The organism is Streptomyces sp. NPDC050485 (assembly GCF_044458185.1).
GTDB lineage: Bacteria > Actinomycetota > Actinomycetes > Streptomycetales > Streptomycetaceae > Streptomyces.
Genome location: NZ_JBITHR010000004.1, coordinates 336,805 through 392,870, shown reverse-complemented (window position 1 = coordinate 392,870; position 56,066 = coordinate 336,805). Strand labels below are relative to the sequence as shown.

Sequence of the window (56,066 nt, the reverse complement as noted above, 5' to 3'; positions counted from 1 at the left end):
GACGACGGCCGACACGGCCTGCCGGCCGAGCCACTCGACGAGCCCCCTGGCCGCTTCGGTGGCGATCCCCCGGCCCTGCCATGGGGTGCCCACCACCCATGCGATCTCGGCCACCGGCCCGTGCCCCATGGGTCCGATCGTCGCCTGGACCGTGCCCGTCGCACACGCCTCGCCACGGAGCCGGATCACCCAGTTCAGCCAGCTCACCTCCGGGTCGGGAGAGCCCGCGGTCATGCGCTCGTAGCGGGCACGAAGGGCTTGCGCGGTCTCCGGGGCGCCGCCGATGAAGGCATACAGGGCCGGGTCGGACAGCACGGCGGACATTTCCTCGGCATCGGCGACGCGGAGCGGCAGCAGGTCGAGCCGCTCTGTGTTGATGGGCTCGGACACCAGGGTATGTGTGTTCACGCCGTGCACTCCTCCGATCGCGGCCGTGCCCAAGTGGTGGGCCACCACACGATTTTGGCATCGAAGTGGCTGCGCCCCATGGCCGGATCACGCCCTCCGGCCGGGCCCCCTGGCGCCCCGACCGTACGGAATCGGCAATGTCTGCGGGAGCTCTGGCGCAACCTCGCCACCGGGGGTGAAGATGCTCCCCACTCGACCACGGGCGGACGGAGGCGGCGGGAATGCGGGGGACGGCGATTCCGGCGGCGGACGGCGAAGCCGGGTTACCCGCGGGGCCTCCCACCGGCCCCTGTGAGGCTGCGAGGCCCTTCACCGGCACATGTGAGGCCGGTCACAGCCCGCGGGGGCCGCCAGGAGTAACCTTGCGACATGCCTCCGCTCGTTCGACGCCGCCACGTGGACTACGTCCGCGTTACGAGCATGGCCTGTCGCACTTCCCGCTGACCCAGGCCCCCCTTCACCCTCCCCGTGCCTGCACGGCCCCCGCCCCACCCCGGCGGAGCCGTGAACGCGCCCACCCGCGCCGGCCGGGGCATATCCCAGCGGATGGCTCTCATGTCGTACGTGACTTCGTCACAGCTCCCGATCATCGACCTCTCCGCCGCCGACCGCGGCCCCGAGTCCCGTCGGCAGCTGCACGCCCAGCTCCACAGCGCCGCCCACGGCGTCGGCTTCTTCCAGCTCGTCGGGCACGGCGTCACCGACGCCGAGACCGCCGCCCTCAACGACACCATGCGGGCGTTCTTCCGGCTTCCGGAAGCCGACCGGCTGGCCATCGACAACGTCAACTCCCCCCATTTCCGCGGCTATACGCGGATCGGTGACGAGCGCACCGGCGGCTCGCGCGACTGGCGTGACCAGCTCGACATCGGCGCCGAGCGCCCCGCCCGTATACCGGGGCCCGGCGAGCCCGCGTACTGGTGGCTGGAGGGCCCCAACCAGTGGCCCGCCGCCCTGCCCGAACTGCGCACCGCGGCGCTCACCTGGATCGACCGGCTCAGCGCGGTCGCCGAGAAGCTGCTGCACGAACTGCTCGCGGCGATCGGCGCGCCCGAGGACTTCTACGACGACGTGTTCGGTGACCGCGCCCATCTGCACCTGAAGCTGGTCCGCTACCCGGGCAGCGCCGAGGACGGCACCGCGCAGGGTGTCGGCGCCCACAAGGACTACGGCTTCCTCACCCTGCTCCACCAGGACGCCGTCGGCGGGCTCCAGGTGCAGCGCGAGGACGGCCGCTTCCACGACGTGCCGCCGCTGCCCGGCGCCTTCGTCGTGAACCTGGGCGAACTGCTCGAGGTGGCGACCAACGGCTACCTGCTCGCCACCAACCACCGCGTGGTGAGCCCGCCCGGAGCCACCGAACGCTTCTCGGTGCCGTTCTTCTACAACCCGCGCCTGGACGCCCGCATCGAGCCACTGACCTTCCCGTACGCGGCGCACGCGCCCGGCGCCACCGCGGACCCGGCCAACCCGCTGTTCGCGGAGTACGGCCGCAACGAACTCAAGGGCAAGCTCCGCGCCCACCCGCTGGTCGCGGCCCGCCACCACGCGGACCTCCTGCTCGGGGAGCGCCCGCTCGCGCCACTGGCTTCGTAACGGCACTGCGGGCCGACGGAGCGGCAGCAGGCACAACTGCCCTTGCGGAGCCGGAGCGCACGGGCTCACGCCCGCCGCCCGCACTCAACGACCACGCTCCCGGCCTCAGTCGGCCCGTGCGATCTCCGCGAGGTACCGCTCCGCCCCCGCCGGATCCATCAGCCAGTCGCGGTAGTCGAGCGGGTCCGCGTACCCGTTGGTGAAGCGGTGGGCGGCCGCCGGGTGCTCGAAGGCGGCTTCCAGGAGACGTACGACGTGATCGGCCGGGGGCTGACGAAGCATCAGATCGGTGAAGGCGTGCACGTGCTGGGCACTCTTCCAGTACTCCGCGAAGGTCCGCCGCATCCACGGACCGTCGAACGAAAGATCGCCGCGCCGCACGATCGCATCGAGGTAACTGGCCGCCGCCCGCGCGGCGTTGTTGGCTCCCTGCCCGGTGATCGGGTCATTGACGACGACCGCGTCCGCCATGCCCAGCACGCACTGACCGTCGCCGAGCTCGGCGACCCCGTGCCGGACCGTCGGGGTGATCGCGCCGTACAACGCGGCGCCCGCGTCCGTGGGTTCGGCCTTGGCGAAGCGCTCGTACTCCCAGGGCGCGTACACGCGCAGCAGCTCCACCGCCCGCCGCAGCCCCTCCTCCGGAGCCGGCCGGTCGCCCCAACAGTCGTACGGGCCACCGAACTTGCCCTCGATGAGGAGGATGTCGCACCGCCCGCCCACGGTCAGTGCCCGCATGACGATGGCGTCCCCGGCGGGCGGCACGCCCGTGACGCGCGCGTACGCGTCGGATGCGGCGCCCCGCCCTTCGACACCGGACGCGTAGAAGCAGGCGAGGGTGCGCTGGGGGCGGTCGTACGCGGAGCGTTCGGCGTCGCGGCCGAACAGCGAGGAGAGGGCGCCGCGGCCGGTGGCGACGACCGTGAGGTCATGGCGCCCGGCGATCCCGGCAAGCTCGTCGGCACCGGCCGACCGGTACTCGACCCGGCCTCCCCGCGCCTCGAACAGCTCCAGCCAGGCCGCGAGTTTCAGCCGCTGGTCCACCGAGCGGACCTCCTCGTCGAAGGAGGCGGTGAACCGTGACCGGGGCGCCTCCGCGGCGGGGTCCCACTGGGTCATCTCGAAGCCGCGCATCACGGGGGCCAGGTCGTCCCAGAGGTTCAGCCCGGCCGCCCGCTCCAGTGCGAGGGCCGGTCCGAACATCAGCTGCGTCGACATGACCCCGCCGCCCCGCACCTCTTCGGCGGTGCGCTCCGACACCACCGTCACCTCGTATCCCGCGCTTCGAAGTCCCAGCGCCAGTTGAAGCCCGGCCTGCCCCGCCCCGATGATCGCGACCCTGCGCACGCATGCCTCCACCCGGTCCGGACCCCGGCGGTCGCCGGGCCCGCCCCACCGTTGTACTGGGTGTCGCGCGGGCCTGCATAGACGACCTCGCGCCGGGGATCCGCCGGGTCGGCAAACCCGCGTCGTACGCCGGGGCACCCCTGCCGCAGGCAGCCTCGCAGCTCAGGAGCCGGTACGTGGCATCTAGGATGCGGCCATGACCGACCCGGACCTCCCCGCCCCTTCCCCTCCCTCCGGCTCGCGGGACCCCGAGCTCGGCTTCCCGCCGCCCGGCGAAGTGCTGCACCGGCTCCGTACCCGCAAGGGCATGTCGCTGCGCCAAGTCGCCGCCGAGTGCGGTCTTTCGGTGTCGTTCCTCGCCTCGCTTGAGCGCGGTGAGACCGATATCGCGCTGGAGCGGCTCGGCCGCCTGGCCAAGGTGTTCGATCACGACGTCGGCTCGTTCCTCGGGTTCTCGCGGGGCCGGGCCACGCCCTCCCTCTTCCCGCGCGAGAAGCAGGAGGTCCTGCGGCGGGCGCCCGGTGTCGTCTACCGGCTGCTGCGCTCCCCGGAGCTCGGATACCAGGTGGTCACGGGCGACTTCGAGCCGCGCAGCTCCCTCACCGAGGACCTCCAGCACGAGGGCTCCGACCTCATCACGATCACCCGGGGCACCCTCGTGGCCCGGTACAACGGCGTCGACCACGAGCTGCGCGCCGGGGACAGCGTCCAATGGTCGGCCGGCCACCCGCACAGCTTCCGCAACGACACCGACGAGCCCGCGCAGATGATCGCCGTACTGTTCTCCAGCCTCTACTGATCCATCCGGCTGACCCATATCGGTGGTGTTGCCGTAGCCGACGAAATCCGGTTGATGGGACCGCGTTCGTCGTCGTGCACGTCATCGGCGCCGACACGACGGACTTCGCCGTGCTGTTCGGAACCCGCATCGTCGCCGCGGAACAGTATTCTGCACTACAGTGCGTTTTACTGAACACCCTGAGGGGCGTCGCACCCCTCGGTCACGAAGGCGAGGCCGACGACCGATGACCAGCGTCCGACCGACGACCAACATCGCGGTGATCAACTACGGGCCAAGGCTCGACTATCCCGCGATGCTCCCCGAACTCGTCGACAAACTGCATGTGTTCAGCCACAACGAGCTCCAGAACACCGAGGGGCTGGCTCACTACGAGCACATCGAGGACTGCGAGTCCGTGCCCTACCCGGAGTTGATGATCCGTCGACTGGCCGGTGAGAAGCCGTTCAGTCATGTCGTCACGGACAATGAGTACGACCTCGAACGGGCTGCCCGGATACGGGCGGACTTCGGGATCTCCGGTCAATCCCCGGCCAGCGCCCTGTCGTTCCGCGACAAGCTGGTCATGAAGGAGGTCGCGGGCCATACCGTCGCCACGGCCCGCTTCGCCCGCCTGGAGACCATTGTCGACCTGACCCGCTTCATCGAGCGGTGCGCGTACCCGGTCGTCGTCAAGCCGGTGAAACAGGGCGGCTCACGGGACATCGCGGTGCTGCGCGGCGACGACGACCTCGTCGCGTTCAGCCGGCGTCCGTGGCGCGACGACCTCATGGCCGAGGAATTCATCGAGGGCCCCATGTACCACGTCGACGCGGTACTGGGTGAGGGATACCGGTTCGTGGCGTCATCCCGGTATCTGCGCAGTTGCCTCGGCGTGTTCTCCGGACAGAACAACGGCTCGGTCCAGCTGCACCCGCAGGACCCGTTCGCCAAGAGGCTGGCGGAATTCCTCGACCGTACGCTCGAAGCCTTCGACACCCCTGAGGTCAGCGCGTACCACCTGGAGGTGTTCCACACACCTGAGGACGGACTGGTGCTGTGTGAAATCGCCTCCCGCATCGGCGGGGACCGCATCCCCCTGCTCACCCGGGCCACCTACGGTGTGGACCTGCACACCACCTTGCTGCGCCAGTTGTGTGGGCTGCCCGTCGGCCCGCCGCCGACTGCTCCCCCCGCAGCGGTGCACGGCTCGGTATCCATCCTTCCGCAGGGCCGCCCCGTGCGGGCGCCCGGTCGACCGCCCTTCGAGTGGGTGCGGCATTACGAGGTCAACGAGCAGCTCGCGCCCGGCGCGGTGACCGTGCACAGCGCCTCGCACCTGTGCTTCGTCATCGTGTGCGGAGCCGACACGGCGGAGGTGGAGCGACGCCTCCTCCAGGCCGAGGCCTGGCTCCTCGCGAACCTGGAAGAGGCGCCCTACCAAGGGAGTTGATGCCGAGTCCCGGTCAGGCGGCCTCCGCCGCCATGCGGAGGTGGGCACGCGGCCGGGTGTAGAGGCGGCCCTGGACCTCGCCGCGGGCCAACCGGTCCATCGCCGCGGGGAGTTCACCGAAGGGAACCTCGTGCACCGTGGGCTTGAGCGCCCCCCTCGCGATGAGGTCGTACACCTCCCGCAGTTCGTCCTTGCTCGCGCCGAGGGAGCCGATGAGCCGGACGTTGCGCAGCACCAGGGAAGCGATCGGGATCGGCGCGACGGCGCCGCCTAGCCCGACGAGCACCACACAGCCGCCCGGACGCACGACCTCCACGGCGGCCGAGGCCGTCGAGCCGACTCCGGCGAAGTCCACGATGACGTCGGGGTTCCTGGCCGCGAGTTCCCGGACGTCCCCGAAGCAGGCGGAGGCTCCGGCCTCCGTCGCCGGGCCGTGGGCGGCCGGGCTGATGTCCACCCCGTACACGGTCGCGCCGAGCAGACTGGCGATGCGTACGCCGTTGAGGCCGAGGCCGCCGAGACCGATGACGCCGACCGTCTGCCCGCGCCGAACCGAACCGGCCGTACGGACCGCGTGGTAGGCGGTGGCCACCGCGTCGGTCGCGACCGCGGCCTCGGCGAACGTCACGTTGTCGGGGATCCGCACCAGCGTCGACACATGTGCCAGTTCCTGCTCGGCGAATGCCCCGTCGTGTCCCACCCCGGGTGTGAACATGCCCGCCTCGATCGGATGCACGACCAGTGCGATGCCCACCCGGTCGCCGACCTTGAACTCCCGTACGGCGTCGCCCACCGCGGAGATCACACCCGCGCCCTCGTGGCCGAGCGTGACCGGGCGCTTGACCGCGAGGTCGCCCAGGTCCATGCCGCTCATGATGTGCAGGTCCGAATGGCAGATCCCGGCCGCCTCGATGTCGACCACCACCCACTCCGGCCCGGGCTCCGGGTCCGGGACCGTCTCCAGACTGAGCGGGTGCCCCGCACCGGCGAACCGTATGGCCTTCATCTCCGCATCCCCGCCTTCAGCAGCATCGCACAGGTGTTCCCTGTTCTGGTGGGTGAGTTCCCGATACCCCGTCATTTTATGCGTATGAATCGTTTCTGCACGGCGGGAGCCGGACGTGCGGATGCTCCTGTCGCTCATCGACGGGACAGAACGACGGCGAGCCCCGACGGCGAGCCGCCCCACATGTGCTGGGGCCCGCCGTCGGGGCTCGGTGTGCGGCGGCCCTGTGCTGGCGGGCCCCATGTCGGTCAGGTGCCGTTGACCTCCAGCTCGTATATGCGGGCGGCCGGGTCGCCGTTCTGGGTCGGGGTGATGACGGCGAGGCGCACATGGCGCGCCGACGATGTGACGGGGCTGGTCGTGGAGTCGGCCGTGTTGCCGCGCACCTGGGCCACCGTGGTCCAGGCGCTGCCGTCGGCGGAGACGCTCAGGTCGAAGTCCTTGGTGTTCCAGTCCGCGCTCTCGCCCCCGGCGCCCGCGTGGCGGACGGTGATCGAGGTCAGCGGATGGGCCGCGCCGAGGTCGACCTGGAGGGTCTTGGTGCCCGACGCCTTTGAGCACCACTTGTCACTGTTGCCGCCGCTGACACTGCCGTTGACCGCCTTGTCCGGGGTCTCCGAGGAGGTGCAGGAGGCGGATCCGGTGGCCGGCTGTCCGATCGCCAGGTCCCGGCTGCCCGCGTTCGCCCCGTAGACCTCGAACTCGTACACCCGGGCGGCGTCGCTCCCGCCGCCGCTCGTGTTCGAGGGGCTTGAGATGACCAGCCGTACGTAGCGCGCCGATCTGGCGGTGACGGGATGGTACGTACGGCTGGAGCGCGAGCCGGTGACCGTGGCCGCGGTGGTCCAGGCGGTGCCGTCGGTGCTGGTCTGGATCTGGAAGGCCCCGGTGTTCCAGCCGGTGGTCTCGCCGCCGAGCCCGGCGTGCTTGACCACGAACGAGGACACCGTCCGCACGGACCCCAGATCGACCTGGAGCGTGGGGTTCGCCGCGGCCGAGCACCACTTGCTGTTGTTCGCCAGGGAGCCGTCCACCGCGTTGTCGGCCGATTCCGCCGTCGCGCAAGGGGCCGAGCCGGTCACCGGCTTGCCGAGCGCGAGGTTCGTGCCGAGTTCGGGCGCGGCGGGCACCGGGGTGGCACCGTCCTGGTAGGACGGCGGCACGTCAAAGGCGCCGGTGCCCCAGGTGGTGCTGGGCGCGCCGCCCATCGTGTAGGTGAGGGTCGCACCGCCCGCGACGTCCGGATAGCGCAGGTAACTGTGGCTGGTGGCCGTGCCGTTGACGTCGAGCGCCTGCACATAGGGTCCGGATCCGGAACTGTTGATGGTGATGTTCCCGGCCGCCCGCTGGATCAGGATGGACGGGAACTGCGGCCCGTGCACCGCGAGTGTGTCCGCGCCGGGCGTGGCCGGGTACATGCCGAGCGCGGCCCACACGTACCAGGCCGAGGTCGCGCCGAGGTCGTCATTGCCGGGCAGCCCGCCCGCGCCGGTGGTGAAGGACTCGGACATCACCTTGCGCACCGCGTCCGTGGCGCCGGCCGGATGGCGGGCGTAGTTGTAGGCCCACGGCACACCGTGCTCGGGCTCGTTCCCTATGTAGTAATAGGGCCTGCTCTGCCCGGCGTTGACCTCGGTGAAGTGGTGGTCGAGGCGCTGCACGGCGGTCCCCGGGCCGCCCATCGAGTTGATCAGGCCGGAGAAGTCGTACGGGACCATCCAGGTGTACTGGGAGGCGTTGCCTTCCGTGAAGGTGGACTGGCTCGCCGGATCGAGCGGCCAGCTCCAGGAGCCGTCGCTCTTGTGCTGCTGCACATACGAGGACTCGGGGTTGAAGGTGTTGCGCCACCACTGGGCGCGCCCCATATGTGTCGTGTAGCTCGACATGTCGCCCAGCCCCTTGGCGAACTGGGCCACCGCGAAGTCGGATGCCGAGTATTCGAGGGAGTCGGAGGGGTCGTCGAGATAGTGCAGGCTCGTGTACGTCGACTGGCGTCCGCGGATCGCGCTGCCTTGCGCGGTTCCGCCGTTGGACGACTTCTCCATGAGGGCCAGTGCCGCCGAGGTGTCGAAGTCGCGGGCCCCGAACGCGTACATGCTGCTGACGATGATGGGGCCGGGGTCGCCCGTCATGACGAAGTCCTCGTTGGTCTGCTGCGACCACTTCGGGAGCAGTCCGCCCTGCTGCCCGTCCAGGACCATCGACTTGGCGATGTCACCGGCCTCGGTGGGCGCCATCAGCGCGATGAGGGCCGCCCAGGAACGGTAGATGTCCCAGCCGGAGTAGTTCTGGTACACCGGCCGGGCCGAGTTGTGCACGGCGTTGTCGAAGCCCCGGTAGTCGCCGTTGACGTCACTGGAGATGTTGGGGCTCTGGAGCACGTGGTACAGGGCGGTGTAGAACTTCTGCCGGTCGGTGGCGCTGCCGCCGGACACCTGGAGCCGGTTGAGCATCTGGTTCCAGGAGTCGTCGGCCGCGGTGCGGACCGCGCCGAAGTCCCAGCCGTTGTTCTCCGCGGTCACATTGGCCTGGGCGCCCGCGACACTGACGTAGGACAGGCCCACCTTGAACTGGACCGCCGTGGTGTTGGTGGTGTCGAAGGTGACGTACCCGCCGGTGCTGGTGCCGGAGGCGTCGGCCGAACCGTCGGTGACGGTCCCGCCCGACCAGGTGCCGAAGCCGGTCGGTGTCCGGTCGAAGCGCACGTCGAAGTAGATCTGGTACGTCTTGGAGGAGCCGCAGAACCCGCCGGCGGTCACGCTTCCGGTCAGCTCGTTGCCGTTGATGTGCACCGTTCCGGCGCGGTTTCCGGTCGCGCTGCGGCCGGTGTTGATCAGCAGCCGGGACGCGGTCGAGGCGGGAAAGGTCAGCTTGCCCATGCCGGTGCGGGTGGTGGCGGACAGCTCCACGTCGGTGGCGTACCGGTCCAGGCGGGTCTTGTAGTAGCCGGGCTTGGCGACCTCGTTCGCCTTGGTGTAGCCGGAGGCGTAGCTGGTCCAGTCGGTACCGGGAGAGGTACCGAGGGCGCCGGTGACCGGCAGCAGCGGCAGGTCCTCGTTGTTGGCGCAGCCCGCGCCGTCGAAGTGGGTGAGGCTGAAGTCCTCGACGGAGGTGTCCTTGAAGCGGTAGCCGGACGGCGAGGCGGTGGGGGTGTCGGGACTGAACTGCACGCCGCCGAACGGGACCACGGCCCCGGGGTAGGTGCTGCCCCCCGCGCCGCCGGGCACCGGGTTCGGGGCGTTGCTGTCGTCGGTGCCGATGAACGGGTCGACGTACTGGGTCAGCGGAAGCGTTGCCGCGTGAGCGGGCGCCGCGGCGAGGCCGACGGCCCCTGAGGCGGCGAGCGCGAGGGCGCTCAAGGCGCTGACGCATCTGGACCGGACCACGGATCCGGAGGAGGAGGGCACGGAGCGGGGCACGAGGGGGGACCACCTTCTCGCAAAGGACCGCTCGCCGTCCGGCGGGCGGCCTCGGGACGGGGATGCTCGGTGTGCATGGGAACGTTACCAACCAACTCAGGATTGTTGAGGTGTACCTGACCGCCCGTCAAGAGAGCGGGGCGAGTTTGAGCCCGCCGTCCACCGTGCGGCCGCCAGCCTCACCCGCTCCATGGGTCAATCACCCTTCAAGAAGGAAAGTTTGATGGACCGTCAATTACTCCGTAACTCCGGAGGGTGTCATTCATGGGAACGTTACCAAGCCGTGGCCGGCATCTTCGACTGATCCGCCCCGACTGCCCCAAGCACCCCGCGAGCAGCCTGACCAGGGGGCCGGTCTGCCATCATCGACGCGTCGCCGTGCCGGACCGGGCGCGGCTCGGTCGATGAGGAGGGCCGTGAAGCGCCCGACGATGAAGGACGTGGCCCGCGCGGCGGGAGTGAGCCCCATGACCGTGTCGCGCGCGGTGTCGGGCGAGCCCGGGGTCTCCCCGGACACCGCTGCCCGAGTCGAGCAGGCCGTACGGCAGTTGGGCTACCAGCGCAACGTCAACGCCCGCAACCTGCGGCAGAAGAACCTCCGCACGTCCACCATCGGGCTCGTCGTCGACGATCTGGCCAACCCGTTCTACGCACTCATGGCCCGCTCCGTGGAGGACGAGGCCCATCGTCGCGGCTTTCTCGTCCTGGTCGGCAGCACCAACGACGAACCCCGCCGGGAACGCGAGGTCATAGCCGCCTTCACCGCCCGCCAAGTGGACGGACTCATTCTGGTCCCCACCAACGGGGGCCACGCGTTCCTCAAGCAGCCGATGGAGGGCGGCACTTGTGTGGTCTGTGTGGACCGGCCCGCCAGGGGCCTGGCCGTCGACACCGTCACCGTCGACAACCGGGCGGGGGCCGAGCAGGCCGTCAGCCATCTGCTCGGCCACGGCCACACCCGTATCGCCTACCTCGGCGACCGTTTCGACATCTGGACCCAGCGCGAACGCCACGCGGGCTACCTCGACGCCCTCGCCTCCCACGGCATACCCGAGGATCCCGCTCTCGTACGCCATGGCCTGCGCGCCCAGTCGGACGCCGCGGCCGCCCTCGCCGAGCTGCGGACGCTGCCCGATCCCCCCACGGCCCTGTTCACCACCAATGACCTGATCACCATCGGTGTCATGGACGGACTCGGGCCCCCCGACCCGGTGGCCGTCGTCGGATTTGACGACTTCCCGCTGGCCGACCGGCTCAGCCCGCCGCTCAGCGTCGTCAGCCAGGACCCGGTCGCGCTCGGCGCCACGGCCGCCAACCTGTTGTTCTCCCGTATCGAGGGTGACCGTTCCGCACCCCGCTCCGTCGTCCTGCTGACCCGGCTCATCGTCCGGGGCTCGGAAGTCGGCGGGCGCACTCAGGGCTGACCGAGCAGCCCCTGCGGCAGATAGGGCGACCGTATCGGGACGCGCCAGCCGATCCGCCGGGCGTGGCAGGCCAGGCCCAAGAGGTCGAGGTTGACGGCTGCCTCGATGTCCTTGCCCCGGTCGCCGACCGCGTAGTACTCGCGGTGTTCCTCAAGGGCGTCGGCCAGCGCGAGGGCGAAGCCGTCCCGGTCTCCTTGGACGAGTTGGGACAGCAGGGAAACCGGTGGCGCGAGGAAGCCAGGACTCGCCATCCGGGCGGCCGTCCTCAGCGCATGGTCCACCGCGGGCTCGGGGTCGACGCCGCGCAGATAGTCGTGAAGCGCCGCGCAGTACGCACCGCCGGGCGACGGGTAGCCGTCCTCCGCGAAGAACACGGGATCGACCAGGACGCAGTCGGCCAGAGGCCGGCGCGCTCCGACGGTCAGCGCCAGGGCAATGGCCTGTTGCCACTGGTGCGGATTGGGCCGGAAGGAACTGCGCCACGCTGGCAGCGGGCGTGTCGTCCCGCCGATCGAGACCTCCACCTCGGTGCCGGGCTCGGCCCGCGCCACCCGGAGGGCGCCCGCCCCCGCCTCGGCGCCCAGCAGCAGCGCCTCGTACTGGCGCGGGTCCGTCGCGTCCGGGTCGAGCACGGCCCGCACGAGGAAACGCTGCCGCTGGTCCGACATGAGCGACGTCAGATCCCTCGCGAGCAGTTTCGGGTCCTCGGCCAAGTCATGGAAGCGCGCCAACTCCTCCGCCGCGCAATCGTCGTACAGCGAGGGACTCGTGGTCCGCGTCGCGAAGTGGTGCGGCGGGCGCTCGACCACCAAAGGCCCGGCGGCGAGCGCGGCCACCGCGTCGTCCCGCTTGTCCCGGCCGTACGCGCGGACCCGCGGCGGGCCCGGCGCGAAACCGGTCACGAGCGCCCGCGGGAGGTAGTCGGACTCGATGCGCAGCCGCCAGCCGTGCCGGCGGTGAGCCATCGCCATGAGCGCGAGGGCATCGAGCGGGAGCAGACTGCGCGGCCCGGCGTTCCCGCCACCGGCGCGGCTCCGGTGCTGCTCCAACTGCGCCACGAGATCGCGTGTGAAGCCCGCCTCGTCGCCCACCGCCAGGGCGCGCAGAGTACTGAGCGCGGCCCGGTGGCCGGGCCAGTCGTCACCCTCGCCCAGTGTGGCGACGACCATGTCGATCAGCACGCACTTCTCGACGTCCAGAACGGGTCCCGGAGATGCCGTGCTGTCCTGCCCTTCCTCATGGCCGAAGACATACGCCAGCAACGCGTGGACGAGCGCCACGTCGGCGCGCCCCTCGTTCCCGCGCCACGGCGGGGCGGCTTCGGCGAACACCGCTGCCCTGCGGTCGGAGGTCCGGGAGATGTACGCCAAGAAGAAGGCAGTCAGCCAGTCGTGGGCGCGGGCCTGTCTGTCCTGGTCCCCGTGGACCTGGCTGTCCTGGTCCTCGTCGCCCTCGGACGCACCGCCGTAGGAAACCCCGGCCCCGACATAGTCGATCAGCACACCGAATCGCCGCCCCGGGGACACGCTCAGCTCCAGCGCCCCCACCGCGGCTGCCGCCGCCGACCCGAGCGCGACCTCGGCATCCTTTCCGCCCAGTTCGGGCCTGCGCGCGGACTGGGCTCCGAGGTAGTCCAGGAAGGCATCGACCGTCATCCGCCAGCCCGTGGCCGGATGCTCGTCGTGCTGCATCCGGTGCACCTCCCCACCGATCCGCTCCGCGAAGCCGGCCTCTGCGGCGGCAAGCGCTGCCGCACTGACCCGATGGCGCTCGATCTGCACCTGTGCCTCCCGACGAGTCCCCGTTCGATCTTGCCCTGCCAGCATAGGAAGGGGGTCTGACAATCCCCCTGGCCTCGGCCCTCCGCCCGGGCCGACAGCCCCGGCTGGAGCACATATCGGCTTCTGGGGCGGCTTTGTCATCGTTTGGTCATACGGACGTGCGATCGTGGTACTGCTGGTTCGGCCACCCTGCGCCACGAAGGGCACGGTCCTCGGAAAATGAGGGCTTCCGACTGGAACGGTTTTGTACGTTCCGGGCATCTAGGCGGCCGACAGCGCAGAGGACAGGGCGAGATCAGCAAGGCGGGCTGCACGACGTATGAACGAGAAGAACAGCGCGAAGGCGGGCGGGCTTTCCGGCACGGAGGGAGGATCGGGCAACGAAGCGGAAGCAGTGAACGCTGCCTCGGCCGACGCGACCGCGGCTGGTAAGCCCTCGACTGACGAGGCTGCCACTGGCAAGTCCTCGGCCGAGACCGCGGGTGATGAGACCCGAGCCGATGGCCCGCGGGGTGAGAAGGCCGAGCGAGTCACGAAGGCCGAGCAAGCCGACACGCCCGCCGCGGCCACCACGGCTGACACTGCCGCCCCGCCTTCCCCGGCCGACAGAGTCCAGAAGGCTGACGAGGCCGGGAAGCCTGCCACAGCCACTGGGACCGACAAGGCCGGAGCGGGCCCCGGAACTGGAGCAGGCGACAAGGCCGGAGCGGGCGAATCCGTAGCCGAACCTCGTCCGGCGCCTGACCCCCGTGAGCCCCACAAGGCCCGCGAGCCGCACCGCGGTTCCGCCAAGCCGGCCGAGGACGCGGCCGCCGACGCGCGCGACGACGGCGATCACGCTGCGAGCGGCGACAGCCAGTCCAACACCCCGCCGCACGACGAACCGTCGAAGGAAGGGGAGTCCAAGGACGGGAAGCGGAAGGAAGGGGCACAGGACGCTTCGGCGGTGCGCGCCCAGGTGCCCCCCAGCGAGCCGGAGTCGGCCTCCGAGAGCGCGCCCGCGCGCACCCCCGCCCGGCGCGGCTGGAAGGAGTCGGCCTCCGAGCGGACCAGCGAGTTCGTCGCGCTCAAGCCGGATCTGCCGCCCTCCGCCCCGTCGCGCCCCGCCTCGCCACGCCCCACCACTCCCGCCCCCGCGTCGCCGTCGCCCGCCGCAGGCCCCGGCGAGAGCTCCGCCGAGCCGGAGCGGACCCGGGAGTTCGCCGCACCGCGCCGCCTGGACAACGACCGTACGATGGCGCTGACCCGCCCGCCCGCGCCCGACGCGGCGGGGCCCGCGGCCACCTCCGGTAGCGGTGGTACGGCGGAGGCGCCGCCCGCGCTCGATCTGCTCGCGCAGCTGACGAACACGCCGCCGAAGCCGGAGACGCTCGCCCGCACGGTCACCCGCAGGATCAAGATCTGGGGCACGCTGATCGTGCTGCTCGCGATCGTCCTGGTGACGGTGCAGGCGCTGCGTCCGCTCCCCGCGCCGACGCTCAAGCTCACCGGTAAGTCGAACCACACCGCCGACGGCGGAGCCCTGTCGCTGCCGTGGCCGTCGGAGGGCCAGGCGGTGGTGGACATCGACGGCCTCGGCCACATGGGCTCCTTCGGGGAGATGAATCCGCTGCCCATCGGCAGCGTGGCGAAGGTGATGACCACGTACCTCATCCTGCGCGACCACCCGCTCAAGGCCGGCGACAAGGGGCCTTCGATCCCGGTCGACCAGAAGGCGCAGGACGACTACACCAACGGCGTCCAGGAGAAGGAGTCGGTGGTCGAGGTGAAGGCGGGCCAGCAGATCTCCGAACTGGAGGCCCTGCAGGCCGTCATGCTGCCCTCGGCGAACAACGTGGCCCGGCTGCTGGCCCGTTGGGACGCGTCGACCGAGGAGGCGTTCATCAAGAAGATGAACGACACCGCCAAGGAACTCGGCATGACCAATACCACGTACACCGACGCGAGCGGCCTGATGGAGTCCACTGTCAGCACCGCCGAGGACCAGGTGAAGCTGGCCAAGCGGGCGATGGCCGATCCGGTGTTCCGGCAGATCGCCAAGCTGCCGTCGTACACGTCGACGACCACGTCGGGCGGCACCACCGTGGAGACGGCGAAGACGCAGCGCAACTTCAACAAGCTCGTCCCGCTGTACGGCGTCGTGGGCATCAAGACGGGGTCCACGACCAAGGCGGGCGGCAATCTGCTGTTCGCGGCCGAGACAATGGTCGGCGACAGCAAGCAGCTGATCGTCGGGGCGGTGTTCGGCCAGCACAAGCCGAGCATCATCGAAACCGCGACCGCGGCCAGCAAGAGCCTCATCCTCGCGGCGGGCAAGGAGCTCAGGAGCGAGACGGTGGTGAAGAAGGGCGAGGTGGTCGGAGAGGTGGAGGACGGCCTCGGCGGCAGCGTGCCGGTCGTGGCGGCCAAGGACCTGACGGTTCCGGTCTGGTCGGGCGCCACGGTCGACATCAAACTCACGGACGGCGGCAAGGAGTTGCCGCACACGGCGAAGGCCGGGACCGAGGTCGGCACGCTGACCGTGGGCAGCGGCACCGGCGAGGCGAAGGTGCCGGTCACGCTGCGGGACGACCTGGCCGAACCGTCGTTCGGCGCGAAGCTCACCCGGCTCGGCTGACCCAAGAGGGACCACTTCCGGCCCCCTCACACCGCACGCGGCCCCGCCGGATTTCCGGCGGGGCCGCGTGCTGTCGGCACGGAGTCAGCAGGGGACGGCGCCCCCGCACTGGCAGGGGCCACCGCTCTGGCAGCCGCACTGGCAGCTCGGTCCGCAGCTGCAACTGGCCGCGCGCAGCGGCGGCGTCGCCGGGCGGGGCGTCGTGAACGGGGTGGAGTGTGGGCTCGGTGGAGCCGTGAGAGGAACAGGCTGCTCGGGAATCATGGTCATGCTCCCTTCCCTGGTGCGCTGTTTCAGCCCCGAGTCAACTCCTGGACCCGACCCCCGTCAACGCCCCGGTCATGAACGGGCAGTTCGGATGTGTACCGCCCGATCGCCTGCGTCTTGCGCCGGGTTGTCAGTGGCACCCGGCACCATGGTGGGCATGCTGATCGGCGGGCGCCTGAAGCCCGCACGTTCGGCGCATGACACGATCTGCGCATGACACGTTCGGTCCGTCGGCAAGGGAGTCCGGGATGACGTCCAGGTTCAGGTTCTGGGCACGCGCGGCGGGCAGCGCGCCGCCCACGAGCGGGATGCGGCTGCCGGCACTGCCGGCCGCCGCGGCGGTGCTCACCGCCACCGTCGCGCTGTACATGGCGCTCGTCGTCTTCGGCAATATCACCGACTTCGACACCAACCGCCAGTTCGTGCGGCACGTCCTAGCGATGGACACCACGTTCAAGGACCCGCACCTCATGTGGCGGGCCGTCACGTCGAGCACGCTTCAGGACATCGCGTACGTCCTGATCATCGCCTGGGAGACGCTGGCGGCCCTGGTGCTCATCGCGGCTGGCGCGGTGTGGATACGCGGACTTCGGCATCGGTCGGGTTTCGGGCCGGCACGGCGGCTGAGCACGATCGGGTTGCTGATGGTGCTGCTGTTGTTCGGCGCCGGGTTCATCGCCGTCGGTGGCGAGTGGTTCTCCATGTGGCAGTCCAAGTCCTGGAACGGCCTCGATGCCGCGGCCCGGAATTTCATGATGGCGGGCCTCGTCCTCGTGGTCGTGCACCTGCCGGGCGCCAACGCGCCCGCGGATTGAGACCGCAGCGCCAATGGCCGGGAGCCGCTCGACAACTGGCCTAATTCGGCTGGAGATTGAGCGGACCCGGTCGATTCCTGGCCAGGTGCGGGGACCGGACGGCACAGACAAGGTGCATAATGCATGTGTAGCCCTTCGCGCGTCCCCCGTCGCGAAGGGCTACACCTGCTTGCCGCCGCCGCGCGCCAGGAGCGCAGGAAGCGGCGGACGTGGACGTGGGGACCCTGATGGACAACGGCGAAAAGCGCACGCCCGAGTTGACGACGTTGCAGCAGAAGGTCGAATACATGGTGGAGAAGACCTTCCCCGGAGAGAAGATCTCCGGGCGGGTCTTCGCCGATCTGGTCAAGGAGCGGGGCGGCTCCCTCTCGCACAGCTACTTCTCCAACATCCTCGCCGGGAGGGTCACCAACCCGTCGGAGGAGATCCTCAAGGCGCTCGGGCTCGGCTTCGGCGTGGACTGGCGGTTCTTCAAGGACGAGTCCGAGGTCGTGGACGACGTTGTCGCGGGGCTCCAGTTCCTCGCGAAGCGGCGTACCGGCGAGGTCCGCGGTCTGGCCGGCCGCGAGGTGGACGACGACGGACTCGACCCCGCGCTGCTCCAGTTCGCCCTCTCCCTCCTTGAGGACAACAAGGACAACAAGGACGACAGGGGCGGCAAGGACGGCCGGGACAACCACCCCGAAGGCGCCCCTGGCGGACAGCCCGGGTAGCGGCCGCTGCGTGTTCATGACGATTGGCCAGGATCCCGGATCGCATATCGCACACGCGTGACGACGATTGCGGACCAGCTCGGTCAGCTCCTCCCCCTACGTCCCGGACGGCCTGCTCCCGGCCGCCAAATGGGCCGCCTCGGACGACGCTCCGGCCCCGCAGGACACCGGGCCGCCGGCCGAGGCGTACTGGATAAAGGCCGCGCTCGCCGCCGAGGCCGACGGCGCCACCGCAGGCGATGCCGCGGCCGTCGAGACCAAGCACGCCACCGACCAGGACGGCGAAGTCGCCTGGCTGGTACGGGTGGCGGCCGCCTACCGGACGGTGAACGGCGAGCGGGCCCGCAGCGTCCTGAACTCCCTGGAGAAGACCGCGTGAGCGACACCCTGACCGGAAGCGAGAGCCGTGCGACGGTCACCGCTCGCGCCGTCACCGAGGTACTGCAGCCCCGCAACGTGCTGCTCGCCGGGATGCTCGGGATCGGCCTGGCGGCGGCCGGCGAGTGGACCGGTCTGCTGTGGGGGCTGCTCGGCGCGCTGTGTGCCGGGCTCATTCCGGCCGGTTACATCGAGTGGGAGCGCAGGCGCGGCACCTGGGGCGACCGGCATGTGGTCGACCGGACCAAGCGGGCGCCGATCTTCTTCGTCATCCTCGGCTCCATCGGGGCCGGTTCGGTCGTCATGGTGCTCGGCCATGCCCCGACCGGCATCCTGGCCGCGATGCTCGCCCTGTGGGTGATGACGATCTTCCTGCTGGCCGTGAACACCGTCTGGAAGATCTCGGTGGACTCCGCCGTCGCGTCGGCGGTCGTGGCGCTGCTCGCCGTGGTGCACTCCCCGTGGTGGCTGCTCGCCTACGCGATGACGGTCGCGGTGTGCTGGTCCAGGGTCGCCCTGCGGTACCACACGGTCGCCCAGACGGTGGCGGGCGGCGCGCTGGGCGCGGCCACGGCGGCGGCGTTCGTGTTCGTCTGACACCGGCTGCCGGTCCGCGCCCGGTCGCCCCGACGGCATCGCTACGGAAAGCGCACCGACACCGTCAGTCCGCCGCCCGGGTCGGCCTCGGCCGTGACTTCGCCGCCGTGGGCGTGTGCGATGGAGGCGACGAGGGAGAGTCCGAGTCCGGCGCCCTCGCCGGGCGCGTGCCTGCGTTCGTGGAGGCGGCGGAAGGGTTCGAAGAGGTGCGGGGCCGCGTCCGGTGGGACGGGCGGGCCGGTGTTCGTGATCCGCAGCGTACGGTCGGCGGCGGCGAGGCCGACGCGGATGCTGCCGCCGCGGTGGTTATAGCGGAGCGCGTTGTCGATCAGGTTGCGGATCAGATGGGAGAGCAGCACGGGGTCGCCCTCGACCGTCACGGGGTCCAGTGCGGTCGTGATCGTGATGTCGCGCTCGCCGGCCTCGTCGCCGTGTTCGGCGGCGACGGCCGCCACGCTCTCGTCCAGCGCCACCGCCTCGCGGCGCTCCAGGCCCTGGTCGGTCGCGGCGAGCAGGAGCAGTGACTCGATCAACTGCTCGCTGTTGTCGGCGACTTGGATGAGTTCGCGGCGGATCCAGCGGATCCGTTCGGGGTCGGGGTCGGCCAGGCCGATCTCGGCCGCCGCCCGCTGGACGGCGAGCGGGGTGCGCAGTTCGTGTGCCGCGTTCGCCGCGAACCGCTGCTGTGCGGTCACGAGTTGCTCGATCCTGCCCAGCATCTGGTCGAAGGTGTCGGCGAGTTGTTTGAGCTCGCCCGGCGGGCCCTCAAGGTCGATGCGCTGGTGGAGGTTCTCGCCGGAGAGTTTGCGCGCGGTGGCGGTGATGAGGCCGACCGGGCGCAGCACGCGCCCCGCCATCCACCAGGCCAGGAACGCCGAGAGCACCGCGAAGACGCCGAGCGCGATCGCGGAGACGGTCAGCAGGCGGTTGAGGGTGGCGGCGGTGACGATCTGGACCACCTCGGTCCTGGCGTACTTGCCCGCCTGTTCGGAGGGTACGAGGTTGCCCGGTGGTGAGGCGGCCGGCCTCGGGGAGCTCTGGCCGCCGGGCACGACTCCCGTGAACGCGCTGCCGATGCGGCTGTCCAGACCGTCCTGCACGAGTACGTAGATCACGCCGACCAGTACGCATCCGGCGAGCAGCAGGAGGCCGCCGTACAGCGCGGTCAGCCGGGCCCGTTCGGTGGTGGGGCGCAGGCGGCGGATCATCGGCCGGCCCGTCGGGTGTCCTGGGTGTCCGCCGCGCCGCCGCGCGGGTCGCGTGCGATGCGGTAGCCGGCGCCGGGGACGGTTTCGATCACCGGCGGGTCACCGAGTTTCGCGCGCAGCCGGCTGAGCGCGACGCGTACCGGATTGGTGTCGTACCCGGCGTGCTCCTCCCACACCTTCTCGATCAGGTCCTCGCCGCTGACCACCCCGCCGTCCGCGCGCATCAGGGTTTCGAGTACGGCGAACTCCTTGCGGGTCAGGGCGAGTTCACGGCCGTGCCGACCGGCCCGGCGGCGTGCGGTGTCCAGGACGATGCCGGCCCGCTCGATGACCGGGGGCAGCGCGGGCCGGGCGCGGCGGCCGAGCGCGAGGACGCGGGCGAGGAGTTCGTCGTACGCGAACGGCTTGGTGAGGTAGTCGTCGGCGCCCAGCCCGAGGCCCTCGACCCGGTCGCGGACGGTTCCGGCCGCGGTGAGCATGAGCACCCGGGTGAGCAGCCCCTCGGCGACCGCCCGGCGGCAGATCTCGTCGCCGTGCAGACCGGGCAGGTCTCGGTCGAGGACGAGGACGTCGTAGTCGCCGAGCCGCAGTTTACGGAGCCCGCTGAGGCCGTCGAGGGCGACATCCACCGCGATCGCGTCGCGGCGCAGGCCCCTCGGCGATCATCGTGGCCAGGAACACCTCGTCTTCCACCACCAGTACGCGCATGCCCCCTGTCTACCTGAAGCGGACCTTTCGCCGTTGTTACGCCGGGGCGGGTGCGGCGCCGTAAGGGAAACGAAACAGCGTGTTCCGGGACTCTCTCCCCGGCCGCGGTCGAGCGGCCGGTGCGCGGCTGCCGCCGCGTCGACGTGCGTACGCGAGGAGAGAAACGATGCGGAACCACAGGCCCACCCTGGTCCTGGCGGCCGGTCTTGCGGGGTTCGCCCTGTTCGCCGCCGGCTGCTCGGGCAACGGCGGATCCGGGAAGAAGGATTCCGGCACCTCCGGCGACGGCTCCGGCGCGGGCTCCGCCGCCGACAAAGCCCAGGCGGTGCGCGGCTGCCTGCGCAAGGAGGGCATGGACGTGCCCGATCTCAAGCCGGGCGAGAACCCGAACGCGCAGGTCCTCTCCCCGCCGCCGGGCGCGTCCCCGGACAAGTGGAAGCAGGCCCTCGACGCGTGCGGTGCGGGGGTCCAAGGGGGCGGCGGCTCGGGCGCGCCGGACCCGAAGCAGCGGGACCAGGCCGTCAAGATCGCGCAGTGTCTTCGGGGCAAGGGCTTCGACATGCCCGACCCGAAGGTGGCGGACGGGCAGAGCAGCGGCTTCAGGATTCCCGAGGGAGCCGACAAGGAGAAGTTCATGAAGGCCCTCAACGAGTGCGCCGCATGAGGCGCCGGACCATGATCGCGACGGTGGTCGCGGTGGCGGCCGCGGCCGGTGGCGGATTCGCCGTCACGGGTCTCGCACAGCCCGCACCCGGGGATTCCGGCCGACGCCAGCCGGGGCTGCCGCCCGCCACCGCCCCCATTCAGCAGGGTGACCTGGTCAGCAGCACCAGCGTCGACGGCACGCTCGGCTACTCCGGGGAGAGCAAGCTCAACGCGGGCGCGGCCGGCACGCTGACCTGGCTCGCGAGGAGCGGCGCCACGATCGGCCGGGACGGCAGGCTGTACGCGGTCGACGGCAAGGACGTGCGGCTGATGTACGGAGCCGAGCCGATGTACCGGGTCCTGCAGAGCGGCGACAAGGGCGGCGACGTACGGCAGTTGAAGGCGAACCTGCGCGCCCTCGGCTTCGGCAGCGGCCTTGGCGACGACGACGCGTTCACCCCCGGCACCGCCGATGCGGTCGAGCGCTGGCAGACGGCGCACGGTCTGGCGCGGACCGGTCAGGTGGGGCCCGAGCAGATCGCCTTCGCCGCCGGGCCGGTCCGGGTGCAGAGCGCGGACGCCGCGGTCGGCGACCGGGCCGCGCCCGGCCAGACGGTCATGACCACGACCGGTTCCGACCGGGTCGTACAGCTCCAGCTCAAGGTGCCGGTCGCGGCTCTGGCCAAGCAGGGCGGCACAGTGCGGGTGGAGCTGCCCGACGGCACCGTCACCTCTGGCACGGTGTCGTCCATCGGCTCGACCGCGCAGGCGGGCGATGACCCGAACGACAAGACGCCCCGGATCGGTGTGACCGTCACCTTCGACGACCCCGGGAAGGTCAAGGGCATCGACAAATCCCCCGCCACCGTGCAGCTCACCGGTGAGACCCGTAAGAACGTGCTGAGCGTGCCGGTCGGTGCGCTGCTCGCACTGGCCGACGGCTCCTTCGGTGTGCAGGTCGTGGCCGACGGCAAGGCGCGCGAAGTGGCGGTGAGGCTCGGCATGTTCGCGCAGGGGCGGGTCGAGATATCCGGCGCCGGTCTGCGCTCGGGTCTGCGGGTCGGGGTGCCTTCGACATGAGCGATGCCACCCTCCCCCACCGGCCCGTGGTCGAACTGGCCGGGGTGACCAAGGAGTACCCGGGCCCGGTCGCCGCCTTGCGCGGCGTGGACCTGACCGTCGAGCGGGGCGAGCTGCTCGCGATCGTCGGCCCCTCCGGCTCGGGCAAGTCCACCCTGCTGCACATCATCGGCACCCTCGACCTGCCGACCGCCGGGTCCGTGACCATCGCCGGGCACGACGCGGCCGCCCTCACCGACCGCGGGCTCTCGGCGCTGCGGGCCCAGCACATCGGCTTCGTCTTCCAGGCCTTCCACCTCGTACCGGGGATCAGTGCCCGGGACAACGTGGGCGAAGGCCTGCTGTACTCCGGGCTGCCGCGCGCCGAACGCCGCGAGCGGGCGGCCCTGGCGCTGGCGCGGGTCGGGCTCGGGGACCGTATGGAGCATCGGCCGCACGAGCTGTCCGGCGGGCAGAGGCAGCGGGTGGCCATCGCCCGCGCGGTCGTCGGCGAACCCGATCTGCTGCTCGCGGACGAGCCGACCGGCGCCCTCGACTCGGCGTCCGGAAAAGCGGTCATGGAACTCATCCACGAACTCAACGAGGAGGGCGCGACCATCGCCGTCATCACCCACGACACGGAGATCGCCGCGCGGCTGCCGCGTCAGATACGGATCCGGGACGGCCGGGTCGTCGCCGACAGCGGCTCGGGGACGGCGCTGCTGTCCGAGGGCGTCCGATGAGCGGGCGGCCGGTGCTCAGGCCGGCCCGGCTCACCCCGCGGGACGTCCTGCACACCGGTGCCGCCGGGATGCGCAGCCGCCCGCTGCGGGTGGTGCTCTCGGCGCTCGGCATCGCGATCGGCATCGCCACGATGATCGCGGTGGTGGGTATCTCGGCGTCCAGCAAGGAGCAGTTGCTCCGGGAACTCGACAGGCTGGGCACCAACATGCTGCTCGTGACGCCCGGCACGGACCTGCTGACCGGAAAGCCGGTTCCGCTGGCGAAGGACGCGGCCGGGCGGGTGGGGCGGATCGCCGGGGTCGCACACGTCGGCGCGACGGGCGCCCTTCCGCAGTCGGTACGCCGGTCGGAGAAGATCCCCGACACCATCACCGGCGGCATCCAGGTCCAGGCCGCCACCGACGGCCTGCTCACCGCCCTGCGCGGCACGATGCGCGGCGGTGCCTGGCTCAACTCCGCCACGGGGAAGTATCCATCGGTGGTGCTCGGCGATGTGGCGGCGCGGCGGCTCGGCATCACGTCGTCCGGTCAGCGGGTGTTCATCAACGGCCAGTACTTCACCGTGCTCGGCATTCTCGACCCGCTGCCGCTGGCGCCCGAGATCGCCCGCTCGGCGCTGGTCGGCTGGGACGTCGCGGCGCGTCGGCTCGGTTTCGACGGTCACCCCACGACGGTCTACGAACGCTCCGCCGACGCGTCGGTCGGCCGGGTCCACGACCTGATTCCGCGGACGGTCTCGCCCGAGACGCCGCGGGACGTCAGCGTCACCGATCCGTCCTCCGGGCTCCAGGCGAAGGCCGCGACCGAGGGCGCGTTCAGCAGCCTGCTGCTCGGGCTCGGCGGGGTCGCGCTCCTGGTCGGCGGGGTCGGTGTCGCCAACACCATGATCATTTCGGTGCTCGAGCGCCGTTACGAGATCGGGCTGCGCCGTTCCATCGGGGCGACCCGGGGCCAGATCAGGGGCCAGTTCGTCACCGAGTCACTGCTGCTGTCGGGGCTCGGCGGGGCCGCCGGCATCGCGCTGGGCGCGGCGGCCACGGGGGCGTACTCCGTGTCGAGCGGCATCCCCTGGGTGATTCCGCTGTGGGCCGTCGGCGGCGGGTTCGCCGCGACGCTGGTGATCGGCACGGTCGCCGGGCTCTATCCAGCGGTCCGCGCCGCGCGCCTGTCCCCGACGCTCGCCCTGCACTCCGCCTGAGCGTCCGCCCCACGGGCCGGGCCCGAAGGCATCGGGGCCCGGCCCGCACACCGTCGATACCCCGCTCCTGGGAATTTCGGTGCCCGACACGCCGGGCCGTGCGGAATTCCGGCGCTCCGTCGCAGGTTGTCCCCGCGTACGGCCGGGGCGGTACGGGCCCGGCGGATGAGGCACGGAGAACGGAATACACAGCCATGGGTGAGTTGATCCTCGTACGCCACGGGGAGACCGAATGGTCGATTTCTGGACGGCACACGAGCTACACCGATCTGCCGCTCACGGCGCACGGAGAAGAGCAGGCCCGCTCGGTCGCCCCGCTGCTCGCCGACCGCCCCATCGGGCTCGTCCTGGTCAGCCCGCTCCAACGAGCCCTGCACACGGCCGAGTTGGCCGGTTTCAAGAATGCCCGCATCACCCCGGATCTCCACGAATGGGACTACGGCGGCTACGAGGGCATCACCACGGCAGAGATCCATCGCGGCCGCCCTGACTGGAATCTGTGGGCCGACGGGGTCGCCCCCGGCCCCGCCGGGCACCCCGGAGAGAGCCCGGCCGAGATCGGCGAGCGGGCCGACCGGGTGCTGGCCGAGGCCGCGGCGGCCCTGCGCGCGAGCGACGAGGACGTCGTGCTCATCGCCCACTCCCACTTCCTGCGCGTCCTCACCGCCCGCTACCTCGGACTGCCTGCCTCCGGCGGCGCCTTGTTCGTCTTGAACACGGGCGCGGTGTCCCGGCTCGGCCGCGAACACGACCGCCCAGTGATCACCGCGTGGAACGCCGTGATCCAGCACACGGCACACTGAGCGCCTACGACTGAATCCCGCTTGGGCCCGACAGCGTTTATCCGCCCGGGCCCGACGGGGTCTGGACGCAGGCTCTGACACCGGGAACCGGGCAGCGCGGGAGCCGGGCGGTACCCGCTTCAGACCGCCGCGACCGCCGCGCGGGCCCTGCGCAGCGCCAGCGCCGCCAGGGCCTCCGGGGCGCCGGCCTGCCCACGGATCCCGGGGAACGCGTTGATGTCCACGATCAGCGGGGTGCCGCCGCCCGTGTCTATGACATCGACCCCGTAGACATCGAGCCCGAAGACCTCCCCGACTCTCACCACCAACTCGGCCCAGTCGGGCGGCAGTTCACCCGGCGCGAGCGGCAGGGTGGGGCCGCGGCCCCCGGGCGCGAGCTCGGAGCGGCGCAGCGCCGCGAAGACCTGGCCGTCGATCACCCACACCTTGTGGTCCCAGCCGCTGTTCTCGGCGAACTCCTGCGTCACAACCGGCTCGTCCGCCCACTCGTCGGCCAGCTCGGCCAGTTGGGCGGGGCTGTCGACCCGGGCCACGAGGTCGCGCCGTCTGCTGTGGCGGCTCTTCACCACCAGCGGGCCGATCCGCACTCCATCGGCCGCCAGCTCGGCGAGCGTCCCGAACGTGCGGGTCGCCGAGAACGGCAGACCCGCCGCCCCGGCCCGCCGCGCCATCGCCGTACGATCCTGGCACAGGGCGGTCGCCGCCGCCTGGTTCAGCACCGGCACCCCCCGCGCCTCCAGGCCCCGGGCCAGCGCGAGCGCCCGTGGCGTACGGGCCTTGAGCAGATAGACGTCCGCGAGCGGTCCCGCGTCCGCGTGCGCGGCCTTCTCCGGGTCCACGGCCAGCACCCGGTGTTCGCGGCGGAGCAGTTCCGTGGTGGCGGCGAGCAGCGGATGCTCCGGCTCCGGTGTGATCAGGCCGACCGTCGTCATGCCGCTCACCGGACGTCGCCCACCCTGGCCGAGGCACGCACGTGACGCGCCCTGGCCACCGGCCCGCCGCTCCCGACCGAGTGCTCCGGTACTCCTCCCGCGGGGACGAAGGCGGACGCCGCGGACGCGCTGCCCGTGCGGGCCAGTTCGAGCACGGCGCGGGCCACCCGGGCCGCCGCGTCCGGAACCTGACGGAAGCTCGGGAAGTCGTTCACGTCGACCACGACCGGGCCGTCCGGGCCGAGCAGCACGTCCACGCCGTACAGGTCGAGGCCGTAGACCGCGCCCACCTGGTCGACGATGGCGGCCACCTCGGCAGGCAGCGGAACGTGCCGTTCGCGTACGCCCTGGTCGGGGTGGAGGGGTGAGCGGCGCTCGGTCGCGTACAGCTCGCCGCCCACGCAGTACACCTTGAGGTCGATGCCCGAGTTGGGGACGTACGGCTGAGCTATCAGCATCCCCTCCCCCGCGAGGACGGGCAGCATCGCGGCCAGCCGGTCCGGCGAGGGCACCAGGTGCACGGCTCGTCCCGAGCTTCCGTCGGCGGGCTTCACCACCAGCGGGAACTCGGACTCGGGTATCTCCGCGAGCAGTTCGGGCCGGGCCGCCGCGTAGGTCATCGGCACCGGCAGTCCGCGGCTGCGCCCGATGGCCGCCGCGAGCGCCTTGTCCCGCACGCCGCGGATGGATCGCGCGTCGTTGACCGTGGTCAACCCGACAGCGGCGGCGGCCTCCAGGAGCGGGAGCCCCGGGCCGCCGGAGACGGTCTTGAGCACCCAGGCGTCGTGGCTGCCCGCGCGGACCGCCTCGGAGATCCGCAGCAGGGAGCCGCCGGGCCGCACCACGTCGACCTGGTGGCCCCAGGCGTCGAGTTGGCGGATCACCTCGACGGGCATGCCGTCATGGCGGTAGTGCTCTTCCACCAGAAAGCAGAGCCTCATCGACCTTCCCCGTAACCCCCGGACGTCCGCCGATCCCGTCCGGCGAGCTGTGACGTCACAGGATGTCATGAACCACGGCCAGGTTGCCGCCCACCCCGGTCCGCCTACTTTCCCCGCCGCAGCCAGCGCAGCAGACTCCGCTGTACCGACTCCCCTCGTTCGTGCGTGGCGGGCCGGGCCGGACGGTGGGCGGCCTGTGGGGCGTTGGGTCCGAGGGACCGCGAGGCGGACGGTTTCTCGGCTGCCGGGGCGCGCTGTTCCGCCAGGGCACGCTGTTCAGCCCGGGCGTCCTGTTCCGCAGGGGCACTCCGTTCCGCCCGGGCGCGCTGCTCCACCGCGGGGCCCACGACCGGGCGCGGGGCCGGGCACTGGTCCCGCGCATCCGCCAAGGCCTCGACCAGGCGCAGCCGGTACCACTCGATCTCGTCCGGCTCGTCCGCCAGGAGCAACCGGTCGACCACGCCCTGGGCGGTCGGGGAATCCGGGTGGACCCGGAATGTCTCCGGTTTCAGGCGCCTCAGGCACGCCCGTTCGTAGGGATCCCGGACGATCTCCGCGAGGTGCGCGCTGTCGAGAGTGGAGGCGACCGCGGCCGCCTGCTCCCACTGGTCGTCGGTATGGCGGGCCAGCATCGCGATCCGGCGTCCGCGCCAGTTGCGCGCCCGCCAGTCCTGGCAGTCGTCCGGCTCCGGATGCCGGCCGCTGAGCAACCCGGGCTCGCGCAGGGCGAGTTCGACCAGCTCGTCGGCGAGGTAGAGCCAGACGACGGCCCGGTAGCGGTTGAGGTAGCACCGCACCGGCGTGAGATGGCCCGTGCGGGCCAGCCTGGTGAACCGCCCCGGGGCGACGCCGAGCAGTTCGGCGCCCTCGCGGGTGCCGACGGTGCGCACCCGCTCGCGCAGCCCCTCCGGAAAGTCCGGCGCGGCTTTCAGCCTGGCCACCTCGCGCGCGGTGACCCGGCGCCGTCCGCCACCCGGATCCGGGCTGGTGCGGATGTGGCCGAGCTGGACGGCGAGCTCGAACTCGCCCCGCCTGAGCTCCAGTTCGCGGGCCGCGACGCCCGGCGCGAGCCGTGGCCCGGCCGGGGCCGCGGCGCTCGCGGCAGCAGCGCGTACGACGGCGTTCGTGGTGGTGACTACGGTCATCGGGTCCTCCCCCGTGAGGAACGAGTAATCGAGGGACGAATACTCTCGGTGACGACCGTAACCCGCCGCGCCGACATCCCGCCGGGCCTGTGGACAACTCAACCCAAGGGCGGAAAGCGCCAGTTCAGACCTCTGTCGCTCCAAAGCTCCCGGGCTGCCTCGCAGCCACCGACAGGTGCTCGCCCACGCGATTGACCAGCAGGGTCATCTCGTAAGCGATCTGGCCGATGTCCGCCTCCGCGCTGCTCAGCACGCACAGACAGCTGCCGTCACCCGCCGCGGTGACGAACAGGACCCCCTCATCGAATTCGACCATGGTCTGGCGGACCTTGCCGGCCCGGAAGTGCCGGCCCGAGCCCTTGGCGAGGCTGTGCAGGCCGGAGGAGACCGCGGCCAGGTGCTCCGCGTCCTCGCGTACAAGGTCGGCGCTGGCGCCGGTGACCAGACCGTCGTTGGACAGCACGATCGCGTGGCGGACGTGCTCGACCCGCCGCGTCAGGTCGTCGAGCAGCCAGTCGAGTTCTTTGTTCAGTGCCATGTCGGGCCTCCCCGTTGACGCATTCCCCGTATCCCCGTTCTTCCGCCACCCTTCCCCACCGGCGCGCCGCGGGCAAGGAGTGCCGGGCGCCGGAGATTCGCGTGCCGGCGGGGTCGTGGACATGCGCTCAGCCGACCGAGTCGAGCAGCCGCGCCATGTGCCTGCGCCCGGCGTATTCGACCAGCCGGATCAGCACCTCCTTGCCGGAGTCGCGCTCGCGGGCGTCGCACAGCACGACCGGGGTGCCCCGGTCGAGGTCGAGCGCCGCGCAGACATCGGCGGCGCCGTGAGCCCGGGCTCCGGCGAAGCAGTTGACGGCGACGACGAACGGGATGCCGCGGTGCTCGAAGTAGTCGACCGCCGGGAAGCAGTCCTCCAGGCGGCGGGTGTCGGCGAGGACGACGGCGCCGAGCGCCCCCTGCGAGAGCTCGTCCCACAGGAACCAGAAACGATCCTGCCCCGGCGTGCCGAACAGGTACAGGGAAAGGCCCGACCGGATGGTGATCCGGCCGAAGTCCATGGCGACGGTGGTCGTGGTCTTCTGGTCGACACCTCCGGTGTCGTCCACGCACTGCCCGGCCTCGCTCAACAACTCCTCGGTACGCAGCGGCCGTATCTCGCTGACCGCGCCGACAAGGGTGGTCTTGCCCACTCCGAATCCGCCCGCGACGAGGATCTTCAACGCGAGGGCGGGGGTGGGTTCACAGTGCTCGGAGGCCATCGATCACTTCTCTCAGTATCTTCTCGTCGGGTAGCTGAGCAGGCGGTACGGGCCGGCTGACGACCACATGGCCGGCTTCGAGCAGGTCCCCGACGAGGACGCGGACGACTCCGACGGGCAGGTCGGCGTCGGCGGCGAGTTCGGCGACGGACGGGGCTTCCTTGCGGCACAGGGCGAGCAGCGCCCGGTGCTCGGGGCCGAGGAGGGATTCCTCGGCGGGCGCCGGTCCCCCCGGCGCGCCGAGGGTGACGAGCGCGATGAGGTCGAGGCCCACGCCGCCGGGACCGGGGGCGGTGCGGCCGCCGGTCATGGCGTACGGGCGGACCAGCGGCCCCGCTTCGGCGTCGTACCAGCGGCTGGGCTGATGGGTGGGGTCGTCCGACGGGTGCTCATTCATGGGGTGGGCGTCCGTTTTTCGGTCAACTGGCGGCCGGGGGGCGCACGATGTGACGCGGCGGCGTGTGGAGGTGTTCGCCGACGCGCTTCACCAGCCGGGCCATTTCGTAGGCGACGAGCCCGATGTCGGTGGTGAGCGAGGACAGTACGGTGAGGCAGGAGCCGTCTCCCGCGGCCGCGACGAAGAGGAAGCCGTCGTCCATCTCGACCATGGTCCGGCGCACACCCCCGGCGTGGAAGTGACGGCCTGCTCCCTTGGCGAGGCTGTGGAAGCCGCAGGCCACGGCGGCGAGGTGTTCGGCGTCCTCGCGGGTCAGTCCGCTGGAGGCGCCCACGGACAGGCCGTCGTTGGACAGCACGACGGCGTGCCGGACTTCGCCCACCCGCATCACCAAGTCGTCGAGCAGCCAGTCGAGTTCACCCGATCCGGAGCCGGAGCCGGAGCGGGTTCCCGAGCCGGGGTGGTGCGGGGTGTCGAGCCTCTGCTGGTCGATCATGCGCGGTCTCCTTCGCTCGTGTCGTCGCTGCCGGGCGCGCCCGGCACGGGAGTCCTGGTGGCGGAGTGGTCGGCGCCGCCGCGCGCCCAGCCGCCCATGTATGCCGTCATGCGGTCCCGCGCCTGCTCGGGGGTGGGCGCCGCGCCGTCCGGACCGGTGTCGGCCTCGGGAACGGGGGCCTCGCGCAGTTGCGGGGCGAGGCTCGCCTGCCGTACCCGGCGCGGGAGTCCGTCGTCGGTGCTGTCGGGCGCGATGCCCCGGGCCCGCTGGCGCAGGGTGGTGACGCCGGGCGGCGGGGCGGCTGGTTCGGGCCTGGCGGCCGGGGGTTCGTGCTGGGCGACCAGGGCCGGGCGGGGGGTGGTGCCCAGGGGCGCGTCGATCGCCGTGCGCGCTTCGTCGCGCGGCTGGTCCGCGCGCCGGACGGGGCCCCGCGCCGGGCGGGCGGCGACCGCGATCGCCGACTGCAGGAGGCCGGTCGGCAGCAGGACGACCGCGGTGGTGCCGCCGTACGGCGAGGTGCGCAGGTGGACCTTGATGGCGTGGCGGGCGGCGAGGCGGCTGACGACGAAGAGGCCGAGGCGGTCGCTGTCGAAGAGGTCGAGCGCCTCGGACTGCTCGATCCTGCGGTTGGCCTCGTCAAGGGTGTCCCTGCCCATGCCGAGTCCGCAGTCCTCGATTTCGAGGGCGTAGCCGTTGCCGACGGGTTCGCCGCTGACCCGGACCCTGGTGTGCGGGGGCGAGAACTGGGCCGCGTTCTCCACGAGTTCGGCGAGCAGATGGGTGAGGTCGGCGACGGCGCCACCGGTGACGGCCGCCTCGGGGAGCTGGCGCACTTCCACGCGGGCGTAGTCCTCGACCTCGGACACCGCCGCCCGTACGACGTTGGTGAGCGGGACCGGCACGCTCCAGGCGCGGCCGGGTGCGGCGCCGGACAGGATGATGAGGGACTCCGCGTGGCGCCGCATGCGGGTGGTGAGGTGGTCGAGGCGGAACAGGTCGCCGAGTTCAGCGGGGTCGTCGGCGCGGCGCTCCATGCCGTCGAGCAGGTTGAGCTGGCGGTGGACGAGGACCTGGCTGCGGCGGGCGAGGTTGACGAAGACGCCGGAGATTCCGCCGGCGAGTTCGGCGCGTTCGACGGCCGCCGACAGGGCGGCCCGGTGGACGGTGGCGAGGGCCTCGCCGACTTGCGCGATCTCGTCGCGCGGAGGCGGTCCCGGCGGCGCCTCCGCCCGGATGTCGAGCTCCTCGCCGGACCTCAACTTGCCCATGGCGGTGGGCAGTTTGCGCCGGGCGATCGCCAGCGCGCTGTTGCGCAGGCTGATCAGCTCGACCACCAGGCCGCGTCCGATGCGTACGGAGATGACCAGGGAGGCGGCGACGGCGGCGAGGCCGAAGAGGACGGCGGCACCGGCCGGGGTGAGCAGTCCGCGGGCGATCGGGTCGGTGCGGTCGGCGGCGGTCGTGGTGGCGCCGGTCTCGATGGCGCGCAGGCCCGTCCGCACCGTGCCCAGTGCCGCGTCCCAGACAGCGGGGTCCACGGCGGTCGCGGCGCCGTGCCCCGGCTCGGCGGCCTGGACGCCGTCCTCGGCGGTGCGCAGCGCCGCGTACGCGTGCTGGCCGCTCAGCGCGGTCCACGCGGCGTGTTCGGGGCCGGTCAGGTCGGCGGTCGCGGCGTCGGTGAGGGTGCGGCGGCTGTCGACGGCACCCGCGAAGCGGCGCAGGTGTGCCGCCGTGAAGGTGCGGCTGAGCTGCGCGGAGGAGACCAGCGCATCCTCGCGGGAGACCATTTCGCCGGCCCGGCCGAGTTCGTACAGGACGCGCGCCTCGGAGCCGAGCGCCGGTTCCTGGACACCGGCCAACGCGCCATTGACGTCGAAGCCGTCGCCGATGGTGTCGGTGTACTGCTGGTAGGCGGCGTCCCAGTCGGTGCCGCGGTCGTGGACGCGGGCGCGCAGCGCGGGCAGCTGCTGGGCCTGGATGACGAACTTCTGGAGCCGTCCGGCGGCGACGGCGGGCAGGTCTCCGGCGTCGGCGACGGTGTGGTTCCGGTCGAGCCTGAGCCTGCCGACGGCGGTGTCGGTGCGCCTGGCCTGCTGGTCGAGTTCGGCGGCCCGGTCGTCGGCGGGGGACGCCAAGTACCGTACGGCGGCGCGCCGTTCGGCCTGGAGCTCCACCACGGCGTCGGCGACCGGCGCGCGGACCTGTTCATCGACGCGGCGCGCTTGGCGCAGCGCGGACACGTCCTGGGCGGTGGTGACGGTGGCGAGGCCCCACAGGGCGAGCAGGGAGACGGCGGGCACCATCAGGAGCGAGACGATCTTGGCGCGTACGGTGCGCGGACGCAGCCGCCACCGGGCCTCGGCGTCCCGTGCCGCGGGCGGTTGCGCCACGGCGTGCTCATGGGCGCCCGGCGGTCCCGCGTGCTCATCGACGGCCGGCGGTCCTGCGTGGGCGCGCCTGCCGCGGGCCCCCGCAGCGGTCGGGGGCTCGGCATCCGGGGCCTTGCGGGGTGTGCGCACGGATCTCCTCGCTTACGGGTCGGGGCCGGGTGCGGCGCGGCGGAAGGCGGTTCAGGGGGCCGGGGCGAGTTGTTCGGCGGAGGCGTAGTCGGCGCGTTCGCGCGCGGTCGGGGAGAGCGCGACGAAGGCTGCGGTGATGAAGAGGTACGACCCGAGGCCGACGGCGAGGGGGAAGATGAACTGCATCGCCGTCGCCCCGGGAAGTGCGGCACCGCTCGGGGTGACGTCCACGCTCACCGCGAACATCGCGGTGTAGTGCATGCTGCTGACGGCCGCACCCATCACCAGGGAGGCGACGGCCACGGCGCCGGGCGACTGGATGTTGAGCCCGGCCCACAGCGCGGCGGTCGCCGCGACGGCGGCGATGAGGACGGAGAGCGCGACGAGCACGGGGTCGTAGTGGACCTGTCCGTGCAGCCGCAGGGCCGCCATGCCGAGGTAGTGCATGCCGGCGACACCGAGTCCGGTGGCGAGGCCGCCGAGCAGGAGGGAGCGGGTGCGGTCCTTGCCGTAGCCGACGGCGAAGACTCCGGCTCCGACGACGACCATGGCGACGAGCAGACTGAGGATGGTCAGGAGCGCGTTGTAGCGGATGCCGGTGCCGGTCACGGCGAAGCCGAGCATCGCGACGAAGTGCATGGTCCAGATGCCGCTGCCGATGGCCGATGCCGCCGTGATCAGCCAGTTGCGCCGGGAACGGCCGGTCGCCCCCAGGGCGCGGACGGTGCAGCGCAGCCCGAGGGCGGCGCCTATGCAGGCCATCGCGTACGACAGCACGGGTGTCAGCCAGCCGAAGGCGGCGTGGTCCAAGTGTCCCATGGCCCAGGGACGCTAGTCCCGGAGGGGGCGCACAGCGGGGGCGCATTTCGAAAGCTGCCTGAATATGACGAAGAGATGTTCCTGAACGATCGTGCCTTGTTCGAACATGCGCACCGTGGTTGGTTTTCAGCCAAGCGGCATCGGCTGTCCCCGTGAGGGATCATGGGGACATGGCCGTAGACCACACACACGTTCAGGAATTCTTCGCCGCCCGCGCGGCCGACTGGGACCGCAAGTTCCCGGACGACGGTCCGGCGTACGCCGCGGCCGTCGCGGAACTCGGCCTCGCGCAGGGCGATGCCGTCCTCGACGCGGGCTGCGGCACGGGCCGCGCGCTGCCGCCGCTGCGTGCGGCGGTGGGCGCCAAGGGCACCGTCCTCGGCGCGGACCTCACCCCCGAGATGCTCACCGAGGCAGTACGCAACGGGCGCGACCGGGACGCCGTGCTGCTGCGCGCCGACGTGGCCCGGCTGCCGTTGCGCACCGGCTCGCTGGACGTGGTGTTCGGCGCCGGTCTGATCTCGCATCTCCCCGAACCGGCCGAGAATCTGCGGGAGTTGGCCCGGGTGACGCGCCCGGGCGGCCGCCTCGCCCTGTTCCATCCCATCGGCCGGGCCGCGCTCGCCGCCCGCCAGGGCCGCCGGATCACCGACGACGACCTGCGCGCGGAGCCCCGGCTGCGCCCGCTGCTCGCCTCGGCGGGCTGGCGACTCACGTCGTACACGGATGAGGCCGAGCGGTACCTGGCGGTGGCGGTACGCGAGGGCTGAAGGGCGGGCCGCCTCAAGCCTGCCGGGCCCGCCCCACGCGAAGACCGACCGGCAGGCCGCCTCAGCTGCGCCCGCTCACCTCGCGTACGAACGCCGCCGGATTGTCGAACATGATGTTGTGACCGGCGTCCGGAACCGTCACCACCCGGACGCCGGAGCCGATGAGTTCGGCGCGGCCCGGGAGCTCGTCCTCGCGCCCGCCCACCAGGTACGTGCGCTCGACCGGCAGCTTCATCAGGAGCTCGCGCATCGTCGGCTCCGTACCGCGTACGAGGCCGATGGCGGTGCGGTGCAGGCCGAGCGGGTCGGCGAGCCGCATGGTCGCCGCCCACAGCGGGCCGATCCGCGCGAGGACCTCCGCGAAGCCACCGCCGTGCACGAACTCGTCCTCCCGGTACGCGGCGATGCCGCTGCTGCCCGCCGTCGGCACCGGGTGGGGATCGAGGTTGGCCTCGGTCAGCAGGAGCCGGGCGACCAGATCGGGGCGGCGGTCGGCGAGCACGATGGCGACCGCGCCGCCCATGCTGTGCGCGACCAGCTCCGCCCCGGTGGCCCCGGCCGCGTCCAGGGCCGCTGCCAGGGCGCCCGCGTGATCCTCCAGTCGGTAGCCGAAGTCGGCGGGCCGGTCGCTGATGCCGTGGCCGGGCAGATCGACGAAGAGCTGGCGGCGGCCCGCGAGTTCCGGACGGGCGGCGATGTGCGCGTGGTAGACGGCCGACATGGAGCCCAGGCCGTGCACGTACACGAGCGCCGGCCCATCCCCTTCGGTCTCCGTCCACCGGATCCGGCTGCCCCGCCCGTCGAACTCCGCCTGCCGCATGACGCACTCCCCGCCTCTGGTCCGCTTCCTTTGCGGCCGACCATACATCGGCAACGCAGTACTACGCTACCGATGTACAGCGTGGATGCGGCAGAATGTGGGCATGCTTGAACTCGCCATCCTGGGATTCCTGTACGAAGCGCCGCTGCACGGCTACGAGCTGCGCAAGCGCATCACCGCGCTCACCGGCCATGTGCGCCCGGTCGGCGAGAGCACGCTCTATCCGGCCATCAAACGCCTGGAGAAGGCCGGGCTGCTCGCGCGCGAGACCCAGCCGGGGGTGGCGGCCGCCCCGCGCCACATGCTCACTCTGACCGCGGCGGGTCGCCAGGAGCTGCGGGAGCGGCTGGCCGAACCGGATCGCCTGGACATCACCGACGAGAACCGCTGGTTCACCCTGCTCGCGTTTCTGCGCCATCTGCCGGAACCGGCACGGCAGGCCGAGGTGCTGCGGCGCAGGCTCGCCTTCCTGGAGGAACCGGCGAGCTTCTTCTACGACGGTGAACGCCCCGTCGCCGCCGAGGAGTTGGACGATCCGTTCCGCCGCGGCATCCTCACCATCGCCCGGGCCACCAGCGCGGCGGAGCTCAAGTGGCTCCGCACGACGCTGCGTTCGCTTGAGTGAGGCCGGTCACTCGGACGCGTCGACCGGTCCGCGCAGATGCGGGACGGGACAGCCGCGCACACCGGGCACCGGGAACGTGCCGAGCTCGGGGACGCGGTAGCCGTCCGGGTAACCCTTGATCTCGGGGTTCTGGCGCGCGTAATGGGGCGCGGAGCGCGGCGGCAGCAGGCGTACGGTGCGGGCCCGCAGGCGCAGGGCGCCGCGGACCAGGGCCCGGGCGGCGGGGGCCGGCGGGTCGTAGCGGAACGCCCGCAGCAACGGGTCGTCGAGCAGCGCGAGGCTCGCGGTCCGCAGCAGCGGGGCCAACGGCCGCGGATACCAGGAGCCCATCAGGTCGATCGTCGCGTCGGACACCCGCCGCGCGCCCTCGTCGAAGCCGAAGTGCACGGCCTCGTACTCATCGAGGCAGCGCTCGAACTCCTCGTAGGATGCCGGGATTTCCTTGATGCCCATGTGCTTGCCGAGGGTCCGGTAGTACGCGGCCGAGGCACGCAGTTCGTGGTCGCTCAGACGCCGCCAGCCGTAGGAGTCGAGCCAGCGTTTGGGCATCACCACGAAGGTGCAGAGCACATAGCGCATGTCGTCGTCGCTGATGTCGTACGAGCGGTGCATCTGGTTGATGCGCCGTACCGCCGTGCGTCCGCTCACGCTGTCGAAGCCGTGCTCCACAATGGTGTCGAGCAGCAGGACCGTGTCGTCGTACCGCTTCTGCGGACGGTCCGTCAGTTCCGTGGTCTCGGCGAGGAGTCGGCCAATGCTCGGTACGGCGTAGGTGCGGTACAGCGCGAGTTCCAGAGCGCGTGTGTAGTCCCAGGGGAACTCCACGGTCGCCGTGATCCGGTAGATCGCGAGGAAGTCCCGCTCGGGATCGAGCCGTTGGATTTCCTTGAGCCGGTCGAAGCGATTCAACGCTGCCCCCTATCTGTCGACGGAACTCCAACCCTACGTTGGGAACGACCGCTTCAAAGATCGGCGTTGCCGCCGCGGCGGCTGGTCGTCCAGGGAAGGTGGTCCTGATGTTCGGGAGATTCCGCAAGCCGGCCCGCTCACAACCGGCCGACGATCGCCACCACAACATCTTCGAGGCGGCGGCCGCGTATGTGGCGGCCTGCGCGGAGGACGACCAGGACGCGCTCGAAGAGGCGGCGGGCTGGGTGTCGCCGGAGGCGCTGTCGTTCGGGGTGCGCGAACTGGCCTGCCGGGCGGTGATCGCGATGGCCCACGACCGCGGTGAGTCCCCGCGCGCGGTCGCCCACGAGCTGATGGGACTGCCGACCGCCTGACGGGCGCCGCAGGATCGGTTCCCGGCCCTCGACGTCCGCGATACCCACTGGTTAAGGTGCGCCGACGAGCGAACCGAAGGGGAGGATTCCGTGACCGGGACGGACGAGGCCGAAGCGGCCGCAAGCGCCGCAGATGAGGCGCTGTACGTGCTGACGGCGATGCTGCTGACGCCCGCGCAGTTCCCGAGCATGCTCGGCGACGACTACCCCGAGGCGTGCGCGGCGCTGGGACTTGGACCGTACGCCCAGGGCTACGGCCTCGTGCTCGGGCAGGACGGCGCGGGCGCCCGCTGGACGGTGGTCGTCGACGACGTGTCGCTCGTGGCGGTCGCGATCGCGTCCTGGGACTGCGGGATGGAGTACGACCTGTCGCCGGACGAGCGCTCGGTGGTGGCGGCGCTGCCCGGCTGGCCGCTGGAACTGGTCATCGCGGCACCGGGCGTCCCCGCCCCGCACGACCCCGCCCCCGACCCGCAGGGCCCGCCCCCGCTCGCACCCCCCGACACCAGCCAATGGGGCCCGGCCCAGCGCCGCCTCGGCGCGGACGAGATCGCCCTCCAATGGACGTCGTGGCGCGAGCAGTTGAGCGACGACGCGTTCTTGCCTGCGGACGGCTCGGGGGCGGAGGGGGCGACCGGTGACACCGGGGACACCGGTGAGGATGCGGACCCTGGTGAGGATGCGGATGCCGGGGAAGCCGGTGACACCGGGGAAGCCGGGGAAGCCGGGGAAGCCGGGCAAGATGAGGAGGCCAGTGACGCCGGGGAGACCGGTGAGGATGTGGGTTCCGACGCGGGCCCGGATGCCGGACGCCCCGAGGCCGTAAGTGCCGAGGAGACGGCGAAGACCCCTGGCGCCTCGCGGGTTCGGTGGGTGCTGGACGAGGCGCGCGGATACCTGGAGTCCGCTCCCCCGGTCGGCCGGGTCCGGTCCGCGTTCGCGCCGGGCGGCGCCCGTATGCTGCGGGCGGACGGCCCCGGGTGGTCCCTCGTCGCCAGGACCGACGACATCGCCTTCATCCTGCTCGACGACGACCCCGGCCAGGTGCACCCGGTGGGCCGCGGAGCCCAACTCCCCGCCCTCCTGGAAGCGCTGGACGCGATGGCCGTACGGCCGTCGTGAGTCCGGGCGGCGTTCACCCCGGGACCGGGAGCGATGCCGGTTGCGCCCCGAACTCGTAGCGACTCAGGCCAGCGTCAGCCAGGCCAGGCTGCCCAGGCCTGCGAGGGTGCAGTAGATGGCGAACGGGGTGAGGGTTCGGGTCTCGAAGTACTTGGTGAGGAAGCGGACCGCGACGTACCCGGCGACGAAGGAGGCCACGCTGCCGGCCAGCAGCTGGCCGCGGATCCCGTCGCCCGCGGGGCCGAGCAGGGACGGCACCTTCAGCAGGGCGGCGGCCGCGATCACGGGAGTGGCGAGCAGGAAGGCGAACCGGGCGGAGTCCTCGTGGGAGAGGCCGCGGAAGATGCCCGCGCTGATCGTGGAGCCGGAGCGGCTGATCCCGGGGCAGAGCGCGAGGATCTGGGCGGCGCCGATCCAGACGGCCTGGCGGTACGTGAGCTGCGTCAGGCGCCGGTCCGAGAGTTCGTCGGGGTCCAGGTGCTCGTCGCCGGGTGCCACCGAGGCGCCCGCGCGGCGGCGTCCCGTACCACCCCGGCGCAACTGCTCGGTGAAGTAGAGCACGATGCCGTTGAGGGCGAGGAAGACGGCGGTCGGGACCGGCTTTCCGAGGGTCGAGCGGAAGAGGTGGTCGAGCGCCAGACCGGCGATCCCGACCGGAATGGTGGCCACAATGAGCAGCCACGCGAGCTTCTGGTCGACCGTGACGATGCGGCGCTCGCGTATGGAGCTGACCAGACCGCGCACCACCCGGACCCAGTCCTTGCGGAAGTACACGACGAGCGCCAGCGCGGTGGCCAGGTGCAGTCCGATCAGGACGTTCAGGTACGGAGATCCGTCGGCCGACACGTCGAGGTCCCGCTTCCAGTGTCCGCCGAGCAACGCGGGCAGCAGGATGCTGTGACCGAGGCTGGACACGGGGAACAGCTCGGTGACGCCTTGGAGCAGGCCGACGCCTATTGCTTCCGGATAGGTCAGAACAGACATCGACGGCTTTCGGTGCGTGGAGGGTCCCTGACGTGGGAGCGCGCGCAAATGATGGGCGGCGTGGCGAAACTACTACACGCTGTGGAGGGCGAGTTCGGACATCGGGAGTGTTCAGCTCGCCGTCGCCTGACGTTCACGGACCCGGGGTCATACGGTGCCGATCGCGCCGCGTTCCGGACCATCCTGTCTACGATCGTTCCCGGTGCTCTTCGATGTGTTCTTCGATCAGGAGCGCGGCGAAGGGGAGGAACAGGCATGGCGGACAGGGGTGTTGAGGGACGCCTCCGCCGCGCGGGCGCCGAGTGACGGCGGACGTGATGGCCACGGATCCTGGCCGACGAACCGCGTCGACCCTTTCGGGCAGCCCGCGTCAGCGCGTCAACTCACCTGCGGCCACAGCCAGTTCGGCGCGCTTACACCTTCTCCAGCGGTCGGTGCGGCCCCTCGGGCAGTTCGACGGTGATCGTGTCGCCGGGACGGATCTCGCCACCCGAGCGGACCACGCTCATGACCCCGGCCTTGCGCACTATCGCGCCGTCCTCGTCGCGGCCGACGACCTGCTTGAGCAGCCCGTCCTGGAAGGCGTCGATCTGGAGGCACGGGTTGCGCAGGCCGGTGACTTCGACGACCGCCTCGGCTCCGATGTGCAGCAGGGCGCCGGTGGGCAGACCGAGGAGGTCGATGCCCGCCGTCGTCACGTTCTCGCCGAGCTGTCCGGCGGTGACCTCGAAGCCCTTCTCGGCGACCTCCCCGAACAGTTCCTCGTGGATCAGGTGGACCTGGCGCAGATTGGGCTGCGTCGGATCCTGGGCGACGCGTGAGCGGTGCTTGACCGTCACGCCCGCGTGCACGTCACCTTCCACCCCGAGCCCGGGCAGCAGCGTGATGCTGTCCCGGTTCGGCTTGGTGAACGTGTACTCGCCATTGCTGCTGACCGCCGCGACTCTTCCGCTCGTCCCGCTCATCGCGCCGAGCTCCCCTCTGCCGTCCCCATGATGGGCGTCCCGATGACGGGCGGCCCAATGATCGGCCCGAGCCTAACCCGGCAGGTCAGAGCCGCCGCTAGCGGCCGAGCTCCTTGCGGGATATGTGCCGCAGCCGGCGGCGCTGGCTCGGGTCCAGCATCAGGTAGGCCGCCACCGGGACCCCGATCAGCACCAGCAGGGAGAGCCAGAACCCGATCAACGGGATCAGAATGAGCCCCGCCACCACTCCGCCGGCGGCGATCATCGCGCGCTTCGACATGTCCGTCGCCTTCCTTCTCGCGGCGTTCGCCGCTCTTCTCAGGGAACGCACGGCGGCGCCCCCTGGTTCCACCTGCTTCCACTATGCGTCACTTCCGCAGCGGTGCGCCGACCTCGTGCATGTGCCCGAGGGCCTGGCGGTAGGAGTCGGTCAGCGAGGTCTCCGCGTACGGGATGCCCACGGCGGCGCAGTGGGCGCGGACCATCGGCTGGGCGAGCCGGAGGTGCGGGCGCGGCATGTTCGGGAAGAGGTGGTGCTCTATCTGGTAGTTCAGGCCGCCGAGGAGCCAGTCGGTGACCAGTCCGCCGCGTACGTTGCGCGAGGTGAGGACCTGGCGGCGCAGGTGCCCCCAGGCCGCGTCGCCGGGGTCGTTCGGGTCGGGCATCTCCATGCCCTTGTGGTTGGGGGCGAAGGTCATGCCGAGGTGCAGGCCGAACAGGGCGTGGTGCAGCAGTGCGAAGACCAGCGCCTTGCCCGGGGACATGACGGTCAGGAGCAGGGCCGTGTATCCGGCGAGGTGGGCGATCAGGAGGGGGGCCTCCACGGCCCGCTCGCGGGGCGGCTGCCGCCTGAGGTCCTGGAATCCGTAGATCTTCAGGGCGATGCCTTCCAGGAGCAGCATCGGGAAGAAGAGCCGGGCCTGGTTGCGGGTGAGCCAGCGGGCGAAGCCTTCGCGCCGTTCGGCCTGTTGCTGGGTCCACACCAGGGCGCCGACGCCGACGTCGGGGTCCTTGTCGATGTGGTTGGGGTTGGCGTGGTGGCGGTTGTGCTTGTCGTTCCACCAGGCGTAGCTCATGCCGAGGAGCAGGTCGCTGTGGAACAGGCCGATGAGCCGGCCCGCGCGCTTGCCGCGGGTGATCTGGGCGTGGCCTGCGTCGTGGCCGAAGAAGGCGGTGCGGGCCCAGAACACGGAGAGCGGCAGGGCGTACAGCAGCGTCCACCAGGTGTCGCCGGTGAGCGCCATCGCGGTGATCGTCGCGGCCAGTGCCAGCAGGTTGACGGCGATGCGGGTCGCGTACCAGCCGGTTCGCCGGTCGAGCAGGCCCTGCCCCTTCACCGCCTTGAGCAGGGGTGCGAACTCGCTGCCCGCCCGCGGTTCGGCAGGGGCGCCGAGGCCCGTGGCGGGCTGCGGCACGGTGGCCTGTGGCATGACGTCTCCGGTCGGTCGTCCCCCGCAGTTCCCTGCGCTGACCTCACTGAACGTACGGATCGGCGCCCTTTGACGGCCATGGCGCCACCACCCGTCCAGCGGCGGGGGCCTGCCCCGTAGCCGTGGGTGGTGCTGGCCCCACCCACCCGGCGACATGTGACGGGGGTCACCTCGCAGAGCTCCCGGCGGACCGCTCCTTCCTGTACCCTCGGCCGCTCCGGCAACGTAGTCAAATTTGAGGAATGCGTTATCGCTGTGCAGAGGCTCCCCGCTCCCACACCGCCCCAGCTCGCCGAACTCTCCCGTTGCCGCGTGGCCTTCCTGCCCGCGGATCCGTCCCGCACCGGCCGCGTCGCCTTCTGGCACCCCGACGGCGAAGGGCCGCCGGCCGCGCCCGGCACCGTCGAGAACCTGACCGTCGTCGGCGCGGACGTCACGCTCCAGGACGTACGCGCCCTCCTGCTGCCCGTCCGGGACGCGCTGCCCGTGCTCACCCGGGCCCGCGCCTTGGCGCAGGCCTCGCGTCCGGCCGCGTTCTGGGGCTCGGCCGCCCTGCTCGCGCTTCAACTCGCCGCGCGGGGGCTGCTGTTGCCCGGTCTCACGCCGGCCGACCACGACGCCTGGCGGGTCGGCCCGCTCGGCGCCGACGAGCTGGACAAGGTGCGCGAGCTGGCCGCCGCGATGCCTCCCGAGGCGCATGCCGTGCCGCTCGACACCCTGGCCGGACCGGTGCTGCTGCCCGAGCCCGAGCGGCTCCTGCGCGCCTTCCTGGACGCGGTCGCGGACGGGCTGCCGCGCACCCCCGCCGCGGCGCGGGCCACCGGGTCGCCGGCGTTCGCGGCCGAAGAGCCGCAGCGGCTGCCCGAGCAGCGGGCCTGGGCCGCCGAGGTGGCCGCCGGGCACGACGCGGGCGTACGGATCTCGCTGCGCATCGAGCTGCCGGGGCTCGCCTCAACCGGTCCGGACAGTGCCGGGCCGGTGTTCCGCGCGGTGCTCCAGCTGCACAGCGTCAGCGATCCCGCGCTGGTCGCGGATGCCGCCGAGGTGTGGGCCGGATCAGGTACTGCCGCCGGGTTCGGGCCGCGGGCCCGCATGGACGCCCTGCTCGCCCTGCGCCGGGCGGCCCGCGCCTGGACTCCGCTGACCCCGCTGCTCTCGGCCGCTGTACCGGATGCGATCGAGCTCGCCGACGAGGAGGCGGGCGAGCTGCTCGGTGCGGCCTCGCGCACACTGGCCACGATCGGCGTCCAGGTGCACTGGCCGAAGGAGCTCACGCGCAAACTGACGGCGCGCGCCGTGATCGGCCCGCAGGAGCAGGGGCCGGAGCGTATCGAGACGGACACGCCTTCGGTGCTGTCGGCCGATGCGCTGCTGGCGTTCGACTGGCGGTTCGCGCTGGGCGACACGGAGTTGACGCGGCAGGAGCTGGACCGGCTCGCCGAGGCGAGCCGTCCCGTGGTGCGGCTGCGCGACCAGTGGGTGCTCGTCGATCCGGCGGAGGCCCGGCGGGCCCGCGCGGCGCAGGACCGCAAGGTGACCCCGGTCGACGCGCTCGCGGCGGTCCTCACCGGCTCGACCGAGATCGAGGGGCGGCGCGTCGACGTCGAGGCGACCGGCTGGCTGGCCCGCCTGCGCGACCGGCTCGCCGACCCCGAGAGCGACCGCGAGCAGCCCGTCGCCCAGCCCGCGGCGCTCGCCGCCCAGCTGCGCGACTACCAGCTGCGCGGGCTCAACTGGCTTGCCGACATGACCTCGTTGGGCCTCGGCGGGTGTCTCGCCGACGACATGGGCCTCGGCAAGACCATCACACTCATCGCCCTGCATCTGCACCGCCAGAGCGACCCGGCGACGGCCGGTCCCACCCTCGTCGTCTGCCCCACCTCGCTCATGGGCAACTGGCAGCGCGAGATCGAGAAGTTCGCGCCCGGCACTCCCGTCCGCCGCTTCCACGCCGCGTCGCGCTCACTCGACTCCCTGGTGGACGGCGAGTTCGTGCTCACCACCTACGGCACGATGCGCCTGGACGCCGCCAAGCTGGCCGGGGCGCAGTGGGGCATGGTGGTCACCGACGAGGCCCAGCACGTCAAGAACCCGTACTCCGCGACAGCAAAGCAGCTGCGCACCATCGGGGCCCGGGCGCGGGTGGCGCTCAGCGGGACGCCCGTCGAGAACAACCTCTCCGAGCTGTGGGCGATCCTCGACTGGACCACGCCCGGACTGCTCGGCCGGCTCGGCACGTTCCGTACGCGCTACGCGACCGCCGCCGAGAGCGGCAGCGATCCGGCCGCCGCCGAGCGGCTCTCGCGTCTGGTCCGGCCCTTCCTGCTCCGCCGCCGCAAGTCCGATCCGGGCATCGCGCCCGAGCTGCCACCGAAGACCGAGACCGACCGGGCCGTCTTTCTCACCCAGGAGCAGACCGGTCTGTACGAGGCCGTGGTGCGCGAGACGCTCGCCGAGATCTCCGGAGCGGACGGCTTCCAGCGGCGCGGCCTGGTGGTGAAGCTGCTGACCGCGCTCAAGCAGATCTGCAACCATCCGGCGCAGTACCTGAAGGAGAACTCCCCCAGGATCAGCGGCCGTTCGGGGAAGCTGGAGCTGCTCGACGAGCTCCTGGACACCATCCTCGCCGAGGACGGCGCGGTGCTCGTCTTCACCCAGTACGTGCGGATGGCACGGCTCATCGAGGAGCATCTGGCGACGCGCGGGGTGCCCACGCAGTTCCTGCACGGCGGGACGCCGGTGGAGCGCCGCGAGGAGATGGTGCGGCGCTTCCAGGACGGTGAAGTGCCGGTGTTCCTCCTGTCGTTGAAGGCGGCGGGCACGGGCCTCAACCTGACCCGGGCCGGTCATGTCATCCACTACGACCGCTGGTGGAACCCGGCCGTCGAGGCGCAGGCCACCGACCGGGCGTACCGCATCGGCCAGACCCGGCCGGTACAGGTGCACCGGCTGATCGCGGAGGGCACCATCGAGGACCGGATCGCCGACATGCTGGACCGCAAGCGGGAGTTGGCGGACGCGGTGCTCGGCGCGGGCGAGTCCGCGCTGACCGAGCTGTCCGATGCGGAGCTGACGGATCTGGTGGCGTTGCGAGGGAGCGGGCGATGAGCGACACGTACGAGGACGAGCGCACCTTCGAGCCGCTGCCGCCCGCGGGGCGAGACTTCGCCGTCAGCTGGTGGGGCCGGGCGTGGCTGAAGGCCCTGGAGGACACCGCGCTCGACGGGCAGCAGCTCAAGAAGGGGCGCCGGTTCGCGCGGGAGGGCGCGGTCGGCGCGGTGACGGTGCGCCCCGGCCGGATCACCGCGGTGGTACGCGACCGGGACGGATCCCGGTACCGCAGTGATGTGCTCCTCCAGGAGCTGGACGCCACCGCATGGGACCGCTTCCTGGGGATGGCGGCGGAGCGGGCCGGGCACATCGCGGCGCTGCTCGATCGCGAGATGCCTCCGCACCTGGTGGAGGACGCGGCAACCGCCGGTGTCGAACTCCTCCCCGGCATCGGTGACTTGGAGCCCGAATGCACCTGCGAGGCCTGGGACCACTGTCCGCACACGGCGGCGCTCTGCTATCAGGTGGCCCGCCTGCTGGACCAGGATCCGTTCGTCCTGCTGCTGATGCGCGGGCGCACCGAGCCGGCGCTGCTCGACTCCTTGCAGGAGCGCAGCACGGCCCCCTTCGCGGGCGGGCCCGCGACGGTGGAGGGCGTGCCGGCCGGGGAGGCGTTCGCGGCCAGGGACATCGTGCCGCCGCTGCCCGCGCCGCCGCCGCTGCCGCCCGAGCCGGGCGGGCCCGCGCGGCTGGACACCGAGACCGCGCCGGAGCCGGGCATCGACCCCTCGGCGCTGGAGTTCCTGGCGGCGGACGCCGCGGCACGGGCGCACCGCATGCTGACGGACGCCCTCGCCCCGAAGCATGAACTCACGTACATGGACAGCGTATTGACGGTAGATCAGGACACCGTGCGGCTCGCGGCCCACTGTCACGATCAGCGGATTTCCGCGCGTCTCGCCGCCGCGTCGGGGCGGCGCCCCGCCGATCTGACGGCGGCCGTACGCGCCTGGCGGCTCGGCGGGGTCGCGTCGCTCTCCGCGCTGGAGGAGGAGTGGACTCCGGAGGCGGAGGACTTGGCCCGCGCCGCCGGGAGCCTCGACCGCGCCTGGCCCGAGGGCGACCGCCCGGCGCTGCGGGCGGCGGGCGGCAACCGGTGGACCGTGACCGGCCGGGACGCCCAGCTGCGGCTCGGCCGCGACGGCCGGTGGTGGCCCTATCGCAAGGAGCGCGGCCGGTGGACCCCGGCGGGCCCGGCGGACCGGGACCCGGCGGCGGCACTGGAGTCGATGTTCGCCGCGCCCGAGGACGACCGCACCGACTGAGTCGGCCCGTTCACCGAGCCACCGCGCCGTTCGCCGAGGGCGCGGCACCGTCCCCCAGCAGCCCGGACGGCAACCCGCTGGGGAGTTCGGTCGGGAAGCCGCTCGGCACATCGGTGGGCAGAGAGGGGAGTTCGGACGGGAGGGAGGTGGGCAGGGCGGTGGGAAAGCCGCTCGGCAGGCTCAGGGACGGGGCCGGGCTCGCGGTGCCGCTTCGGGCCGGGCCGACGTGCCTCTTGCCGCCGCCACCGCTTCCACGGATGGCCACGAAGACGATGGCCGCGATCACCGCGACCGCCACCACGATCGCGACGGCGATCTGCCGTCCTCTGCGGCGGCCTCCGCCCGGCGGCTCGGGCGGCGGACCCGGGGACGGCGACTGCCAGCTCGGCGGCCCGAACCCGCCTCCTGACGGCGGTCCGAAACCGCCGGGCGGCGGACCGGGCGGTCTGGGTGGTACGGGCGGCGTGGCCATACCCTCCAGAATCAGTGGGAAGCGGGCATCTGGCGAGCCCTGTAAGGAAGTTACGTCAAACGACGCACAGGACGGCTACGTCGCGTCCGCCCGGCAATGCGGCCCGGGCGGGCCCGGCGTCCTCTTCCGCCTCGCGCACCCCGGACCGTACGGTAACTCCCGTGACACTCTTGCCTGTTGACGGACAGAGGGAGGGTACGGTGCCGGATATTTCCTGCGGCGGCGCCGCGAACTGTTCAGTCCTGTACGGCACCTGGTGGTCCCGGTGCTCGGCATCGCCGCGTTCGTCCCGGCCCTGCTGACCGCGGCGGGGGTCCCGGCCTTCGGCTTCGTCGCCGAGCTCTCGCCGCCGGTGTCGTACACCGGGCCCGTCGTCGGCGCCTGGATGGCGGCGGGGCTCGTGGTGCCGGCCCGCCGGCATCCCGGGCGGCTCGCTCGGACCGGCCGCGTCCACCTCATCGATCCCGATGAGGACCACGAGGAGACAGGAGCGTTACGAGGATGAGCGACGACCCGCGGATACTGACCGTGCGCCCCAAGGAGGGCGAGTACGCCTGGACGTTCGGGGGCGCGGCGCCCGTGGCGCGGATCGCGCCCGGGACCGTTCTGGACCTGTACACCGAGGACTGCTTCGCCGGGCGGGTGCGTTCGGAGCGCGATCTGGTGTCCCGGGTCTGCGAGTTCCCCTTCCTCAATCCGCAGACCGGACCCTTCTACGTGGCGGGCGCGGAACCCGGCGACACGCTCGCCGTGCACTTCGTGTCGGTACGGCCCGCCCGGGACTGGGCGGCGTCGACGACCGTCCCCCTGTTCGGCGCGCTCACCTCGACCCATACGACGGCGACGCTCCAGCCGCCGCTGCCCGAGCTGGTGTGGATGTGGGAGCTCGACCGGGCGCGCGGGACCTGTCTGTTCCGGGCCCGCGAGAGCGACATCGAGGTCGAGCTGCCGATGGACCCGATGCACGGCACGGTGGGGGTGGCCCCGGCCAACCTGGAGGTGCGCTCGGCGCTGGTCCCGGACGCGCACGGCGGGAACATGGACACGCCCGAGATGCGCGCGGGCGTGACCTGCTATCTCGGGGTCAACGTGGCGGGCGCGCTGTTCAGTCTCGGCGACGGGCACGCCCGCCAGGGGGAGGGCGAGACGTGCGGGGTCGCCGTCGAGTGCGCGATGAACACGGTGGTCGTGGTCGAGCTCCTGAAGGGCGTCGAAACGCCCTGGCCGCGCATCGAGTCCGATACCCACATCATGTCGACGGGGTCGGCGCGCCCGCTCGAAGACGCCTTCCGCATCTCGCAGTTGGACCTGGTGCGATGGCTGGAGCGCGACTACGGACTGTCCGCGCTCGACGCGTACCAGCTGGTGAGTCAGGCCGGTGAGGCTCCGCTCGGCAATGTCTGCGACACCAACTACACGTGTGTGGCGAAGATCCGCAAGGAGTGGCTGCCCCGGCAGGGCGAGCCGCACCGGGGCCTGCACCGCCACCTGCGGGAGACCGCCGCCCAACTCCCTTCCTTCGACGCCTAGTTCAGGGGCCCTTTCATGAACCGCAGAAGACTGATCCAGGGCGCCGCGGCCTCGGTCGCCGCCGGATTCCTGTTCCCGGCGACCGAGGCGGCCGCCGACGGCACCACCGACTATCCGGGCGCGCACTGGATGCCCGCGTCGACGTCCAACTACACGGCGTCCTCGCGCCCTTCGGCGTACCCGATCGACTACGTCATCATCCACGTGACCCAGGAGACGTGGTCCAACACCATCGGCATCTTCCAGAACCCGGCGAAGAAGGTCTCCGCGCACTATGTGACGCGCTCCGCCGACGGGTACATCGCACAGCTGGTCAGGGAGCACGACATCGCCTGGCACGCCGGGAACTGGGACTACAACACGCGCAGCATCGGCATCGAGCACGAGGGCTGGGTCGACCAGCCCGCCTACTTCACCGACGCGCTGTACGAGCGGTCGGCGGCGCTGACCGCGTCGGTCTGCGACCGGTACGGCATCCCGAAGGACCGCGAGCACATCATCGGCCACTACCAGGTCCCCGGCACCGACCACACCGACCCGGGACCCCAGTGGGACTGGGTGCGCTACATCAGGCTCGTCAACTTCGCCTGAAGGGCCGCAGGTTCCGCTGCGACAGTGGCCGGTTCCCCGCTCCTTGCCGGGCGACCGTGCCGCGACGACGATGGAGGCGGTCCATACGGCGTGCGGGGAGGCCGAGTTGACGGACAGGCGGGACGAGTCCTGGGTGGCTCTGGAGGCAGGTGCCGATCCGGCCGAGCGATCCGGTCAACTGCGGCTCGCCCATGCGGAGTTCACCTCTGCGGGCCGGGTGGTGCCTCCGGTACGTCCGCTGGTGGCGGCGTCCTGGCAGCGCTCCGCGCGGGCCCGGGTCAGCCCGGACGGCGCGGCCTGTGTGGAGCTCGACGAGGAAGGCCTGTGCGCGTACCGCGACGGGCACCCGCTCGCCCGTGCCATGCCGGTGATCCGTGAGCTGACCGGCGCGTACGCCGGTGACGGCGAACACCTGGTGGCCGTGTGCGACGCGCAGGGGCGGCTCCTGTGGGTCGAGGGCCATCCGCGGACCCGCGGCGAGGCGGGGCGCATGAACTTCGTTCCCGGCGCCCGCTGGGCAGAGTCGGCGGTGGGCACCAACGCGCCCGGCACCGCCCTGGCCGAGGACCGCCCGGTCCAGGTGTTCTCGGCCGAGCACTTCCGCCGGCCGGTCCAGCGGTGGACCTGCGCCGCCGCCCCCGTGCACGACCCGCGCACCGGACGGCTGCTCGGCGCCGTCGACCTCACCGGCGGCGACGGCCTCGCCCACCCGCACAGCCTGGGCTTCGTCCAGGCCGTCGCGCGGGCCGCCGAGTCCGAACTGGCCCTGCTCGCCCCGCCGCCCGCCCGCGAGGCGGTCTGCCTGAGCGCGCTCGGCAGGGACGAGGCGCTGCTCGTCGCGGACGGCCGCAAGCTCCGCCTCAGCCGCCGGCACAGCGAGATCCTGGTCCTCCTCGCCCGCCACCCCGAGGGCCTGAGCGGCGACGAACTGCTCGTTGCGCTGTACGAGGACGAGACCGTGAGCCCCGTGACGCTGCGCGCCGAACTGTCCAGGCTGCGAAGGCTGTTGGGGCCCGCGCTCCTCGCCTCCCGGCCCTACCGGCTGACCGCACCCGTGGACGCGGACTTCGACGCGGTGGCCCGACGGCTCGGCTCGGGCGCGGTGGCCGCGGCGATGATGCTCTACAACGGCCCGCTCCTTCCGGGTTCCGAAGCGCCGGCGGTGGTCCGGCTGCGCCGCCGGCTCGCCGACCAGGTGCGGGCCGGGCTCCTCGCGCGCGCCGATCCTGGGCTGCTCGCCGACTGGGCGTACAGCCCGTGGGGCGAGGAGGACCTGCCGGTGTGGCAGGCCCTCGCCGACGCCCTGCCGGACTGCCAACAGGTGGCGGTACGCGCCCGGTTGGGGGATCTGATGGCCGAGCAGGGTCTCGCAACGGGCTTGCAACGTCCGTACGCCTAGCCTGCGCAGCGAGCGCCGCCCAAGGGCGGGCGGCGCGGCAGAGGGAGGCCACGGAGATGACCCGTTACGCAGCGCCCGGCACCGAGGGTGCGCTCGTCTCGTTCCAGTCCCGCTACGACCACTGGATCGGCGGCGCATACGTGCCGCCCCGGCTCGGCCAGTACTTCGAGAACCCGAGCCCCGTCAACGGCCGCCCCTTCACCGAGATCGCCCGCGGCACCGCCGATGACGTCGAACTGGCGCTGGACGCGGCGCACGCGGCCGCACCCGCCTGGGGGCGCACCTCCCCGGAGGCCCGCGCGAACATCCTGCTCAAGATCGCGGACCGGATGGAGACGCATCTGGAGGAGCTGGCGGTCGCCGAGAGCTGGGAGAACGGCAAGCCCGTACGCGAGACGCTGGCCGCCGACATGCCGCTGGCCATCGACCACTTCCGGTACTTCGCGGGCGCGCTGCGTGCCCAGGAGGGCTCGCTCAGCGAGATCGACGACGACACCATCGCGTACCACTTCCATGAGCCGCTCGGCGTGGTCGGCCAGATCATCCCGTGGAACTTCCCGATCCTGATGGCGGTCTGGAAGCTGGCCCCGGCACTCGCCGCGGGCAACGCGGTGGTCCTGAAGCCGGCCGAGCAGACCCCGGCGTCCATCCACTTCTGGATGAGCCTGGTCGCGGATCTGCTGCCGCCGGGCGTGGTGAACATCGTCAACGGCTTCGGCGTGGAGGCGGGCAAGCCGCTCGCGTCCAGCCCGCGCGTCGCGAAGATCGCGTTCACGGGCGAGACCACGACGGGGCGGCTGATCATGCAGTACGCCTCGGAGAACATCAAGCCCGTCACCCTCGAACTGGGCGGCAAGTCCCCGAACATCTTCTTCGACGACGTGTGGTCGGCGGACGACGACTTCCGGGACAAGGCCCTCGAAGGCTTCACCATGTTCGCCCTCAACCAGGGCGAGGTCTGCACCTGCCCGTCCCGCGCCCTGATCCAGCGCGGCCACTACAGCGAGTTCCTGGAGGCGGCCATCGCCCGCACGGAACGCATCGTCCCGGGCCACCCGCTGGACACCGACACGATGATCGGCGCCCAGGCCTCCAACGACCAGCTCCAGAAGATCCTCTCCTATCTGGACATCGGCCAGCAGGAGGGCGCGAAGATCCTGACGGGTGGCCAACGCATCGAGTACGACGGCGAGTTGGCGGGCGGCTACTACGTCCAGCCGACCATCTTCGAGGGCGACAACCGCATGCGGATCTTCCAGGAGGAGATCTTCGGCCCGGTGGTGGCGGTGACCTCGTTCGCCGACTTCGACGACGCGATCGGCACGGCGAACGACACGCTGTACGGCCTGGGCGCGGGCGTGTGGACCCGCGACATGAACACGGCATACCGCGCGGGCCGCGCGATCCAGGCGGGCCGAGTCTGGACCAACTGCTACCACGCCTACCCGGCGCATGCCGCCTTCGGCGGCTACAAGCAGTCGGGCATCGGGCGGGAGACCCACAAGATGATGCTGGAGCACTATCAGCAGACGAAGAATCTTCTCGTCTCGTACTCGCCGAAGAAGCTCGGCTTCTTCTAGAGGCACAAAAAGAGGCGCCTGACCTGGGCTTTTACCCGTCAGGCGCCCCGCCCTGACTGACCCGGTCCCACTCCTGCAGAGACTGCTCGATCAGGGCGGATGAAATTTTCGGCAATGGCAGGGTCACGCGCTGGTGTGCGGCGGCCTTGTCAGCCGCTCGTGCGCAGCGGCGGGCCGACGAGGATATCCCACGTGGCCGTCGCGCAGGTGATGACCTCTTCGAGTTCGGCGCGTGTGGCGCCGTCGCGGGCTTGGACGGACAAGCCCTCGACCACGGTGGTGTAGTAGCGCGCGATGGCGTCAAGGCCGGCCGGGGGCGCAGTGAGGTCGCCTTCGGTGACTCCGCGGGCCAACCGGTCCCTGATGGTGGCGTGCATGTCGCGCCGCAGGTCGGCGAGGAACTCCCGGACCCCCTGGTTCTCCACCGGGCCGGTGAGCGCGGTCAGGATGAGCATGCAGCCGGTCGGCGTGTCCGGACGGGTGATCTCGTTGGCGGTGGCGCGCAGCATGGCCTCGATCGCGGACCGCGCGGTCGGCTGTTCGCGCAGCGCGCGCCGGGGCGACTCGCCCGAGGTGGCGCCGTACAGCCCCATGACCTGGCGGAAGAGGTTCTCCTTGCTTCCGAAGCAGGCGTAGATGCTGGCCGAGGCGATACCCATGGCCGCGGCGAGGTCGTTGAGTGACGTTCCCTCGTAGCCCCGCTCCCAGAAGAGGGTCAGGGCCTGTCGCAGGGCGATGTCGGGGTCGAATTTGCGCGGCCTGCCTCGAGTGGCCATCAGTGCCCTGTCCTCCTGTTTATCGTTCGATCAAGTTTACCCTGACCTGCTTCGAGGGTGAGGGGAGTGTTGTTTGTCGTTCGATACATAAACAGGGCCGATCACCGTGCGTATTCCCGCGACGGCGGTCTGTGTCGCGGAACGGCCTGCGGGGCCGGCGCCCGGGTCGTCCGAGAGCACGAAGGGCGGCTCCGGGTGCCGGCGCGTGGCGCCGGCGGACCTGGAGCCGCCCTGGTCACTGTCGTCGGGATCGGCTCGTGCGGCGGGCATAGGTGTCAGCTGAGTGCCAAGTCACCGGCCCGGGCACGACTCGTCTCCATGACCTCCTCTGTTGGTGAAGAAGTGGCGCCGGCAGCCGCGTGGGAGTGTCGAAGGGGGACGCCGTCAGTGCCCCCGCGCGCACGTCTGGAATGCATAGAACTTGTTGTTGCCGGTCATTCCGGGGAGCTTGCTGTACCCGGAACCCCAGTAGACGGTGCCGTCGACGATCGTGGCCCCAGCGAGTACGGACCCGCCCGAGGCAAAGCTCCATATGACGTTGCCGGTGGCCGCGTTGAGGGCGAACATGTTGTTTCCGGTACCGGCCGTCGACGGGGCGAACACGACCCCGTTGGTCACGGCCAGCGGGCCCTGGTCCGAGGCGGCGCCCGGGTCCGCGGTCTGCCAGAGGATCTTCCCGGTCGCCGGGTCCAGCGCACCCCACGAGCCGTGACTGGTCGTCCGGCCCGACGGCTGGAGGGTGTACGTCTGGCCCTGGTAGTCGGAGATGGCCACGTAGATCCGTTTGCCGTCCGTGGCGGAGCCCCACTGAACCCCGCCGAGCGGTCCGCCTGGCCCCACCTGCGTGGCCCACAGGATGGCACCCTGGCGGTCGGGGTCGAAGGCGGCGTACACGCCGCTCTTCTGGCCGGCGCCGAGGACGGTCTTGGGTCCGCGGGCCGTCTGGATGGTGAAGAGGTTGACTCCGCTGCCGAAGTCGTAGTCGGAGCCTGTCGGTTTCGGACAGTTCGGTCCCGGAGTGCCGGACAGGCACGCCAGGTTCCAGTCGTCGCCGCTGGAGAGGCGCTGTGCCCACGCGACCGACCCATTCGTCATGCGCAGCGCGACGACCGAGTCGAAGTGGTCGTCCGGGGACAGGCACGATTCCTGAGTGCCGCCGTTGCTGATGCAGGACGTGTAGGCCGGAGCGGTCGGCGTGCTGTAGTTGTTGCCGGTGGTGGTGTACACGACACCCCGCGCCGGATCCGGGACGATGGTGCTGCTCCAGATGGCGCCACCGGTGTAGCCCTCCGGCACCACCGGGGTCTTCCACTTGAGTGCTCCCGTGCTCGCGTTCAGCGCGACCACGCTGCCTCGGAAGCTGCAGCAGGGGTAGCGGGGGTCGCTGGCCGCGCCCTCTTCGTTCGACGAGACCCCAACGTAGAGCACGCCCCGGTAGACGATCGGTGACGCGGTGTCGATCGCGAAGGGGTGGGTGTCGAGTTGGGTCTTCCAACGGAGGGCGCCGTTGGTCGTGTTGACGGCGAGGAGCCAGGCGCCCTGCTGGGTGCCGATGTACATCGTGTCGGTGTCCGGGTCGACGTAGGGCGTGGTGCGGGAGACCACCTTGGCCGGCGGATTGGTGAAGACGCCCGGCAGATAGTCCTTCAGGATGTCCCGCGACCATGTGAGCCGACCACTGTCGGCGTTGACCGCGTAAAGGTGCCCGGACCAGTCGGGGAAGTACACGGAGCCACGGACCACGGCGGCTCGCGCCGACACGTCCCCGCCGGTCGTGAACGTCCACTTCTTCGCCAGAGTAGCGGCGTTGGCCGTCGTGACCTGGTGGTTCTGGCCGGCCGGGGCGCTCGCGGTGTTGTCGGGGTTCTGGCCGAACATCGGCCAGTCCTGGGCCGCTCTCACCGCGGTGGCTGCGCTCGCCGAGGTCTGCGGAAGACCGGACACCGTCACTGCCGCCAGGGCCAGCACCGCCAGGATGATCCCGGTCCGACGGCGCCACCATCGTGGTCGCGTGTGGTTCCTTCTCCTCGCCCATACAGATCTGTCGTGCATGTTCCACCCCCGTTGTGCTGATGTGACTGTTGCGGCGACGGCGGATGCCGTCATGGGTGAGGCGTATGAGCGCGAACGGCGCGGTTCAGCCATCGTCGGCGGCCGCAGCGCGCCCGCGCCGCGTGGCCTGACGCGCACGACGGCGGCATCGGTGGAGCTCGCCGCAGCCGCGCCTTCCCCCGGGAAAGTGCCGTCAAGAATCGGAGCCCGCGGCCCTGAGCCGATTTCGGACGGCGCACGTCCCGTCGCGGCGGCCGCTCCCCCGGCAGGGAGCCGTCCGCTCGGCCGGGCCGTCAGGGCGGGCTGCCAATGTTCCGCCTGGTCCCCGCGTCCCGTGCGGTCAAGCGGGCCGGGAACCCCGCGGTTCATGCCCTCCGCTCGCCCGGGATGTACGGGACCGCCCCGCAGGCGGGGCGGTCCGGGTGTTACGACGCTCCGCCCTGCCGGGCCGGCGTCGCCGGGCTCACGCCGGCGGCGCTCCCTGTGCGAGTTCGGCGAACTGGCGCTCAAGCAGCTTGTCCGGACCGTTGCGCCACATGTCGGTCATGGGCGCCATCGTGGCGTCGGGGAAGATGTCCTCCTCGCCCTTGTCCACCGCGTCGAAGATGGCCTCGGCGGCGGATTCCGGGGACGACTTGGGGATGGGGAGCTGGCGCGTCATGTCGGTGTCGATGGGGCCCGCCAGGACCGCGTAGACCCGGACGCCCTGCCCGGCCAGGAACGCGCGCAGGGTCCGGGTCAGGGAGAACAGGGCCGACTTCGAGATGGAGTAGGACGCGAAGGGCGGCAGGGGCGAGAGCGCGGCTGCCGAGTTGATGTTGATGATGGCGCCGCCGGAGCGGACCAGGGCGCCCTGGAAAGCCTGGGTCACGGCGTTGGTGCCGTGAAAGTTGACCGCCATGTGGCGTTCGAGGACGTCGGGGTCGAACGGGACGTCGGGCAGCATGATGCCGGCGTTGTTGATGAGGACGTCGAGCGAGTCGACCTGTCCGACGGCCGCCTGGATCTGAGCGGCATCGGTGATGTCCAGCGTCAGGGGCGTCACCCGGGCGTCGGCGTGGGTCAGGGGTTGGCGGGTGCCTGCGTAGACCCGCGCGGCACCCCGCGTGAGGGCCTCGGCGACCAGCGCCTTTCCGATGCCGCGATTGGCCCCTGTCACCAACACGGTCTTGCCTTCGAGGCTCATTGTCCTTCTCTCCTGTCAGCTGCTCTGGCGTGCGGTGATGGGCAGCCTGGCCTGAGGGCCCCGTGGACCTTCATCCGCTCGCCGACGTAGCCGCGCGAGCGCGCATGACCGGGCCAACTTTTCTTTGTCGATCGACGAATAAATCGTCCCACGGCGCTCCGGTACGGGTCAAGGCAGTTTTTGTCCAATCGACAAAGAATGTGCGGGCACCCACGAGAAACGCCTGCTGGCCGCCCCGACCGGCCGCCGGCCGCCGACCCGCCCCTCTGCTCCCCCGGCGTCACGGCCCCTGATCACGCTGGGCACGCCAGGAGAAGCGAGCCCGCCCACAGCACTGCACCCTGGGGCGGGGCCGCACGGTGCGCCGCCGCGGTCCCGGCCGCAGGCTCGCCCACTCACCCCGCTGCGTTGCGTAAGGAGACCGCCGTGGCCCCACCGCCCTCGATCGGTGCGCATGCGCTGCTCGTCCTCCTCCTGCAGGTCGGGCTGCTGCTCTGCACCGCACTTCTGCTCGGGCGGCTGGCCGACCGCTTCGGAATGCCGGCCGTCGTGGGGGAACTGTGCGCCGGGGTGCTCTTCGGGCCCACAGTGCTCGGCCATCTCCTGCCGTACGCGTCCGCGTGGCTCTTTCCC

At 71.6% G+C, this 56,066-nt stretch carries 50 protein-coding genes and 2 pseudogenes (2 of these 52 only partly in view); 26 read left to right on the top strand and 26 right to left on the bottom strand.

What is annotated here, in order from left to right:
• Positions 1-408 carry the 5' portion of a GNAT family N-acetyltransferase gene (locus tag ACIBK6_RS11050; RefSeq protein ID WP_399050766.1) on the bottom strand. Its footprint begins 144 nt before the window's first position, so 408 of the gene's 552 nt are visible here — the first part of the coding sequence; it begins with the start codon at positions 406-408; its stop codon lies off the left edge, out of view.
• Between the two features lie 555 nt (positions 409-963).
• Between ACIBK6_RS11050 and ACIBK6_RS11045 the strand changes: the two genes are divergently transcribed.
• The gene (locus ACIBK6_RS11045) at positions 964-2,004 is read left to right on the top strand and encodes an isopenicillin N synthase family dioxygenase (RefSeq protein ID WP_399050765.1); all 1,041 of its coding nucleotides are present in this window, start codon (positions 964-966) and stop codon (positions 2,002-2,004) included.
• A 105-nt stretch (positions 2,005-2,109) separates the two neighbouring features.
• On the opposite strand, the gene ACIBK6_RS11040 is transcribed toward ACIBK6_RS11045, so the two are convergent.
• A complete protein-coding gene (locus ACIBK6_RS11040; protein ID WP_399050764.1) occupies positions 2,110-3,351 on the bottom strand; it encodes a styrene monooxygenase/indole monooxygenase family protein in 1,242 nt (413 codons plus the stop codon).
• A 196-nt stretch (positions 3,352-3,547) separates the two neighbouring features.
• Here ACIBK6_RS11040 and ACIBK6_RS11035 point away from each other — a divergent pair, with 196 nt between their 5' ends.
• Positions 3,548-4,150 carry a cupin domain-containing protein gene (locus ACIBK6_RS11035; RefSeq protein ID WP_399050762.1) on the top strand — a complete coding sequence of 201 codons (603 nt, stop codon included), beginning with the start codon at positions 3,548-3,550 and terminating at the stop codon, positions 4,148-4,150.
• 226 nt (positions 4,151-4,376) lie between these two features.
• Positions 4,377-5,582 (top strand): acetyl-CoA carboxylase biotin carboxylase subunit family protein, encoded by a 1,206-nt coding sequence (locus ACIBK6_RS11030; RefSeq protein WP_399050761.1) that lies wholly within the window; start codon positions 4,377-4,379, stop codon positions 5,580-5,582.
• 13 nt (positions 5,583-5,595) lie between these two features.
• On the opposite strand, the gene ACIBK6_RS11025 is transcribed toward ACIBK6_RS11030, so the two are convergent.
• Positions 5,596-6,588, bottom strand: a complete 993-nt coding sequence (locus tag ACIBK6_RS11025) for a zinc-binding dehydrogenase (RefSeq protein WP_399050760.1) — start codon at positions 6,586-6,588, stop codon at positions 5,596-5,598.
• 248 nt (positions 6,589-6,836) lie between these two features.
• On the bottom strand, positions 6,837-9,947 hold the full coding sequence (locus tag ACIBK6_RS11020; protein ID WP_399050759.1) for a GH92 family glycosyl hydrolase: 3,111 nt from the start codon (positions 9,945-9,947) through the stop codon (positions 6,837-6,839).
• Positions 9,948-10,423: 476 nt separating this feature from the next.
• Between ACIBK6_RS11020 and ACIBK6_RS11015 the strand changes: the two genes are divergently transcribed.
• Positions 10,424-11,431, top strand: a complete 1,008-nt coding sequence (locus tag ACIBK6_RS11015) for a LacI family DNA-binding transcriptional regulator (RefSeq protein WP_399050757.1) — start codon at positions 10,424-10,426, stop codon at positions 11,429-11,431.
• Here ACIBK6_RS11015 and ACIBK6_RS11010 read toward each other — a convergent pair.
• The gene (locus tag ACIBK6_RS11010) at positions 11,422-13,212 is read right to left on the bottom strand and encodes an immunity 49 family protein (RefSeq protein ID WP_399050756.1); all 1,791 of its coding nucleotides are present in this window, start codon (positions 13,210-13,212) and stop codon (positions 11,422-11,424) included. The two genes, ACIBK6_RS11015 and ACIBK6_RS11010, sit on opposite strands and share 10 nt — an antisense overlap.
• Before the next feature lie 319 nt (positions 13,213-13,531).
• Here ACIBK6_RS11010 and ACIBK6_RS11005 point away from each other — a divergent pair, with 319 nt between their 5' ends.
• From ACIBK6_RS11005 to ACIBK6_RS10985, 5 genes and pseudogenes are all read left to right on the top strand, one after another.
• Entirely contained in the window at positions 13,532-15,829 is a 2,298-nt protein-coding gene (locus ACIBK6_RS11005; protein WP_399050755.1) for a D-alanyl-D-alanine carboxypeptidase, read from the top strand.
• A gap of 575 nt (positions 15,830-16,404) precedes the next feature.
• On the top strand, positions 16,405-16,911 hold the full coding sequence (locus tag ACIBK6_RS11000; RefSeq protein ID WP_399050998.1) for a DUF2165 domain-containing protein: 507 nt from the start codon (positions 16,405-16,407) through the stop codon (positions 16,909-16,911).
• Positions 16,912-17,138: 227 nt separating this feature from the next.
• Positions 17,139-17,624 (top strand): hypothetical protein, encoded by a 486-nt coding sequence (locus ACIBK6_RS10995; RefSeq protein ID WP_399050996.1) that lies wholly within the window; start codon positions 17,139-17,141, stop codon positions 17,622-17,624.
• 97 nt (positions 17,625-17,721) lie between these two features.
• Positions 17,722-18,003, top strand: a pseudogene (locus ACIBK6_RS10990) (DUF6545 domain-containing protein); the annotation flags it as partial.
• Positions 18,000-18,599, top strand: a complete 600-nt coding sequence (locus ACIBK6_RS10985) for a hypothetical protein (RefSeq protein WP_399050753.1) — start codon at positions 18,000-18,002, stop codon at positions 18,597-18,599. The pseudogene ACIBK6_RS10990 and the gene ACIBK6_RS10985, both read left to right, overlap by 4 nt.
• A 41-nt stretch (positions 18,600-18,640) precedes the next feature.
• Here ACIBK6_RS10985 and ACIBK6_RS10980 read toward each other — a convergent pair whose 3' ends face one another.
• Both ACIBK6_RS10980 and ACIBK6_RS10975 read right to left on the bottom strand, forming a co-directional pair.
• Positions 18,641-19,807, bottom strand: a complete 1,167-nt coding sequence (locus tag ACIBK6_RS10980; RefSeq protein WP_399050751.1) for a sensor histidine kinase — start codon at positions 19,805-19,807, stop codon at positions 18,641-18,643.
• Positions 19,804-20,515, bottom strand: a pseudogene (locus tag ACIBK6_RS10975) (response regulator transcription factor). The gene ACIBK6_RS10980 and the pseudogene ACIBK6_RS10975 overlap by 4 nt, the downstream one beginning before the upstream one ends.
• A gap of 166 nt (positions 20,516-20,681) precedes the next feature.
• Between ACIBK6_RS10975 and ACIBK6_RS10970 the strand changes: the two are divergent.
• From ACIBK6_RS10970 to ACIBK6_RS10950, 5 genes are all read left to right on the top strand, one after another.
• The gene (locus ACIBK6_RS10970) at positions 20,682-21,179 is read left to right on the top strand and encodes a hypothetical protein (protein ID WP_399050750.1); all 498 of its coding nucleotides are present in this window, start codon (positions 20,682-20,684) and stop codon (positions 21,177-21,179) included.
• On the top strand, positions 21,176-22,240 hold the full coding sequence (locus ACIBK6_RS10965) for a peptidoglycan-binding protein (RefSeq protein WP_399050748.1): 1,065 nt from the start codon (positions 21,176-21,178) through the stop codon (positions 22,238-22,240). The genes ACIBK6_RS10970 and ACIBK6_RS10965 overlap by 4 nt, the downstream gene beginning before the upstream one ends.
• Positions 22,237-22,962, top strand: coding sequence for an ABC transporter ATP-binding protein (locus ACIBK6_RS10960; RefSeq protein ID WP_399050747.1), 726 nt, complete (start codon positions 22,237-22,239; stop codon positions 22,960-22,962). Before ACIBK6_RS10965 ends, ACIBK6_RS10960 begins: the two co-directional genes overlap by 4 nt.
• Positions 22,959-24,161, top strand: coding sequence for an ABC transporter permease (locus ACIBK6_RS10955; RefSeq protein ID WP_399050746.1), 1,203 nt, complete (start codon positions 22,959-22,961; stop codon positions 24,159-24,161). The genes ACIBK6_RS10960 and ACIBK6_RS10955 overlap by 4 nt, the downstream gene beginning before the upstream one ends.
• A 194-nt stretch (positions 24,162-24,355) precedes the next feature.
• On the top strand, positions 24,356-24,964 hold the full coding sequence (locus ACIBK6_RS10950) for a histidine phosphatase family protein (RefSeq protein WP_399050744.1): 609 nt from the start codon (positions 24,356-24,358) through the stop codon (positions 24,962-24,964).
• Positions 24,965-25,083: 119 nt separating this feature from the next.
• Here the strand turns inward: ACIBK6_RS10950 and ACIBK6_RS10945 are convergent, their stop codons facing one another.
• The 9 genes from ACIBK6_RS10945 to ACIBK6_RS10905 all read right to left on the bottom strand — a co-directional run bounded on the left by ACIBK6_RS10945 (position 25,084) and on the right by ACIBK6_RS10905 (position 33,472).
• Positions 25,084-25,896: a RimK family alpha-L-glutamate ligase gene (locus ACIBK6_RS10945; protein WP_399050742.1), complete on the bottom strand. Its 813-nt coding sequence runs from the start codon at positions 25,894-25,896 to the stop codon at positions 25,084-25,086.
• A gap of 5 nt (positions 25,897-25,901) precedes the next feature.
• The gene (locus ACIBK6_RS10940) at positions 25,902-26,837 is read right to left on the bottom strand and encodes a RimK family alpha-L-glutamate ligase (protein ID WP_399050740.1); all 936 of its coding nucleotides are present in this window, start codon (positions 26,835-26,837) and stop codon (positions 25,902-25,904) included.
• Between the two features lie 104 nt (positions 26,838-26,941).
• The gene (locus ACIBK6_RS10935) at positions 26,942-27,982 is read right to left on the bottom strand and encodes a DUF6397 family protein (protein ID WP_399050739.1); all 1,041 of its coding nucleotides are present in this window, start codon (positions 27,980-27,982) and stop codon (positions 26,942-26,944) included.
• A gap of 124 nt (positions 27,983-28,106) precedes the next feature.
• Positions 28,107-28,520, bottom strand: a complete 414-nt coding sequence (locus tag ACIBK6_RS10930; RefSeq protein ID WP_399050737.1) for a roadblock/LC7 domain-containing protein — start codon at positions 28,518-28,520, stop codon at positions 28,107-28,109.
• 127 nt (positions 28,521-28,647) lie between these two features.
• Positions 28,648-29,241 carry a GTP-binding protein gene (locus tag ACIBK6_RS10925; protein ID WP_399050735.1) on the bottom strand — a complete coding sequence of 198 codons (594 nt, stop codon included), beginning with the start codon at positions 29,239-29,241 and terminating at the stop codon, positions 28,648-28,650.
• Complete coding sequence (locus tag ACIBK6_RS10920; RefSeq protein WP_399050733.1) at positions 29,222-29,638, bottom strand: DUF742 domain-containing protein; 417 nt, start codon at positions 29,636-29,638, stop codon at positions 29,222-29,224. The genes ACIBK6_RS10925 and ACIBK6_RS10920 overlap by 20 nt, the downstream gene beginning before the upstream one ends.
• Positions 29,639-29,660: 22 nt before the next feature.
• Entirely contained in the window at positions 29,661-30,134 is a 474-nt protein-coding gene (locus ACIBK6_RS10915; protein WP_399050731.1) for a roadblock/LC7 domain-containing protein, read from the bottom strand.
• A complete protein-coding gene (locus ACIBK6_RS10910; protein ID WP_399050729.1) occupies positions 30,131-32,653 on the bottom strand; it encodes a nitrate- and nitrite sensing domain-containing protein in 2,523 nt (840 codons plus the stop codon). Before ACIBK6_RS10910 ends, ACIBK6_RS10915 begins: the two co-directional genes overlap by 4 nt.
• 51 nt (positions 32,654-32,704) lie before the next feature.
• Complete coding sequence (locus ACIBK6_RS10905; protein ID WP_399050727.1) at positions 32,705-33,472, bottom strand: MHYT domain-containing protein; 768 nt, start codon at positions 33,470-33,472, stop codon at positions 32,705-32,707.
• A gap of 170 nt (positions 33,473-33,642) precedes the next feature.
• On the opposite strand from ACIBK6_RS10905, the gene ACIBK6_RS10900 reads away from it, so the two are divergent.
• Positions 33,643-34,242, top strand: coding sequence for a class I SAM-dependent methyltransferase (locus ACIBK6_RS10900; RefSeq protein WP_399050726.1), 600 nt, complete (start codon positions 33,643-33,645; stop codon positions 34,240-34,242).
• Between the two features lie 61 nt (positions 34,243-34,303).
• Here ACIBK6_RS10900 and ACIBK6_RS10895 read toward each other — a convergent pair whose 3' ends face one another.
• A complete protein-coding gene (locus tag ACIBK6_RS10895) occupies positions 34,304-35,062 on the bottom strand; it encodes an alpha/beta fold hydrolase (RefSeq protein WP_399050724.1) in 759 nt (252 codons plus the stop codon).
• Positions 35,063-35,165: 103 nt separating this feature from the next.
• Here ACIBK6_RS10895 and ACIBK6_RS10890 point away from each other — a divergent pair, with 103 nt between their 5' ends.
• Positions 35,166-35,687, top strand: coding sequence for a PadR family transcriptional regulator (locus tag ACIBK6_RS10890; RefSeq protein ID WP_399050723.1), 522 nt, complete (start codon positions 35,166-35,168; stop codon positions 35,685-35,687).
• Between the two features lie 6 nt (positions 35,688-35,693).
• Here ACIBK6_RS10890 and ACIBK6_RS10885 read toward each other — a convergent pair whose 3' ends face one another.
• Entirely contained in the window at positions 35,694-36,596 is a 903-nt protein-coding gene (locus ACIBK6_RS10885) for an oxygenase MpaB family protein (protein WP_399050721.1), read from the bottom strand.
• A 107-nt stretch (positions 36,597-36,703) separates the two neighbouring features.
• Between ACIBK6_RS10885 and ACIBK6_RS10880 the strand changes: the two genes are divergently transcribed.
• Complete coding sequence (locus tag ACIBK6_RS10880) at positions 36,704-36,970, top strand: hypothetical protein (protein ID WP_399050720.1); 267 nt, start codon at positions 36,704-36,706, stop codon at positions 36,968-36,970.
• Between the two features lie 90 nt (positions 36,971-37,060).
• Positions 37,061-38,092, top strand: coding sequence for a hypothetical protein (locus ACIBK6_RS10875; protein WP_399050719.1), 1,032 nt, complete (start codon positions 37,061-37,063; stop codon positions 38,090-38,092).
• A 63-nt stretch (positions 38,093-38,155) separates the two neighbouring features.
• Here the strand turns inward: ACIBK6_RS10875 and ACIBK6_RS10870 are convergent, their stop codons facing one another.
• The 4 genes from ACIBK6_RS10870 to ACIBK6_RS10855 form a co-directional block, all read right to left on the bottom strand.
• Entirely contained in the window at positions 38,156-39,076 is a 921-nt protein-coding gene (locus ACIBK6_RS10870) for an undecaprenyl-diphosphate phosphatase (protein ID WP_399050718.1), read from the bottom strand.
• A 413-nt stretch (positions 39,077-39,489) separates the two neighbouring features.
• Positions 39,490-40,041, bottom strand: coding sequence for an MOSC domain-containing protein (locus ACIBK6_RS10865; protein WP_399050717.1), 552 nt, complete (start codon positions 40,039-40,041; stop codon positions 39,490-39,492).
• A gap of 97 nt (positions 40,042-40,138) precedes the next feature.
• A complete protein-coding gene (locus tag ACIBK6_RS10860) occupies positions 40,139-40,321 on the bottom strand; it encodes a hypothetical protein (protein ID WP_399050716.1) in 183 nt (60 codons plus the stop codon).
• 88 nt (positions 40,322-40,409) lie between these two features.
• Positions 40,410-41,471, bottom strand: coding sequence for a fatty acid desaturase family protein (locus tag ACIBK6_RS10855; protein WP_399050715.1), 1,062 nt, complete (start codon positions 41,469-41,471; stop codon positions 40,410-40,412).
• Positions 41,472-41,726: 255 nt separating this feature from the next.
• Between ACIBK6_RS10855 and ACIBK6_RS10850 the strand changes: the two genes are divergently transcribed.
• Both ACIBK6_RS10850 and ACIBK6_RS10845 read left to right on the top strand, forming a co-directional pair.
• Complete coding sequence (locus ACIBK6_RS10850) at positions 41,727-44,579, top strand: SNF2-related protein (RefSeq protein ID WP_399050714.1); 2,853 nt, start codon at positions 41,727-41,729, stop codon at positions 44,577-44,579.
• Positions 44,576-45,847 (top strand): SWF or SNF family helicase, encoded by a 1,272-nt coding sequence (locus tag ACIBK6_RS10845; RefSeq protein WP_399050713.1) that lies wholly within the window; start codon positions 44,576-44,578, stop codon positions 45,845-45,847. Before ACIBK6_RS10850 ends, ACIBK6_RS10845 begins: the two co-directional genes overlap by 4 nt.
• Before the next feature lie 10 nt (positions 45,848-45,857).
• Here the strand turns inward: ACIBK6_RS10845 and ACIBK6_RS10840 are convergent, their stop codons facing one another.
• Positions 45,858-46,319, bottom strand: coding sequence for a hypothetical protein (locus tag ACIBK6_RS10840; protein ID WP_399050712.1), 462 nt, complete (start codon positions 46,317-46,319; stop codon positions 45,858-45,860).
• A gap of 265 nt (positions 46,320-46,584) precedes the next feature.
• On the opposite strand from ACIBK6_RS10840, the gene ACIBK6_RS10835 reads away from it, so the two are divergent.
• From ACIBK6_RS10835 to adh, 5 genes are all read left to right on the top strand, one after another.
• Complete coding sequence (locus tag ACIBK6_RS10835) at positions 46,585-46,824, top strand: hypothetical protein (RefSeq protein WP_399050711.1); 240 nt, start codon at positions 46,585-46,587, stop codon at positions 46,822-46,824.
• Positions 46,821-47,849 (top strand): acetamidase/formamidase family protein, encoded by a 1,029-nt coding sequence (locus tag ACIBK6_RS10830; RefSeq protein WP_399050710.1) that lies wholly within the window; start codon positions 46,821-46,823, stop codon positions 47,847-47,849. The genes ACIBK6_RS10835 and ACIBK6_RS10830 overlap by 4 nt, the downstream gene beginning before the upstream one ends.
• Before the next feature lie 15 nt (positions 47,850-47,864).
• A complete protein-coding gene (locus ACIBK6_RS10825) occupies positions 47,865-48,440 on the top strand; it encodes an N-acetylmuramoyl-L-alanine amidase (RefSeq protein ID WP_399050709.1) in 576 nt (191 codons plus the stop codon).
• Positions 48,441-48,510: 70 nt separating this feature from the next.
• Positions 48,511-49,839, top strand: a complete 1,329-nt coding sequence (locus ACIBK6_RS10820) for a GAF domain-containing protein (RefSeq protein WP_399050994.1) — start codon at positions 48,511-48,513, stop codon at positions 49,837-49,839.
• Positions 49,840-49,895: 56 nt separating this feature from the next.
• A complete protein-coding gene (adh, locus tag ACIBK6_RS10815) occupies positions 49,896-51,419 on the top strand; it encodes an aldehyde dehydrogenase (RefSeq protein ID WP_399050707.1) in 1,524 nt (507 codons plus the stop codon).
• A gap of 149 nt (positions 51,420-51,568) precedes the next feature.
• Here the strand turns inward: adh and ACIBK6_RS10810 are convergent, their stop codons facing one another.
• From ACIBK6_RS10810 to ACIBK6_RS10800, 3 genes are all read right to left on the bottom strand, one after another.
• Positions 51,569-52,195, bottom strand: a complete 627-nt coding sequence (locus tag ACIBK6_RS10810; protein ID WP_399050705.1) for a TetR/AcrR family transcriptional regulator — start codon at positions 52,193-52,195, stop codon at positions 51,569-51,571.
• A gap of 384 nt (positions 52,196-52,579) precedes the next feature.
• Positions 52,580-54,163, bottom strand: coding sequence for a PQQ-binding-like beta-propeller repeat protein (locus ACIBK6_RS10805; protein WP_399050703.1), 1,584 nt, complete (start codon positions 54,161-54,163; stop codon positions 52,580-52,582).
• Between the two features lie 547 nt (positions 54,164-54,710).
• Positions 54,711-55,433: an SDR family NAD(P)-dependent oxidoreductase gene (locus tag ACIBK6_RS10800; protein ID WP_399050701.1), complete on the bottom strand. Its 723-nt coding sequence runs from the start codon at positions 55,431-55,433 to the stop codon at positions 54,711-54,713.
• A gap of 426 nt (positions 55,434-55,859) precedes the next feature.
• Between ACIBK6_RS10800 and ACIBK6_RS10795 the strand changes: the two genes are divergently transcribed.
• Positions 55,860-56,066: the start of a cation:proton antiporter gene (locus ACIBK6_RS10795; RefSeq protein ID WP_399050699.1), read on the top strand. It continues 1,131 nt past the right edge of the window; the window shows 207 of its 1,338 coding nt (coding positions 1-207); it begins with the start codon at positions 55,860-55,862; its stop codon lies beyond the right edge, outside the window.

What these genes read in the sequence shown, in the direction of transcription:
- ACIBK6_RS10960 (WP_399050747.1), top strand. Translation starts at nt 22,237, where the DNA reads ATGAGCGATGCCACCCTCCCCCACCGGCCCGTGGTCGAACTGGCCGGG.
- ACIBK6_RS10860 (WP_399050716.1), bottom strand. Translation starts at nt 40,321, where the DNA reads ATGTCGAAGCGCGCGATGATCGCCGCCGGCGGAGTGGTGGCGGGGCTC.
- ACIBK6_RS10900 (WP_399050726.1), top strand. Translation starts at nt 33,643, where the DNA reads ATGGCCGTAGACCACACACACGTTCAGGAATTCTTCGCCGCCCGCGCG.
- ACIBK6_RS10930 (WP_399050737.1), bottom strand. Translation starts at nt 28,520, where the DNA reads ATGGCACTGAACAAAGAACTCGACTGGCTGCTCGACGACCTGACGCGG.
- ACIBK6_RS10800 (WP_399050701.1), bottom strand. Translation starts at nt 55,433, where the DNA reads ATGAGCCTCGAAGGCAAGACCGTGTTGGTGACAGGGGCCAATCGCGGC.
- ACIBK6_RS10940 (WP_399050740.1), bottom strand. Translation starts at nt 26,837, where the DNA reads ATGAGGCTCTGCTTTCTGGTGGAAGAGCACTACCGCCATGACGGCATG.
- ACIBK6_RS10995 (WP_399050996.1), top strand. Translation starts at nt 17,139, where the DNA reads ATGGACAACGGCGAAAAGCGCACGCCCGAGTTGACGACGTTGCAGCAG.
- ACIBK6_RS10865 (WP_399050717.1), bottom strand. Translation starts at nt 40,041, where the DNA reads ATGAGCGGGACGAGCGGAAGAGTCGCGGCGGTCAGCAGCAATGGCGAG.
- ACIBK6_RS10965 (WP_399050748.1), top strand. Translation starts at nt 21,176, where the DNA reads ATGAGGCGCCGGACCATGATCGCGACGGTGGTCGCGGTGGCGGCCGCG.
- ACIBK6_RS10870 (WP_399050718.1), bottom strand. Translation starts at nt 39,076, where the DNA reads ATGTCTGTTCTGACCTATCCGGAAGCAATAGGCGTCGGCCTGCTCCAA.
- ACIBK6_RS10880 (WP_399050720.1), top strand. Translation starts at nt 36,704, where the DNA reads ATGTTCGGGAGATTCCGCAAGCCGGCCCGCTCACAACCGGCCGACGAT.
- ACIBK6_RS11035 (WP_399050762.1), top strand. Translation starts at nt 3,548, where the DNA reads ATGACCGACCCGGACCTCCCCGCCCCTTCCCCTCCCTCCGGCTCGCGG.
- ACIBK6_RS10945 (WP_399050742.1), bottom strand. Translation starts at nt 25,896, where the DNA reads ATGACGACGGTCGGCCTGATCACACCGGAGCCGGAGCATCCGCTGCTC.
- ACIBK6_RS10935 (WP_399050739.1), bottom strand. Translation starts at nt 27,982, where the DNA reads ATGACCGTAGTCACCACCACGAACGCCGTCGTACGCGCTGCTGCCGCG.
- ACIBK6_RS11005 (WP_399050755.1), top strand. Translation starts at nt 13,532, where the DNA reads ATGAACGAGAAGAACAGCGCGAAGGCGGGCGGGCTTTCCGGCACGGAG.
- ACIBK6_RS10810 (WP_399050705.1), bottom strand. Translation starts at nt 52,195, where the DNA reads ATGGCCACTCGAGGCAGGCCGCGCAAATTCGACCCCGACATCGCCCTG.
- ACIBK6_RS10950 (WP_399050744.1), top strand. Translation starts at nt 24,356, where the DNA reads ATGGGTGAGTTGATCCTCGTACGCCACGGGGAGACCGAATGGTCGATT.
- ACIBK6_RS11030 (WP_399050761.1), top strand. Translation starts at nt 4,377, where the DNA reads ATGACCAGCGTCCGACCGACGACCAACATCGCGGTGATCAACTACGGG.
- ACIBK6_RS10855 (WP_399050715.1), bottom strand. Translation starts at nt 41,471, where the DNA reads ATGCCACAGGCCACCGTGCCGCAGCCCGCCACGGGCCTCGGCGCCCCT.
- ACIBK6_RS11045 (WP_399050765.1), top strand. Translation starts at nt 964, where the DNA reads ATGTCGTACGTGACTTCGTCACAGCTCCCGATCATCGACCTCTCCGCC.
- ACIBK6_RS11000 (WP_399050998.1), top strand. Translation starts at nt 16,405, where the DNA reads ATGCGGCTGCCGGCACTGCCGGCCGCCGCGGCGGTGCTCACCGCCACC.
- ACIBK6_RS10915 (WP_399050731.1), bottom strand. Translation starts at nt 30,134, where the DNA reads ATGATCGACCAGCAGAGGCTCGACACCCCGCACCACCCCGGCTCGGGA.
- ACIBK6_RS10955 (WP_399050746.1), top strand. Translation starts at nt 22,959, where the DNA reads ATGAGCGGGCGGCCGGTGCTCAGGCCGGCCCGGCTCACCCCGCGGGAC.
- ACIBK6_RS10820 (WP_399050994.1), top strand. Translation starts at nt 48,511, where the DNA reads ATGGAGGCGGTCCATACGGCGTGCGGGGAGGCCGAGTTGACGGACAGG.
- ACIBK6_RS10920 (WP_399050733.1), bottom strand. Translation starts at nt 29,638, where the DNA reads ATGAATGAGCACCCGTCGGACGACCCCACCCATCAGCCCAGCCGCTGG.
- ACIBK6_RS10890 (WP_399050723.1), top strand. Translation starts at nt 35,166, where the DNA reads ATGCTTGAACTCGCCATCCTGGGATTCCTGTACGAAGCGCCGCTGCAC.
- ACIBK6_RS10895 (WP_399050724.1), bottom strand. Translation starts at nt 35,062, where the DNA reads ATGCGGCAGGCGGAGTTCGACGGGCGGGGCAGCCGGATCCGGTGGACG.
- ACIBK6_RS10980 (WP_399050751.1), bottom strand. Translation starts at nt 19,807, where the DNA reads ATGATCCGCCGCCTGCGCCCCACCACCGAACGGGCCCGGCTGACCGCG.
- ACIBK6_RS10830 (WP_399050710.1), top strand. Translation starts at nt 46,821, where the DNA reads ATGAGCGACGACCCGCGGATACTGACCGTGCGCCCCAAGGAGGGCGAG.
- ACIBK6_RS10905 (WP_399050727.1), bottom strand. Translation starts at nt 33,472, where the DNA reads ATGGGACACTTGGACCACGCCGCCTTCGGCTGGCTGACACCCGTGCTG.
- ACIBK6_RS10845 (WP_399050713.1), top strand. Translation starts at nt 44,576, where the DNA reads ATGAGCGACACGTACGAGGACGAGCGCACCTTCGAGCCGCTGCCGCCC.
- ACIBK6_RS10840 (WP_399050712.1), bottom strand. Translation starts at nt 46,319, where the DNA reads ATGGCCACGCCGCCCGTACCACCCAGACCGCCCGGTCCGCCGCCCGGC.
- ACIBK6_RS10970 (WP_399050750.1), top strand. Translation starts at nt 20,682, where the DNA reads ATGCGGAACCACAGGCCCACCCTGGTCCTGGCGGCCGGTCTTGCGGGG.
- ACIBK6_RS11025 (WP_399050760.1), bottom strand. Translation starts at nt 6,588, where the DNA reads ATGAAGGCCATACGGTTCGCCGGTGCGGGGCACCCGCTCAGTCTGGAG.
- adh (WP_399050707.1), top strand. Translation starts at nt 49,896, where the DNA reads ATGACCCGTTACGCAGCGCCCGGCACCGAGGGTGCGCTCGTCTCGTTC.
- ACIBK6_RS10825 (WP_399050709.1), top strand. Translation starts at nt 47,865, where the DNA reads ATGAACCGCAGAAGACTGATCCAGGGCGCCGCGGCCTCGGTCGCCGCC.
- ACIBK6_RS10925 (WP_399050735.1), bottom strand. Translation starts at nt 29,241, where the DNA reads ATGGCCTCCGAGCACTGTGAACCCACCCCCGCCCTCGCGTTGAAGATC.